Here is a 57671-nt window from a genome sequence, read left to right as displayed (position 1 = left end):
AGCTGGTGCGATCTGCGCCGCGACATCAACGGACCCTTCAAGTAGCGCATTGAGGCGCGCGGAGGGGTCTGTGTCACCGAGAAGGTGAAGCGCCTCAAAGAAACCCGCCTTCGTTCCTTTGTAATGGTTCTGTGCACGGCGCGCACGCAGCCCCTGCCCTGGCAAGAACTCTTCCACCTTATACAGTCCCGTGCCAATTCCGTTTTGCATCGCAAGCTCAACGTAACCGGCCGGATAGATCACCAGATGATAGTCCGATAACAGGTACGGGAAATCTGCATTGGGCGCATTCAACGTGAATTGCACTTGATGTGGCCCGAGTGCCTTCAGCTCGGAAACGTCCCGCAGAAGCGGCTCAACCGGTGATAAACTTTGCCCCATGTGCAAAGCAAAGCTCTCAATCACATCTTGCGCCACAAACGCCTTACCGTTGTGAAACTGCACACCTTCGCGCAAATCAAACGTCCAGATTCGCGCGTCGGCACTGGCCGTCCAGCTTTCCGCCAATTCGCCGCGCAACGCGCCATCTGGCCCAACTTCGGTCAGACAATCAAAAATTGCACCGTGGCAAGCTGCCATCATAAAGAGGCTGTCGTGGGATCGCGTATCCCATGTGTCGCTTGATCGCCCGCCAGGCAATACTGCCCGCAGAGTGCCGCCATTTTTTGGCTTGGCCGCGGCCAAGCCCAAACCTGACGCCGCCAGCACACCTGCTGCGGCACCGGTGGTCAAAAGGCTACGTCTGCTAATGCGTGACAAAGTCAAACTCCGGTAGATCGGGGGTAGATGAGAAAGCCATCTGGCCCCAATGTCCAGCCGTTTTGCTAGATCCGCGCCAAATCATCCATGATGCGCACAAGTTCTGCGCTGATCCCTGGCTCTGACAGAGCATGGCCCGCGTTGCGAATAACCCGCAAGTCAGCCATGTTACCCCAGGCCGACGCCAGATTGTACGCTGCTTTTGGCGGGCAAATCATGTCGTACCGACCTTGCACGATGTATCCGGGAATTTCTTTGAGAACCGCCATATTTGCGAGAATATGACCGTCTTCCCCAAGGAAACCTCGATTGCGGAAGTAGTGATTCTCCAACCGAGAGAACGCGCGCGCATACTCTGCTGGCGCTTCCCCCCCATGGCCATTGGAATACACCGAGGCTAAAGCATTTTCCCAACTCGCCCAAGCGCGTGCAAATTTGATCTCAGTGGCACGGTCACCACAGAACAGGCGGTGATGATAGGCCTCAATCAGGTCACTCCGCTCTTCTTCCGGCACAAGGTCAGAGAACCGCGCCCAAGGTTCAGGCCAGAAATGACCGGCCCCACCACCATAAAACCAATCCAGCTCCGATTGGGTCATCAGGAATACACCACGCAATACAAGACAAACTGTCTGCGTTGGATGGGATTGCGCATACAGAAGCGACAAAGTGGCCCCCCAGCTGCCACCAAAGACGATCCATTCGTCAATCTCCAGCGTATCCCGAATACGTTCCATGTCCGCCACAAGATGCCAGCTGGTGTTGTTTTCCACCTCGGCATGCGGTCTGGAATGTCCACAGCCTCGCTGATCAAAAAGGATCACGCGATACACATTGGGATCAAAATAGCGCCGCATGGCTGGGCTTGACCCACCGCCTGGGCCGCCATGCACCACAACAACCGGCAAACCGCTTGGATTGCCCGACTGTTCGACATAGATGCTGTGCCCATCGCCCACGTCCAGCATCCTCTGGTCAAACGGCTCGACCGGAGGGTAAAGGTAGTGCACTGCGCGCTTTTGGCCCGAGTTTTTGTCCATGTCCTACCTATAATGGTTGCGACGCCCAAATGAGCATGGAGAGTTCAAAATGCAAGCCACCAATACCACGGTAGATCCTGCCGAAGTGGCCAAATTCGAAGCCATGGCCGCCGAATGGTGGGATCCCACCGGTAAGTTTAAGCCGTTACACATGCTCAACCCATGTCGTCTTGACTACATTACGACGCAGATTGCCGCGGAGTTCAATCGCGACTTGACCGAAGCCCAACCTTTTAAAGGGTTGCGCTTGCTCGATATCGGCTGTGGCGGTGGTTTGCTGTCAGAACCGATGGCGCGTCTCGGAGCGGACGTTGTGGGCGCAGATGCTGCGGGTGGCAACCTGCCAGTGGCGCGCATCCACGCTGAACAATCTGGTCTCGACATCGACTATCGCCACACAACCGCAGAAGCGATGGCTGAAGCCGGAGAGCAATTTGACGTCGTCTTGAATATGGAAGTTGTTGAACATGTCGCAGATCCATTGAGCTACATGACTGCTTGTCAACAACTGCTCAAATCCGGCGGCTTGCACATCTGTTCAACAATCAATCGGAATCCCAAGAGCTTTGCGATGGCGATTGTGGGCGCGGAGTACGTCATGCGCTGGCTTCCAAAAGGCACGCACGAATGGAACAAGTTCATCACTCCCGACGAGCTTTTTGGATTGATTGAGCAATCCGGCCTGACACCGGTGGATCGCAAGGGTTTTATTTTCAACCCGATCAGCTGGCAATGGTCCATTTCGGACAAAGATCTGAGCGTCAATTACGTTACGGCCAGCACCAAACCCTGACCATCTACTCTTCAAGCTTTAGACGCAACTCGCGCAAGATCGGGAGCGCTGCGCGCACCCGGTCATCTCCCAAACGGCTGACCATGTCGTTGATGATCGGCTCCATGCTGGCCAGCGCGGCATCGCGGGCCTGTCGGCCTGCGGGGCTTATCGCTACCATTTTGCGGCGTGCATCGTCCCAATCCGGACGGATGTGCACGTACCCTGCGGTTTCCAGCTTGTGCAGCGTGTTGGTCATCGCGCCACGGGTGAGATGGAACGTCTTGGCAAGTTGCGCCGGACTGCGCTCGGCGTTTGAGCGATCCAAGTGATTTAACACAGAGAAATGCGACAGCTCCATGCCTTTGGGCAGAACTTTGGACAAACGGGAGCGCGCAAGCTGATCCACCATCAGAATCTCGCCAAACAGCGTAATCGCCAATCCGCTTTTGTCGTTCATTTAGGGCCCGCTGAAGTCTCGGTCATGTTGTAAGGACGGCACTTGCCTACGGGCCTTCTGAACCAATGTCAGATCAAGATCAACAAGCGTGACTCCCGGCTCCGTACCTGCGTCTGCCAAAACTTCTCCCCAAGGGGCCACAACCATGGAATGCCCATGTGTTTGACGCGATAGACCTTTGGACACTGGATGCTTCCCCGTTTGCGCAGGAGCAATGACAAAACAACCGGTTTCGATGGCGCGTGCGCGCAACAAGGTTTCCCAATGCGCCTTACCGGTGATGTGCGAAAAGGCTGCGGGAACCGTCAGGATGTCTGCACCGGCCTGGGCCAGCGTCCGATGAAGATGACCAAAGCGCACATCATAGCAAATCGACAGGCCCAAGTTACCAAACGGCGTTTGTGCAACAACAGCTTGCTCACCGGGACGATAGCCATCGGATTCCCGATAGGTTTCTTCCGGCGTCACATCCACATCAAACATGTGGATTTTGTCGTAGCGCGCCACGATGTCCCCGGTTGCGGAGATCACAAAGGATCGATTGGCAAAACGCCCGTCCGTATCTTTGGTTTTTAAACCGAGACTTCCGACCAACAGCCAAATACACAGCTCCGCACACAAAGCCTGAAGGCCTGCAAGTGTCGCGTCATCCGCCTCATGGCGAAGCACAGATTCCTGATGGCTGCGACTGGTTGAGAGGCAATTCATCACCTCCGGTAAAAAGGCAATTTCAGCCCCTTGCACCTTGGCTTCGCGCAGCATGGCACTCGCTGTTGCCAGATTCTCTTCAGGCAAATCCGAAGACGTCATTTGAAGCAACGCTGCGCGCATGATCAATTACGCCGCCAACAGGGGATCAAGCTCACCCGCACGCTCAAGTGCATAGAGATCATCACAGCCGCCAACATGTTTGTCGCCAATGAAAATCTGCGGCACGGTGCGCCCACCGTTGGCCCGGGTGATCATTTCCGGCTTGCGGTCCGGGTCTTGCAGAACATCAATTTCAACAAACGTGACGTTTTTCTGGGTCAAAAGCCGTTTGGCGGCGTGGCAAAAACCACAAAGTGGGCTGGTGTAAATCTCGACCGGCTGCATGGCGTGTCCTTATGTCTTCCTGTGTTCCGTTGTCCGGCATTTAGGCATCCTTTGCAACGCGCGCCAGTGTGGCAACACACACTTCTTTGGCATTGGCGGTGAGACAGCCCTGCGTTGCGGCACGCAAAGTGGCACCACTGGTCAAAACATCATCAACAAGCAAAATCTTTGCATCTTGTATGAGGTGCCGTTTTTTCCGATTTGGCTCAATCGCGCCACGCATTTTTTTGGCGCGTTCATCCGCACCAAGCCCTTCTAACCCACCCAGGCCTTTTACACGCACCAAAAGGTCTGGACAGAAGGTGATCTCTGACAAAGTTGCCAATTTCTCCGCCAACATAGCCGCCTGATTGTACCGCCGCTTCAAGAAACGAGCGCGGTGAAGCGGCACCGGCGCAATGATATCCACATCATGCAACAGCGGCCGTGCAGCTTGCCAAAGCCACTTTGCCGCCGGCCGGGCAATATCGGTCCGGTCCCCATGTTTAAACCCTAAGATTAGTTTGCGACCCGCCCCACGATACAACAGCGCAGCACGCCCTTGCTTCCAGGGCGGCGGATCCGCAAGGCAATCATCACACACAACGCGCAACTCAGTTGGCGCAGCAGTAACCGGACGACCACAACAGTCGCACACTGCGCCTCCAATGAACGCTGTTTGCCCCCAACACTCTGCACATAGTCCAAAGTCGCTTTCAACCATGTGTCCACAAGCCACACAGCGTGGCGGGAACAAAAGGTGTATGGCAGTTTGAATCTTTGTCTTCACCTGCCTATTGTCCGCACCATGCAAAATAACCCTCGCCTCACTGATACAAATGCTCTGCGCCGCAACCGCACGCGTGCCAACCGAACCACCGGGATGTTTCTGCAGAGTGCAGCCATCGCCGAAGTTCAGGATCGCCTCAGCATGGTTAACAGGGAGTTTACAGCGCCTGCCATTGTGACCGGGTTTCCTGACGTTTGGGACACTTGCCTTCCAGAAGCAAATTTGGTTCCCGACAGCGATGTCTTAGATCTACAGCCGCAACACCATGACCTTGTGATCCATGGACTGAGCCTACATTGGGCGGATGACCCAGTTGGGCAACTCATTCAATGTCGCCGCGCTTTGAAAGATGATGGTTTTTTTCTTGCGGTGACTTTTGGCGGCAAGACACTGCATGAACTGCGGGCATCCCTGGCACAGGCGGAAGTCGAAATCACCGGAGGATTGTCGCCGCGCGTGACCCCAATGGGTGAAATTCGTGACCTAGGCGCACTTCTGCAGCGCGCCGGCTTCGCACTGCCGGTCGCTGATACGGTGCCGCTGAAAGTGACCTATGAAAGCCCCTGGGCGTTGATGAAAGACCTACGCGCCATGGGCGAAAGCAACGCATTGCAGGATCGCCTTCGCAAACCGACACGCCGTTCCATTTTGGCCCGAGCAAACGAAATCTACGTAGATACGTTTATGGAAAACGGGCGTATTCCGGCGACCTTTGAATTGATCTTTCTCACTGGCTGGGCACCGGATGCCAACCAACCACAGCCGCTGCGCCCCGGCTCAGCCAAGACCCGTCTCGCAGACGCGCTCAGCACGTCTGAAATCAAACTGCCCAAGTGACTCACCTATACGGACCCCAGCACATGACCAAAGCTACATGCCCGGCCCACGCCCCCAAAGACCATCCAAAAGTGGCTCGTGGCAAAACCGGCATTCTCCTTGCCAATCTTGGCACCCCGGATGATTACACCTACTGGCCGATGCGTCGGTATTTGAACGAGTTTTTGTCTGACAAACGCGTGATCGACTATCCGTCCTGGAAATGGCAGCCACTTCTGCAGCTTATCATCCTGACGAAGCGCCCATTCTCAAGCGGCGAAGCCTACGAGTCCATTTGGGACAAGGAACGCGATGAAAGCCCGTTGATGGTGATCACCAAGGATCAGACAGCCAAGATCAAAGCCGCCATGGAGGCCAAACATGGGGACCAAGTCATGGTGGATTTTTGTATGCGCTATGGCAACCCGTCTACCAATTCGAAAGTAAGGAACATGGTGGCAGCAGGCTGCGAGCGGATCCTGTTTTTCCCACTCTATCCGCAATATGCTGGGGCCACATCTGCAACCGCCAACGACCAATTCTTCCGCGCACTAATGGAAGAAAAATGGCAACCGGCGGCGCGCACAGTGCCAGCGTACTTCGATCATCCAAGCTATATCGACGCCTTGGCGAAATCTGTAGAAGAGGCTTATGACTCTGCTGAGAAGCGCCCTGATCTGCTGGTGGTGTCTTACCACGGGATGCCAAAGAGATACCTGCAAGAAGGCGATCCCTATCACTGCCAATGTCAGAAAACCACGCGCCTATTGAAAGAGCGACTGGGTTGGGAAGACACTGATCTGTGCACTACGTTCCAGTCGCAATTTGGCCCGGAAGACTGGCTGCGCCCCTATACGGTTGAAGAAGTTGCCCGCCTTGCCAAAGAAGAAGGCAAAACCAACATTGCAGTTGTTGCGCCTGCCTTTTCGGCGGATTGCATTGAAACGCTGGAAGAGATCAACGAGGAAATCAAGGAAAGCTTCGAAGAAGCTGGCGGCAAAGATTTTCTCTACATTCCTTGCTTGAACTCTGACGCGTCACATATCACTGCACTGTGCCAGATTATTGATGAGAACCTAGGCGGTTGGGTGACTTAACCCAACCGAATTCCCGCCTTCGCCACAGTTCAGAAGGAACCCAGAATAACAAAAAGGCGGGGCAAAACCCCGCCTTTTCGCATGTCAGATCGCTTTGTTGCGACTTAGGCAGACGCTGCAGCCGCGGCCACGATGACCAGCAGCAGAAGCGGAACCCAAACGTCATTGCCAGAGCTACCAGCAGCTTCTTCGATCACAACAGGTTCAACAACCGGATCGGCCATGGAGCCCGCGAATGCGGTGGAAGCAGCAGCAGTCAGAGCAGCAGCGAGAACGAGTTTCTTCATAGTATCCTCCAGAATTCGCTTGCCACCATAACAATGAGGGCGATGACAAGCACCCAAGACTTACCTCGTGAAATGTCTAAACAGCAAAATGTCGGTTTTGCAAACCCAAGATTGCCGATAGCCCCCTACCAAGGTCGAAATGTCGTCAAATTAGCAACACTTGTGTGCCGACTTTTGTCAACGAAAACAATTCGGAGATGTGTTCATTGTACAGACCGATGCACCCATTGGAGGACCGACGTCCAATTTTGCGCGTGTCGTGTGTTCCGTGAATCCGATAGTAGGTCCAACTCAGATAAAGCGCGTGGGTTCCCAAGGGGTTATCAGGGCCAGGGCCAACATAGTCAGGCCATTCCGGATTGCGCTTCTTCATAGACGGCGTTGGGCGCCAGCTTGGCCCGTCGACCTTGCGAACGACCTTGGTGCGACCGCGGCGTGTAAGATCCTCCGTCAGCGGCACCGACGTCGGGTACAGCTTGTAGACGGACTCGTCTTCGGACCAGTAATGCAACGCACGTGATGTAACGTCCACGAGCACCGCGCCGTTCTTCAGGTTGTCAAAGTATGGTGCCCAATCCAGAGAACGGAAGCTCGAAATGTTGCGCACCACAATCTCGTCCAGGTCCCGTTCAACCTCGGTTGTACCCGTTTCAGTTTGTGCGATTGCCGGCGCACTCAGAAATGCGGCGCCACTCGCCAAAAAAGCGCGGCGCCCAATTTTTGCAGACCGATCAACAGACATTTGTTCCTCCAGAACACTCGTAACGTGGATCGGGCAATCATATGGCCGGAATGCCGCAGTCGCAAATCAATCCGGCACGAAAAGAGCAATGTCACGCCGATGTGGGTTTTCATGGCAACTTCGGACGGGTAGGACTCTTCCAATCACTTTTTTGGGACGGGAACACAATGCGCGCAATTGCTCTTTTGCTGGTAGCAGCTCTTGGTTTGGTAAGCTGCGGTGCCGGCGGGTCCAGCACGAAGCAATACAAGATTTCCGGCAGCAGCACGTCAAAAGTACAGTTTCAGGTACTGGACTCCATCAACGCGCTGCGTGCAGCATCCGGCGCCCCGGCAGTGGAACTAAATGCCCAGCTCAATGCGGCAGCAGCAACACACTCGCGCGACATGTCGCTGCAAAACCGTCCTTGGCACTTCGGCTCTGACGGATCGTCCCCGCTGGATCGCGTCGCACGGGTTGGATATTCCGGCACATTGGCAGGCGAAACTATCAGTGAAACATACGAATCAGAGGTCGAAACTCTTGCGGCCTGGATGCAACAAGATGACACGCGGGCCGTTATCCTAGACCCCAAGGCCCAAGACATGGGCTTTGCCTGGTTCCAGGAAGACAGCGGCAAGATTTGGTGGACGCTGGTGATGGGCTCGCGCGAAGCAAACCCGATACAGCTGGCTGATTTTCAGGGATAAATCGAGATAACTGTGCCATTGTTGACCATGGCATAGATTTCACGCATTTCCCGATCAGTAACCGCGATACAGCCTGCGGTCCAATCATCTTTGCCATCGCGATATTTCTTAGGGCGGCCATGAATAAAAATGTCGCCACCAGGGGATTTTCCCAACGAAGCGGCGTGCGCGCGATCGGCATTATTTGGATAAGACACGCCTATTGAAAGATAAAACTGACTGTTGGGATTGCGGCGATCAATGAAGTAGTCGCCTTCCGGGGTCTTTCCGTCACCTTCGACTTGTTTATGCCCAACTGGCTGAAAACCAAGGTGCATGTCGTAAGATTTCAGCACCTTATTATGGTGCATGAGATATATTTTACGCTGCTCCTTAAAGACAGCAACGCGCGTCACTTCCGGACCATTGTACGACATAAACTTGCTGGAACAGCTCGCCAAGCCAAACGCCAAAACCGCAAACACCAAAGCGGAGAACAAACGCATTATTTTGGTCCTTTTTGTACCACTGCCTCTTTTGAAAGGCTCATAACAGATTGCGGCCAATTTGGCCTCTCACGGCTGCGTGATAGCAGCTATTTCCGAACAAACCTTGAAGCAAGTTCTACATGCGACGACCAACGGAATTGGTCGACGGTTTGCACCCAATCAAGGTGGTATCCGGCCTGGACCAAAACCACAGCATCCCTGGCAAATGTCACCGGATTACAAGACACATAAGCGATCTCTTGCAAAGCGGACTTAGCCAATTCCAAGACTTGCGCTTCGGCCCCGGCACGTGGCGGGTCGATCACCGCAAAGTCATAGCAAAGATCTTCTGTCACAATTGGATTTCTGAACAGATCCCGTGTTTCCGAAGACACTTGTTTAAGACCCATAGACTTGCGCCACCCTATATCCAGAGCCTGGATCATGGCCTCCTCGCCTTCGACACCGTGCATCCGGTATTGGGAGGCCAGAGGTAGCGTAAATGTCCCGCAGCCTGCAAATAGGTCGATACCAGAATCTCCCTGCGTGATGGCTTCTTTGACCGCGTGCAAAAGGGCTGCTTCGCCCTGTTGGGTTGCTTGCAGAAAGGCACCAGGCGGGGGTACCACAGACGCAGCGCCAAAGCTCTGCGCTGGCACCGCCCGTGTCGCCACCACTTCGCCATCCCACGTCAGACGCGCCAGCTTGAAACGCTCCACTTCTTGGGCCAGACGGGCCAACAGCGGTCCATCCAAAGGCTTGCCACCAACAACCGCCATGTCCAAGCCAGCGTCCGACAGCGTGACCGTCGCGCTGATTTCGCCTTTGCGAGAGGAGGCTATTTGACAGAGCTGCAAGATGACCTCGCGGGCGGGCAGCAAGTCTGGGTGCAACAGCTGGCAATCCGGGATCTCAACAATCACATCAGAGGCCCGGGCATGAAACCCCACCAAAGCCGCCTTTTTGGTGCGCCGCGCCGAGAACACCGCCCGGCGGCGGGATTTCGGCGGTGAGGTCAAGATCTGGCGCAAGTCAGTTTCCAAACCCTGCGCGGCTAGCGCTTGCCGCACAACTTCGACCTTCCAGTCTGCCAAGAACGCATCAGACGCGTGCTGCAACTGGCAGCCTCCACAGGACTTAAAGTGGCGACACGGGGCTTTCACGCGGTGCTCAGACGGTGTCACAACCCGCATATTTGTCAGGCGCGTTCCGTCAATTTCACCTTCCACAGTTTCACCGGGCAGGGTCAAAGGGGCATAAATCGGTCCGTCGGCAATTCCATCACCGTGCAGGCCCAAACGCTGGATATCTATCTGGCTCATGCCCGTCCCTTAGTGGGGGACGGGCACAAGGTCAAATTTTACTCGGCCGCGTCATCCGCATTCAAAAAACCGCCGGACTGACGCGCCCAGAAACCGGCATAGAGGCCGTTCTGCGCCAAGAGCTCTCCGTGACTGCCCTGCTCCACAATACGCCCCTGATCCAGAACCAGTATGCGGTCCATTTCGGCAATCGTGGACAAGCGGTGCGCAATCGCAATCACGGATTTCCCCGCCATCATGCCATAAAGCGTACGCTGAATGGCGGCTTCAACTTCGCTGTCCAAAGCGCTGGTCGCCTCATCAAGCAGCAGAATCGGTGCGTCTTTCAGGATCACGCGCGCAAGAGTGATACGCTGCCGCTGTCCACCGGAGAGTTTTACACCGCGCTCCCCCACATGCGCATCATATCCTGTACGTCCTTCTGGGTCTTCGAGGTCCAGAATGAAGTCATGTGCTTCTGCTTTCTTTGCCGCCGCGATCATCTGCGCTTCTGAGGCATTCGGATACCCGTATAGCAAATTGTCACGAACAGATCTGTGCAGCAGCGAACTGTCCTGTTGCACCATGCCAATTTTGTCGCGCAGGCTGTCTTGAGTGACCGTCGAAATGTCCTGACCGTCAATCAGAATGCGCCCCTGCTCAGTGTCGTAGAACCTCAAAAGAAGCTTCACCAACGTGGACTTACCTGCCCCAGACCGGCCAATCAGCCCGACCTTTTCACCCGGCGCGATGGTGAGGCTGATGTTGTCCAACCCGCCGCTGTCGCGCCCATAGTGGTGTGACAAGCCATCAAGCTCGATCTTGCCTGAGGTAAACTCCAGCGGTTTGGCGTCTTTGGAATCAACCAAATCAATCGGTTGCGCGATGGTTTCCATACCTTCGGCAACAACTCCCAATTGACGGAAGAAGGAGGTCAGCGCCCACATGATCCAGCCGGTCATGGCGTTCAAGCGCAGGCTCAAGGCGGTGGCCGCAGCCACGACACCCACGCTGGCCAATCCTTGCATCCAAAGCCAGATGGCCCAGCCCACAACGCTCACGATCAACACGCCATTGAGCAACACGAGCATCACATCCATCAACGTGAAAATACGCATTTCCGCCTGAAAGGTTTCACGTGAATATTCAATGGCTTCCTTGGCATACTCCAGCTCGCGCTTGTTGTGCGCAAAAAGCTTCACGGAGTGGATGTTTGTATAGGCATCCACCACACGACCGGTAACTTTGGAACGTGCATCAGAGGCTTTTTGCGAGGCTGGACCAACCCGTTTCACAGTCCATTTTACCAAGAAACCATAGAACACAAGCCAGCCCAGCATCGGCAGCACCAAACGCGGGTCGGCATCGGCCAAAAGGATGGCCGCACCCACCACATAGGCGATGGAGAAGGTGATGGCGTCAAACACCTGAAACACCGCCTCACCCGCTGCAGGCGGGGTCTGCATAATCCGGTTGGCAATGCGGCCGGCGAAGTCATTCTCAAACCAGCCAACCGATTGACGCAAAACATGTTTATGCGCGCGCCAGCGGATCAAAGTGCCGAAGTTTGGCAGCAGTGTGTTGTTGAGCAGAAGCACGTCAAACGCCTGCAATGCAGGGCGTAGGAAGAGGACGAACAGGATGACCAGAATGAACTCAGTGCCGTGATCCGCCCAGACTTGCGCAGGGTCGCCGCTCAACAGGTCCACAATGCGGCCCATGTAGGCGATCAGACCGATCTCCACAGCGGCCACGATGACCGACATTATCGTAGCAAAAACAAAGACTTTGCGGAATGGCCGGGCGTAGTCGCGCATAAAGGGCCACAGCTTTGTGGGGGGCGCATCTACTTCGTCGTAGTCGCAATAAGGGTCAACAAGGGTCTCGAAGAACTTGAACATGAGAATGTCCTGAAAAACAGTGGATTGTGCAAAATGAAGTGACTCGCCATCTCTGGCCGCCACAGCGGTCAGATTGGCTTATGAAAACCAGATCCCGCGATACATCTTGCACTCCTTCTCATGTTTGAGCTGTCGGCATGCTGGCGCAGTGTTGCGTTTGCGTCAACCTAAGATTTACCCGACCTTTGGCACGTCGGTATCGCGTCGGTATTTTGACTGTTTTGCGGAGGTGGGGTTTTGTGGAGCGCCGATTGGGTAAACACAACGCGCGCAAGCTGTTGCGCGGTTTGGCGACGCAACACGCCGATCAGATCAGCCCGACGGTGTCAGGAAAGCGTGTCCAATAGTTCAGCCTTGGTCAGCGCGAAGTTAGAGGCGATCCAACGTGATTCGAGCTCTTTGAGCGCCTTGCCCAGCGCCGCGCCCTGAAACCGGTCAATGAGGTCCGCAGGACGGATTGGGAAGGAGGCCTCAGCACCTGCTCTTGCGGTGACAAGTGTGTCTGGCATCAACAGCGATTCAAACATTGCAGCCCGAAGGAGCAGGATCGAGGTGGCGGCCTCTTCGCCAAAACGATAGCCCAGCGCACCGGCGGTGTCAGAGGACTCAAGGCCGTTGCGCAGCACGTCGCGATGGCGAGCGGCTTTTTTGGACAACCGCAAAGCCTCGGCAACATTGCCGCCACCCAACACCGTCAGACGGCGGATTGGATCAATGGCCACCGTGTGCAATTCTTCCAGATGTACGAGAGGCGCCAGGGCGCGATCATCCGTGCCCGGGAGGATAGCGGTGAGTGCGCCGGTCTGGCGCATGGCCGCCACGGCAGAGGCCGGATCGGGGGCGCCCATGAGTTTTACGGTCTCACTGCCGACGCGTTCGCGCGACAGAGAAGCCAGCCCGTCAATGTTGGCCGCGATGGCGGCAAGCGCTTCGGGGTCCATGCCTTCGGCTGGATCACCGTAATATGCGTGAAACCGGAAGTATCGCAGGATGCGCAGGTAGTCTTCGCGGATGCGGTCTTCGGCGTTGTCGATAAAACGCAGGCGGCGGGCTTTGAGGTCTTTGAGCCCCCCCAGTGGGTCAACCACGGTGCCGTCAGATCGGGCGTAAAGCGCGTTCATGGTGAAGTCACGGCGGCGGGCGTCATCTTCGACATCGTCAGAGAAGGCAACAACCGCGCGGCGGCCATCGGTTTCCACATCATGGCGGAAGGTGGTGATCTCGTGCGGAATGCCATCCGCCACCACGGTGACGGTGCCGTGCTCTATGCCAGTGGGAATGGCGTTGAGACCCGCATTTTTGGCGAGTTCCATTACCCGTTCCGGACGGGCGTCAGTGGAGATATCGATGTCATTCACCGGCGCGCCCAAAAGCGCGTTGCGCACGCAGCCACCTACCAGCAGAGCCTGATGTCCATGTGTCTCTAACATAGCGCAAACCGCTTGAGTCGGGGCGGCCGTCAGCCAATCACCGGAGACCTTCATGCGCCTGACACCTGTTCCGCCAAACCGCGCAGAATGCGGGCAGTGGCTCCCCAGATATAATAGGGGCCAAAGGGCACGGTGAAGTAGTGACGGCGTTGACCTTGCCAGCGGCGGGATTGGATCGAGAATAAGGCCGGATCCGTCACGTGAGACAGTGGCACGGAAAAGACCTCCTCGACCTCACCCGGCTCGGGGATCACGTCAAAAGCGTCTCTAACGTGGCCCAAAACCGGTGTAACCAGAAAGCTGGTGACGGTTTCATGAGTAGGCAAAGTCCCCAGCACTTCGACATTATCCGAAGGCAGGCCAATTTCTTCGCGTGCTTCCCGCAAGGCGGCGGCAACCACATCTGCGTCGCCGTCGTCTTGCTTGCCACCGGGAAAGGAAATCTGACCCGGATGGTGTTTCAGATGGCTGGCGCGCTTGGTCAGAATAACGTGGGGGATGTCTTGTCTGATCTCGATGGGCACAAGCACACCGGCAGGGCGCAGCTCACGGCCCTTGGGCAGAACCACATCTGGGTTGAGATCAAAATCAGAAGAGGCCGCGCTGTCGCGGGACAGCGCGGCCTTGATGGGTTGGAGCAGATCAGGCGCCTTTGGCATCTGTACCCGCAGTCTTGGCCTCAAACCCAACCGTGGTCGGATCGAGATCGTAATGCGCGCCGCAGAACTGGCAATCGGCCGTCACGCGCCCGTTGTCTTTGGTCATGGTGGCAATGTCCTTGGCCGAGTAAATCGACAAAGACTGGCGCACGCGCTCCTCCGAACAGGTACAGCCAAATTTGACCATCTGTGCGTCATAGACACGTGGCGCTTCCTCGTGGAACAAACGCACCAAAAGGTCCGTTGGTGGCACGGAGGGGCCGATCATTTCCAGCTCTTCAACGCTGTCGAGCAGGATATTGGCGCGGTTCCAGTTTTCAGCGTCTTCCTCATTGACCACATCTTTGGCCAAGAGGTAGCCGCTTTCGCCACTGCCGCCTTCGCCAGAGACTTCGGGGCTCGCCTTGGGCATGTGCTGCAACATGATGCCGCCAGCACGCCAATGCTCGCCCACGCCGGGCTCAACGGATTTGCCGAACTTCAACGAGAAGCGGGTGGCCAGCTGTTCGGATTGCGCAAAATACGCCTCAGCCGAGGCTTGCAACGAACCGCCCACAAGACCGGAGATGCCTTGATACGGCTTCATCCCGTCGCCCTGATCGATCAGAACCGCAAAGTAGCCGTTGCCCAGCTGTTCAAACGGGGTGCCATCGGTCAGGCGCTCCTCGTCAAAGCTGGCATAGGCGCGAATACGGGCGGGCTCACCCTCGGCAGTTGGCGCGTAGTAATCGGTCGCAATCATACGCACAGGGCCATTGGTTTGCACCTGAAGCGACAGCTTCCAGCGCAGACTGATGGTCTGGCCGATCAATGCGGTCAGCAGGGCCATTTCAGCCACCAACGCTTCTACCGTTTCCGGATAGGCATGTTGTTTGAGCACGCCGGAGAGCACGCCATCAAGACGGGCCACGCGCCCGCGAATATCAGAGTTGTCCAGCTGGAACGGCAGCACTGTGTCGTCCCAGGCAATGTTGCTTGCAGCTTTCATGGGGTTTCCTTATCGGCCTTCCCTTGCCATACCGCGACTATATAGGGCCAGCAAGAGCAGGAAAAAGGGGTTTCACGCATGATACCACGTTTTGGAACACCGCCGCGCAAAGATGTGCGCTACACAATGCGCCCCGGGGCCTATGCGGTTTTGCTTCAGGGCGACCAAATACTGCTCACCCATCAGGCTGAACCCACGCCGGAATTCCAACTGCCAGGCGGCGGGATTGATCCCGGAGAAAGCCCTGTGGTGGCGTTGATGCGGGAGGTGTTTGAGGAAACCGGGTATCGCATTGCCAAACCGCGACGGCTGGGTGCGTTTCGCCGGTTTACCTTTATGCCAGAGTATGACCTCTGGGCCGAGAAACTCTGTACGATCTATCTGGCAACACCCACCCTGCGGATTGGGCTGCCAAGCGAGCCCGGGCATGCGGCGGTGTGGATGGGTATTGAAGACGCGGTCACGCAGCTGGGCAATGCCGGAGACCGGCATTTTACGGCCCAATTTTTGCGCTAACCTAGGTTAGGTGCCGCGGTATTCCAAAAGAATGCCAGACACATCGTCGGGGAAGCCTTTGCCACCGGAGAACTCATCGAGCTTCCAGACCATGGCTTGCAATGTGTCTTCGAGATCGTGGCCGGCCAGATCGACCATCAACGCCTCAAGACCTTCCTCGCCCAGCAAGCCATTGGCCGTGTCCGGACATTCAGTCACGCCATCAGACAGCAAGAACAGGCGGTCGCCTGTTTTGAGGTCGATGCTGAATTGGGAGAACTCGGCACCTGGGATCAAACCAACCGGCAGCCCCCCAGGACCTTCTTGTTCAATTGACCCATCCGCACGCTGGATCACAGGATGTGGATGACCAGCCTGTGCAAGGATAACGTGTCCTGTGGCAAGATCGACATCGGCGAGCAACATCGTGAAATAGTGCTCGGTTTCCATCTCGTCCAAGATGATTTCATTAAGGCGCGCAACAACTTCGGCGGGCGGCAGGTGAGACGTTGTGCCGTCCTTTTCCACCTGCATCGCCACATTATGTTCCGGTGACGTCGCGGAAAGGTAGCCAGCAAGACGGGCAGTAATCAACGCAGAGCTGATTCCATGCCCCGACACATCGATGGCATACAAACCGATTCGCGTGTCGCTGATTTTATAGTGACCAACCAAATCGCCGCCCACATGGCCGGAGGATTGCAGCAGCAGCGACACCGCGCCGCGATCAAAATCTTTGAACCGTTCGGGTACAAGCGATTGCTGCAACTTCTTGGCGGCAAGCAAGTCATTGTCCAGCGAGTCATACAGGCGCTGAAGTTCATCCAGCGTTTCCGAGATCACTTTGTTCTTGTCGGTGAGCTCGCGCTCCATACGCAGGATCCGCTCCGCCGCAGAGATCCGCGCGCGCAGTTCGTAGCCGTTCACAGGCTTGGTCAAGAAATCATCCGCACCGGCATCAAACCCTTGAGCAACCTCAGTTTTTTCACTCTTAGAGGTCAAAAGAATGAAGTACCCGTAGGTCTCTGCACTCAACTCCCGGAAGGCGCGGCAAAACTCCAGACCGGACATGCCTGGCATCATCCAGTCTGACAAAATCAGATCCGGCAGCTCTTCGCGGCAGATATCAAGGGCCTCCTGACCGGAGGCCGCCTCGATCACGTCATAACCGTCCCGTTTGAGCGACAAGCTCAGAATGCGACGCTGCACGCGGCTGTCATCAACCAGCAACACGCGTTTGATCACACCCATATCGGGCGCATCATTCGTCTCAGCGGATTTTACAGTGTTGGCCGACAAGCTTCCCTGACCTTTGTACAAATTTTGACTTCTTTCGTAACACAACTATGGTCTTGCTACTTAACATGCCGTCAAAAGTAAAAATGAGATAGTTCAAATTTTATCGTGTAGGATTTGTTAACACTTTTCTGTCACTGTCTAGGGGTGAATAATGAGGAAATGCCCATGATTGACTGGGAACGAGTAGAGGAACTGCGCGACGAAATCGGCGCGGAAGACTTTGGTGAAGTGGTGGAACTCTTTCTGGACGAAGTTGAGGAAGTGATTGCGCGCCTTCGTGAAACTCCGGACATTGCCACCCTTGAGGCTGACCTGCACTTTCTTAAGGGCGGCGCGTTAAACCTTGGTTTCCAAACTTTCTCGCAACTGTGCCAAGCTGGCGAAGCGGCGGCCGCCGCAGGCAAAGGTGACACGGTAGACGTGCCCGCAATCCTGGCATCGTTTGAAGAAAGCAAAGGCGTGTTTGCGCAAAAGCTCGCTGCCGCCTGAAAAGCGGCCCCCTGATATGGCCGGAAACGGCGCCGTCAAAAAGTAGACTTTTGAATCACCCAAGGAGTGCCCTGGGCGAATCGTTGTGCATTTTGATGCGCCGTTAGGCTTTTCCAGTACCCATGCGGCCCGCGTTTGGACTTTTGTGGCGCGGGTATCATAAGTCTTAAGCAAATGGCCTGGGCGACCTAGAGCACAAACTGACCCAGCGTCTCGTCATTGGTGATGTCGGTATAGGTCATGCCCGCAGCCTCAATGCGCTCAAACAAGGCATCGAAATTTTCCGGTTTCCGTGTCTCGATGCCTATGAGAACCGAGCCGAAGTTGCGTGCCGATTTTTTGAGGTACTCAAACCGCGCGATGTCATCTTCCGGGCCCAGTGTTTCGAGAAAATCACGCAGAGCGCCCGGACGCTGCGGTATGCGCAGGATGAAGTATTTTTTGACCCCAGAGTAACGCTGCGCGCGTTCTTTGACTTCAGGCAGTCGCTCAAAGTCAAAATTTCCGCCCGAGGTCACACAAACAACGGTTTGGCCTTTGATCTGATCCGCCACATCGACAAGCGCGTCCACGGCCAAGGCACCTGCGGGTTCCAGCACAATGCCCTCGACATTGAGCATCTCCAGCATGGTGGCGCAGATGCGGTCTTCGGGAGCGGCAATCACATCTTCCGGTCTTAGCTCCGCCAGACGGGCAAAAGTTTTGTCGCCAATGCGCGCGACGGCAGCGCCGTCCACAAAGCTATCGACATGCGCCAGAGTGATTGGCGCACCGGCGTCCAGAGCAGCGGCGAGGCTCATGCCGCCTTCCGGCTCTACTAGGGTATAGGTCAACGCATCGGCAAAGTAGCTGTGCACACCAGACGACAAGCCGCCGCCGCCCACGGGTAAAATGATGTGATCCGGAACACGGCCAAGTTGGTCTTCAATTTCGACCGCAACCGACGCCTGCCCCTCAATCACATCTTCGTCGTCAAACGGAGACAAAAAGGCCGCATCAACTTCAGCGCAATAGGTCTGCGCCGCGGCCAGCGTGTCGTCAAAATAATCTCCAACAAGGCGGATTTCGACATTTTCTCCGCCAAACACCTGCGTCTTGAAGATCTTCTGCTGCGGCGTGGTGACCGGCATGAAGATCACGCCCTGAACGTCAAAATGCTTGCACATATAGGCAACACCTTGGGCGTGGTTGCCAGCACTGGCACAGACAAATATCCGCTGTTCTGGATTGTTCGCGCGCACTTTGCGCATGGCATTGAAAGCCCCGCGCAGCTTGTAAGACCGCACAGGCGTGAGGTCTTCGCGCTTGAGCCAGATGTCGGCACCAAAGCGGGCGGAAAGATGGGCATTCAGCTGCAGAGGCGTGGCGGGGAAAACGCTGCGCATGGCGGCTTCGGCAGTGCGGGCACATTTACGAAATTCGCTCATGTGCCCTGAGTGGCCGAAGCTAAAGGTTTTGGCAAGAGGAAGGTCGTCGATCAGTCGATCGAACGGCCTTCGACGTAGTGGCCATAAAACGTGGTCAGAATGCTAACATTCACCAAACCCACCAAGGCCGTGAACACAATGTCCACTGCGGTACCGACGAAGGGTGAAATCCCATAAATGGCTTGCACCAAGTATTGCCCCCCATAACTGACAGCCCATACCGTCAACATAAGAACGAGAATTGCGCCTGTGGCGCCACTGGTGGCACTCCAGGCTTCGCCAAACGTCAATGGTTTGCCAAGCGCAGCGGCCGGCAGAATGGCGACCCAACGATACATCAAAACAGACGTCAGAACAGAAATCACAAACAGAACCGCCAGTGTTCCGGCAATGGAACCGGATCCCATAACAGATGTGCCAATCATCATCAGAGGAATAGCGCAGATTGCGCAAGCTAAGCCGAGCAGGAAGAGTCGTCCGAAATAGGCAAGTATTCGGCCCAAGTGAAATGGCGGGATCAGCCCAGATTGCTGCTCCTCCGCCAAAACAAAGCGATGCCACGCTACGATGCCCCAGCCGATTACAAAAAACACCAACAACATGAGCAGAAAACTGAGACCAATCGATCCGCCGGACGGAGTCCCGGAAATCGTGCCAGTTTCTGAGAAATTCTCTCCGAAAATGTTGGACATGGCTCGGGTCAACCCCACAAGGAGTAACCCGATCAGAACACAAGGCGCCCAGAAAATTCGAATGGCATCCCGCCAGTTTCCGACAACCATGCGCACCGCATGTAAAAACAATTTCCACCCCTGCATGTGAGTACCTCTTAAAGATAGTGTTTTTGTCCAATTTCGCCTGCATGTGACAGATCGCGGGCAATAAAAGCAAGTGCGGCGATCTGCTCGCCTTGCCCACAGGGCCAAAAACCGCTATCGCGCGAACGTTATATGGACGAAGGGAAGAAAAATGTCGGCTCCGAAGAAAGTTGTGCTGGCCTATTCCGGTGGCCTGGATACCTCGATCATCCTGAAGTGGCTGCAAACCGAATATGGCTGTGAGGTGGTGACCTTCACCGCGGACCTGGGTCAGGGCGAAGAGCTTGAACCCGCGCGTGCGAAGGCGGAACTCTTGGGCATCAAGCCTGAAAACATCTACATCGAAGATGTGCGAGAAGAGTTTGTGCGCGACTTTGTCTTCCCAATGTTCCGCGCCAACGCAGTCTATGAAGGTCTGTACCTGCTGGGCACGTCGATTGCGCGTCCGCTGATCTCCAAACGTCTGGTTGAGATTGCCGAAGCGACTGGTGCAGATGCTGTGGCTCACGGCGCAACCGGTAAGGGCAACGATCAGGTGCGCTTTGAACTGGCGGCCTATGCGTTGAACCCCGACATCAAGGTGATAGCCCCTTGGCGGGAATGGGACCTGTCCTCACGCACAAAGCTGCTGGAATTTGCCGAGCAGCACCAGATCCCGGTTGCCAAAGACAAACGTGGCGAGGCGCCGTTCTCGGTGGACGCAAACCTGCTACACACCTCCTCAGAAGGCAAAGTGCTGGAAGATCCAGCGATTGCGGCACCGGATTACGTATACCAGCGCACCGTGCACCCTGAGGACGCGCCAAACGAGCCAGAGTTTATCGAAATCGGCTTTGAAAAAGGTGACCCGGTCAGCATCAACGGCGAGGCGATGAGCCCGGCGACCATCCTGACCAAGCTGAACGAATATGGCGGCAAGCACGGCATTGGCCGTCTGGACCTCGTTGAAGGCCGTTTTGTGGGTATGAAATCCCGTGGCATCTACGAAACCCCAGGCGGCACCGTGCTGCTTGAGGCGCACCGTGGTATCGAGTCCATCACCATGGACCGCGGCGAGATGCACCTGAAAGATGAGCTGATGCCGAAGTATGCAGAGCTAATCTACAACGGTTTCTGGTATTCGCCGGAGCGTGAAATGCTGCAAGCGGCAATCGACAAGAGCCAAGAGCATGTCACCGGCACCGTGCGGGTGAAACTCTACAAAGGCAGCGCCACCACCGTGGGCCGCTGGTCTGACCACTCGCTCTACTCTGAAGAGCACGTGACCTTTGAGGATGACGCGGGTGCCTATGATCAGAAAGACGCGGCAGGCTTTATTCAGCTGCAAGCGCTGCGTTTGAAGCTGATTGCGATGCGCAACAAACGCACAGGCAAGTAAGCCAACACCATTCCGACAGAAGCCCGCCCTTGAGGCGGGCTTTTTTTGTGTCTCCCAACCGTCGATCCGAAAAATTCCTTTGAGATAGGCAGGATGGCGGCTAGCGTTTCCTAAAAGACTTGTGACTTGGGATCGAGCTGCGCCGGGAGGGCGTTGAATGGGGACACTCTTAAACTTTGCGCGCATTTTTGGAGTCTTGCTGCTCAGCGCCGGTTTGGTCTGGGCACAAGAGGAAGAAGTCGAAGACACCACCACACCCAAAGTTGACGACGAAGTCTTTGTTCAAGCTGTGGAAGTGGACGGAGAGCAGCTGTTTGCTGTGCGTGGCTCCACCGCTTTGCCCGCCGAAGAACGCGCTGCTTTGGTGGCAAAACGCATCATCGAAGTCGCAGAGCGCAGCGAGGCGACATCCGTGGTCATGGGCATTGAGCGCGGGGAATTGGGCCAGACCATATTTGCTGATGGGGTCATGGTGAGCGTCACCACACAAGCGGACTCCGATTTTGAACAAATGGAACTGCCGGTGTTGGCCTCTCTGCATGCCGAAGCCATTGAAGCGGCCATTTTAACCTATCGCGCCAACCGAACCGATGAAGCGTTCTCGCAAAGCACGTTGACAGCCCTGGCCTGGTCTGCAGTGTTTGCCTTTTACTGTGGCATTCTATTTTGGCTGCGCCGACGGGTGCCGCGCTTTCTCGCGGGCGTCGTGGAACACCGCACCCGAGGGCTTCAGGAAGCCACGGGCGATATTGTGCAAAGCCAAGCGGTGTCCAACATCGCCAAGTTTTTGATCCGGCTGTTGGTCGACATCACACTGTTCACCGGGTTCTATTACTACCTGTCGTTTGTGTTGCATTCCTTTCCCAACACGCGGCCCATTGCGGCGCTGTTGATCCGCTATGTGACCGATCCGATCATTGGGCTGATGCTGGGCTTTGTGAGCTACCTGCCCAACCTGGTCACCATCCTGATCATCGCCGCCATTGCACGCTGGATGATCAAAGGGGTGTATCTGTTTTTCCAGAGCGTTGAGCAGGGTGTGATCGAACTCAAAACCTTTGAGGATCATTGGGTCTGGCCTACCTACAATCTTATCCGCGGGGCCATTGTCCTGACCGCCGCGGTGATCTGTTTCCCCTATATTCCAGGATCAGATTCCGCAGCCTTCCAAGGGCTGACCATTCTGGTGGGGGTGATGGTCTCTCTTGGCTCAAACTCGGTGATCTCCAACGTATTGGCGGGTTTGTTTGTGCTGTACAAGCGCTCGATGAATGTGGGGGATCGCATTCGGGTCGGCGACCACTATGGTGATGTCATGCAGATCCGGCTGATGGAGACCTATCTACGCTCGGTGAAAAACGAGCTGATCTCCATCCCCAATGCCACGTTGCTGTCTTCGGAGGTGATCAACTATTCCAGCAAGATCGACGGCAAAGGCTTGTTGCTGCACACCACTGTGGGGATTGGGTATGAGGAGCCCCGCAAGAAGGTTGAGGCCATGCTGATTGAAGCAGCGCGGCGCACCAAAGGGCTGAAGAAGTCACCAGAGCCCTTTGTGCTGGTGACCGGCCTTTTGGATTTTGCGACCAACTATCAGATCAACGCATTCACAACACGTGGGTCCTCGTTGCCACTTTTGCTCAGCGATTTGCACAAGAACATCACCGATGTCTTTAATGAAAACGGCGTGCAGATCATGACACCAAATTATGAAACCGACACGCCGGAATTGAAGATTTCCGAAGTCGACTGGAACGAACCCCTGGCGCATGAGACGGCAGCGGAGGCCGCAGCGCCAAAAGCATAAGGTGCCCGTAAAAGGCGTCGCAGGTTGAGCATGAGAAAAGTCACAGGCAGTTTGACACGGCGCAGCATGATGCTGGGGTTACTGTCAGGCTGTGCGATTGCCCCTGTTGGTGAGGACTACGCCCGCCCTGACACCGATGTTGCCAATAGGTTTTTTAAAAAGGGGCCCTCTGGCGCGGTGCGCAAACACGACGCCAAGTGGTGGACCTCATTTAATGATTCACTGCTGAACAAGCTCGTTGGATACGGGCTTGAAAACAACAAAGACATTCAACGCATCGCAGCCCGAATTCAGCAATCTCAGGGCATTTTGGACTCGGCAGGTTTTCCGATTGGCGGCTCCAACCGCGTCAGCGAAGTGAAGCGCAGCGGGGGCGGAGGCAATGAACCAGAAACCACAGGCTTTGTGCGAGCTGAAGCCAAGTGGAAATTGGACCTGTTTGGCAAATTGCAAAGGGAGAAAGAGGCGGCTTTTGCGCGGCTTGAAGCCAGCTATGCCGATTTGGATGTTTGGACGCTTCTGTATGTTGATGAGGTGGTGACCGCCTATCTGGATATGCGCTATGCGCAGGAATTGGCCCGAATTTTGCAACGTGTCTTGGCCAGCCGCGAAGAGACTCTCAAAGCCACCAAGTCACTGGCAGAAGAAGGTGGCGCAACGGAATTGGACGTGGCGCAGGCCAACGCGCTGGTTCTGCGCACAAGTTCCGCAGTGCCAGACGCGCGGATATTGTTCGTGCGCATGGTCAACCGTGTCACTGCCTTGGTCGGCAGCACAGAATTGGCTGAACGGGACGATCTGGATGTGCGGGCGCCACAGCCAAGCCCAAAAACCAGCGTTGTTTCAACAGGCGTGCCGGCAGACCTGCTGCGCAATCGGCCGGATGTGGTCTATGCCGAGAAAAAATTGGCCGAAGCCGTGGCTCTGGTAGGGGTGGCAGAGTCCGACCTGTACCCAAGCCTCGGGCTGACCGGGAACGTCAATGTGTCCGGTGGCAGCTCAGGATTTGATCCGCTGGCGGCCTTCCTGCGCATTGATCTGGACATCCCGTGGTACGACCTGCCGGTGCGGCGCGGCAAAGTGGAAACCGCCAAAGGCCTGGTGGCAGAACGCAAAGCCGCGTGGGAAAAAGAAATCGTGCTGGCCGTGGAGGAGGTCCGCAATTCGCTGTTTGCATTACGTGAAAACACGCGGGCGGTAGAGCTGTCCAAAAAGGCGGTAGAAGCAGCGGCAGAGGTGTTACGTTTGGCGCGCAAGGCTTATGCCTCCGGGCAAGCCTCTTTCCTTCAGGTTTTGGATGCGGAGCGCGCCTTTTTGGACACTGAAAATCAGGCTGCCTTGGATTTGCGCAACAGAGCAGTTGATTTTGTAGATCTGAATGTCGCGCTTGGCGGGAGTTTTAACGGTTCGTTAAGTGGCCCCACGTAACCCTTGCGCCACCGAGGGTTGGCTGCAACCACTTGGGTGAACTGGTTACTTAGGGAAGATCACATGTTGGAACAAATCGCGGCCCAAATGGCCGAGGGGTTAAAAGACCGGACATTTGACGGGACATTGAAATTTGACTGCGGTGATGCCGGGGTTGTGGTGCTGGCAGACAACACGGCCACGCAGGAAGACCGCGAGACCGATTGCACCGTGTCGATCTCTGAGGAGAACCTTGTGAAGCTGCTGGCAGGTGATCTGAAACCCACAACAGCATTGATGCTGGGCAAACTCAAGGTGTCCGGCGACATGGGCACGGCGATGAAGCTGGGCCAGTTGCTGACCTAGGGCTTCATTTGGCCAAAAATATCCTGGGGGAGTCGCCCGCGGCGACGGGGGCAACGCCCCCTGCCCCTTACAATTTGTGCGTTTTCATCTCTTCATAAAGAGGCAACGCCGCTTGCAGGACCGGCTGCAAACTGTCGGGCACCTCTGGCAACGGGCCTTCAGCGCCCGCAAATCCGGTAGAGTCCCAGACAGCACCATACCAATGCGGCGCCCACGCGCCGTCATCTTTGTGGCCACCTTTGGGCCAGGACAGCATGGCCCCATCAAAGCCCAAGCCAATGGCATCACATAGTTTTTCCAACATCTCGCGCGGATTGTCGCGGATGTCGTGGCTGTCGATCACAATTGGCGTTTGGCCCCAGCTTGAGACCAGCTGCATTAGCTCCAGCTGCTGCGGAAAGCCGATGTCGGTGAGCGACGGATTTTCACGTTTGGCGGCGTAAGACGCGATCACGCGGGCGGGGTGACGCAGCAGGAAGACATTGGTGACGTTGCGCATCCAATCCCGTGGCACGCCAGCAATCATGTGTTGCGTCATATGCTTCTGGTAGAAGTGCGGCTTGCTCTCCGGATTGGCTTGCACAAGGCTGGCCGCGACCTTGTTGGGATCCTGATCCTGTGATGCCAAAATCTCCGCCCCCATAGGGTGATCGAGATCGGTCATGGCGAGGTAAGCAGCGTAAAAAGGCTCGTCCACCACGGCACAATCGGCGCGGTTGCCAAAGGCATACATCATCGCGGTTGAGAGGTTGCGGGGGCCGCTCCACATGGCAATTTTCACGGGGCAAACTCCTATCGGTATTGCGTCGGTATCGCGGCTGTATCGCGACAGTGCGAATTTCGGCTTTATGGCAGAGCGTCTTGCGCAACCAGGTCTTTGTAGAGACCGCGAATATGCTTGGTCATCTCACCCATCTCACCGCTGCCAATCGGCCGACCATCAATTTCACTAACCGGGGTCTGTGCGCCAAAGGTGCCCGTCAGGAACGCCTCATCCGCGCCGTAGGCGTCAACCAGCGAGTAATTGCGCTCATAAACTGGAATGCCGTCGGCACGACAGACATCGATCACCTTTTGGCGGGTGATGCCGTTCATGCAGTAATCGCCCGTCGAGGTCCAAACAGCACCTTTGCGCACGATGAAGAAATTGCAGGCGTTGGTGGTGTTCACAAAACCATTGATGTCGAGCATCAGCGCCTCGTCTGCGCCCGCTTTCTCCGCCGCGATGCAGGCGAGAATACAGTTGAGTTTGGAGTGGGAGTTCAGCTTTGGGTCCTGCGTCATCGGCAAGCCGCGAATGTGCGGCACGGTCGCCAGCCGGATTGGGCGCGGGATCGACGGTTTGGAATGTTCCATGATGATGGTGAACGTTGGCCCCTGCTGGCTCAGCGAGGGGTGCTGAAACGGGCGGGTTTTCACACCGCGTGTGACCATCAGGCGGGCGTGGGCATCGGTGGTCATCTCGTTGGCGGCGCGGGTGGCCTCCAAGGCGGCAATCACGCCCGCTTTGTCCATACCGATGTCCAAGTCGATGGCTTTGGCGGCCTCAAACAGGCGGTCCATATGCTCGTCCAGAAACGCCCAGTGACCGTCATAGAGGCGCAATCCTTCCCACACGCCGTCCCCGAGCATAAAGCCGCTGTCATAGACCGACACCATCGCCTCGGCCTTGGGCACAACGCGGCCATTCAGCCAGATCTTGATCTCTTCGTTGCGGGCATCTTCGGCGGCCTGGTGGGTGGTGACGTGGTCAGTCATGGAGCGCTCTCTTTGGCAAAGTCACGGGACGCTATCGTTGTGCCGCGGGGTTTCCAAGCTGAATTTTACATATTGGATACGTTTCATGCGGTTGACAGCAGGTGTCGTGGCGGCACTTTAGAACAGGAAATTGATTTGGAATTTTGACTTTTGACTTCGGCGACACATTTGGGCTCTTCGGCCCCTTCCTCACTGAAAACCCTGTTGGTGCTGGGCAGCACTGGGAAGCTTGGGCGCTTGCTCAAGGCATGCATTGCGGCGTCACCTGACCTGTTGACCGGATGGCAGATCGTTTGGGGCGCGCGACGGGCTGGCGACGGGGTGGACTGGGTTTATCCCAAAGGCCCGCCGCCCAAAGCTGACGCCGTATTGGCACTGTGGGGCGTGGTGCCGGGACAGGGCAATGTGTCTGATAACATCACCCTCGCTCATCAAGCCGTACAGATTGCCAAAGACTGCGACGCGGACCGCGTGTTGCATTGCTCCAGCAGCGCGGTTTACGGCCCCGCGCGGGAGGCGTCAGAAATCACTGCTTTGGCTCCCATAAATGCCTATGGGGTGGCCAAGATTGAGATGGAACAGAGTCTGTTTCAAGGTGTTCCACCTCTCCCCGACAAACCGATATCTTGCGCAATGCGGCTGTCTAATGTGGTTGGGGCTGACAGTCTTTTCCGCGCAATTCAGAGCGGTCAGCCAGTGACGCTGGATGGCTTTGATATTGGCCAAAGTCCAATCCGCAGCTACGCCACGCCCACTGTTGTCTGGCTGGCTGTGAACAGCCTTCTTTCCGTCGACACAATGCCCGACATTGTGAATGTTGCCACCTCCAACCCCGTGGCCATGCACGAGCTGCTCGAAGCCGCTGAGTGCCCGTTTGTGTGGCGCCCAGCTCAAGAAACGGCGCTGGCAGAGGTGTCCATGTCGCTGGCGCGCCTGCGCCGCTTGACGGGGCAGAATCTTGTGGTACCGCCCAAGGACATGATTGCGGAGTGGCGCAAATTGACAGAGGCAGCAGAATGATTGGACAGGGCACCACCTTTGGGCGGCGGATGATGGACCTGGGTTGGGTGCTGTTTCTGCTGTTGATCCTGTGGCCGGTGATGCTGATTGTGGCGGTGATGATCCTGATCCGGGATGGGCGGCCAATCCTGTATGTGTCGGAGCGTATGAAAACACCGACGCAGGGGTTCAATCTCTACAAGTTCCGCACCATGAGAAATGTGGATCGGGACAGCGGTGTGTCCGGTGGCGACAAGGCCCATCGGATCACCAAGACCGGCAAGTTTTTGCGGCGCTATCGGCTGGATGAGTTGCCGCAACTGTTCAATATCCTGAAGGGCGACATCAGTTTTGTTGGGCCACGCCCGCCGCTGCGCCGCTATGTGGAGCGGTTTCCGGCGCTGTATTCGAAGGTGCTCAAAGATCGCCCCGGAGTGACCGGCTTGGCAACTTTAATTTACCACCGGACTGAAGAGCGCCTGTTAGAAGATTGTAAAACGCCGGAGGAGACAGAGGCGGTGTATGAGCGGCGTTGTGTGCCTCGTAAGGCGCGATTGGATTTGCTCTACTCGAAGCGGCGCACTTTGGGATTTGACCAGCGTCTGACTGTGGCCACTGTGTTTCGACGGGTAGCGCCTGTCTATCGCCCCGGTCGCAGCAAGTGGCTTCTGTAACCCGTCTTCACCTTGCTTCACCAAGTTGTGACATCCGGTTTCAAGGGATTGAGCCGGGAGGGAACTTGGGCGCAGGGTGGCGGCAAGAAGGAGTGTCGCTATGACAAGTTTGCAGAACCTGAAGACCGTGGCTTTGTCCGTTTTGATCCTGCTTGGCGGATTGGCCCATGGCCACCGAGCCCATGCGATGGGCACCGATACGCTGGTGGTGGCGGGCGGCTGCTTTTGGTGTGTGGAAAGTGATTTTGAAAGCGTGCCCGGCGTGCGCGGTGTGGTCTCCGGTTACTCTGGCGGGTCGACAAAGAACCCCAGCTACAAGGATGTGACCAAAGGCGGGTCCGGCCATTATGAGGCGGTGAAAATCACCTTTGATCCAGACACGGTAACGCGGGAAACGCTGCTCGATATGTTCTTCCGCTCAGTTGATCCGACCGACGCGGGTGGCCAATTCTGTGACCGTGGTGACAGCTATCGCACAGCGATTTTTGTGGCCAATAAGGTGGAACAGGGTCTTGCAGAGAGCGCCAAAGCCAAGGCGCAGGCGCAGTTGGGGCAGACCATCGTGACGCCCATTCTGCGCGAAGGAAAGTTCTACAAGGCTGAAGCCTATCATCAGGATTACTACAAAGGCTCCAAGATTGTGCTGACCCGTTTTGGTCCTAAGAAACAGAGTGAGGCGTATAAACGCTATCGCAAGGCCTGTGGCCGGGATGCGCGGGTGAAGGCGCTTTGGGGCTCAGACGCGCCGTTTGTAGGACACTGACGGATGGGGCTTTGCCCCCGTCGCCAAATGCGACTCCCCCAGGATATTTTTGGACAGATGAAGACGAGGTCACGCTTAGAAGCGGGCCTCGTCGACTTCTTTGAGGTCCGGGATCACGTCTGCGGTGCCTTGGCGTGTCACCATCAAGGCGCCGGCCCGCATGGCGAGCGCGATGCATTGCTCCATAGGCAGGCCCCGGTCCCGCGCAGCCAAGACGTATCCAGTAAACGTGTCCCCTGCCCCGGTGGTGTCCACGGGGGTGACCGGCATGGCGGGGAAATCGCGTGCGGTGCCGTTGTGCAGCCAGCGCGCGCCATTGGCGCCAAGCGTGATGATGACATCGGCGACGCCCAGCGCCTCTGGCGTTTTGCCGGTGGCCTCTTGCAATTGCGCCGCTTCGACCTCGTTGAGGATCAGGAAATCGAGATAGGGCAGTACAGCGGTGACCGCTGCGGCATCAAACGGCGCTGCGGCATAGGCGATGTAGAGATCGAGACTGCGGGCCATTTTGGCCATTTCCAGCTGACTTAGGGTCTCATTTTGCATCAGGAGCGTGTCGCCTGGGGAGGCTTCGGATAGGGCGCTGGCGATGGTTGGATTTGGGATTTGGAAGTTCGCGCCATTGAGCAGCACAATGCTGTTTTCGCCAGCGTCATCCACATAGATCAGGGCTTGACCCATGGGGGTGTCTGTCAAAGTGGCGATGTGGCGGGTGTCGACGCCAAACTCGGTCATGCGACCGATGGCCCATTTGCCGTCTCCCCCAACCGCTCCGATATGCGCGGTATGCGCGCCGGCTCGTGCGGCTGCAACGCTCATGTTGGCGCCTTTGCCTCCCAACCCGCGTGTCATGCTGGTGGCGGCCAGAGTTTCGCCCGGTCCAGGCAAATGCGGCACGTGATAAAAGTAATCTGCGTTGATGCTGCCGAGGTTGTAGATCGCCATGGGGTTCCGTTCATCTTCTCAATTTTGACCAAGTGATCAATTTTGACGTCGCTTGTCTATGCCCAATCATCTTAAAACACGTTTTGCGCTTTCCGATAGGGGATGGGGTTTGCTATCTGGGGGGAACCAAACCTTGGGGGGTTCCGAGCAGTGAAAGCCGGCAAGTCAGGCGTCACGCCAATGATGGCGCAATATCTGGAAATCAAGGCACAATATCCGGATGCGATATTGTTCTACCGTATGGGCGATTTCTACGAAATGTTCTTTGACGACGCGGTGGCGGCGGCAGAGGCGCTGGATATTGCTCTCACCAAACGAGGCAAACATGACGGCAATGACATTCCGATGTGTGGCGTGCCACATCATGCGGCGGAAGGCTATTTCCTGACGCTCATCCGCAAAGGCTTTCGCGTCGCGGTCTGCGAGCAGCTTGAGAGCCCGGCGGAGGCCAAGAAGCGCGGCTACAAAGCGGTTGTGAAGCGGGATGTGGTGCGCCTGGTGACACCAGGCACCCTGACCGAGGACAGCTTGCTGGACGCACGGCGACACAATTTTCTTGGGGCCTATGCGGTGGTGCGTGACGAGGCGGCATTGGCTTGGGCTGATATCTCCACCGGCGCGCTGCATGTGATGCCCTTAAGCCCGGTGCGTTTGGGGCCGGAGCTGGCACGATTGGCGCCAAGTGAACTGCTTGTTGCCGAGGGCACCGAAACGGATTTGGCAACTGTGGTTGAGGACATGGGTGTGCCGCTGACAGCCGTGTCACGCGGAAGTTTCGACTCTGTTTCAGCTGAAAAGCGGGTGTCAGCGCTGTTCAAAGCGTCCTCTCTGGAAGCTTTTGGTGCCTTTGGCCGTGCCGAAGCTGGCGCATTGGGTGCCATCGTGGATTATCTGGAGCTGACCCAAAAAGGCAAATTGCCGTTGTTGCAACCGCCATTGCGGGAAGCAACGCAGGGCGTGATGCAGATTGATGCAGCCACGCGTCGTAATTTAGAGCTGACCGCCAGCCTGTCTGGCGGGCGGGCTGGGTCGCTTTTGGCCACTATCGACCGCACCGTAACCGCAAGTGGTGCGCGCCTTTTGGAGCAGCGGTTGTCCTCGCCCTCCCTACGTCTTGCCGCCATTCGCGGACGGTTAGACAGCGTGTCTTACATGGCAGAATTTCGCAGTGAGGCTGCGGACCTCCGGGACGCCTTGCGCAAAGTGCCGGATTTGGATCGGGCGCTCTCGCGTCTTTCATTGGACCGGGGCGGCCCCCGGGATCTGGCTGCCGTGCGCAATGGCTTGGGTCAGGCAGGAGAGATTTCAGAGCGCGCTTATGCTGGCGAGTTGCCTGAAGACTTGAAAGCCGCCCAAGATGCGCTGCGCGATCATGATGCGTTGCTCAACCTGCTGGAAGATGCGCTGATCGCAGAGCCCCCATTGCTGGCGCGTGACGGCGGTTTCATCGCGCCGGGCTATGATCCAGAACTGGATGAAAGCCGGGAACTGCGTGACGAAGGGCGTGGCGTGATTGCCAGCATGCAGGCGCAGTACTCTGAACAGACCGGGATTTCAGCACTTAAGATCAAACACAACAATGTGTTGGGCTACTTCATCGAAACCACGGCGAAACATGCAGATGCGATGATGTCGCCGCCACTCAATGAGACATTCATCCACCGTCAAACCACCGCCAATCAGGTGCGCTTCACCACGGTTGAGTTGAGTGAGATGGAAACCAAAATCCTGAACGCCGGAAATCGGGCGCTTGAGATCGAGAAGCGGCTCTATGACAGCCTAAAAAGCGCAATCTTGGCTCAAGCGGGTCAAGTAGCTGCGGCTTCAAAAGCGCTTGCTGAATTTGATTTGGCGGCGGCATTGGCAGAATTGGCTGCCAATGAAAACTGGACCCGCCCCGAGGTGAACGAAAGCCTGGATTTTGCCATCGAAGGCGGGCGGCATCCTGTGGTCGAAGCGGCCTTGCGCAAGTCTGGTGATCCGTTTGTGGCCAATGATTGCAACCTGTCAGGCGGCGATGCCGCGAGCATCTGGCTTTTGACCGGTCCCAACATGGCGGGTAAATCGACCTTTCTGCGCCAGAATGCGCTCATAGCTTTGCTGGCGCAGATGGGCAGCTTTGTGCCCGCAGACAGCGCGCGGATTGGGCTTGTGAGCCAGCTGTTCAGCCGGGTGGGCGCGAGTGATGATCTGGCGCGAGGACGGTCTACCTTTATGGTCGAGATGGTGGAAACGGCCGCCATTCTCAATCAGGCGGACGACCGCGCCTTGGTTATCTTGGATGAAATTGGGCGCGGGACGGCGACATACGATGGCTTGTCGATTGCCTGGGCGACGCTGGAACATTTGCATGATGTGAACAAATCGCGGGCCTTGTTTGCCACCCATTATCACGAGATGACTCAGCTCTCCGGGAAAATGGCTGGCGTGGACAACGCGACCGTGGCGGTGCGGGAGTGGGAAGGCGAAGTGATCTTCTTGCATGAAGTCACCCAAGGCGCAGCCGATCGCAGCTACGGCGTGCAAGTTGCGCAGTTGGCAGGTTTGCCTGCGGCCGTGGTCGATCGCGCCCGCGTGGTTTTGGATGCGCTCGAAAAAGGTGAACGGGAAGGCAAGACGCAGAAGGCGTTGATTGATGATCTGCCATTGTTTGCCGCGGCACCTCCGCCGGTGGCTTCGGCACCAAGTGGGCCATCTCCATTACAAGAAAAACTTGCGGATGTCGCGCCAGATTCGCTTAGCCCGCGTGAGGCTTTAAATCTAATCTACGAATTGAAAGACTTGGCTGAGAGCTGATTTTGGCTGAAATAGAGCCTATTTCTCCATCAAAAGTGCGGCGAGATAAGCCCCGTAGCCGGATTTGCCAAGCATTTCTGCTCGGGTGCGCAGCTCGTCATCGGTGATCCAACCTTTGCTCCAGGCGATTTCTTCCGGGCTGCCAACCTGCTGCCCCTGGCGATCCGACAAAGTGCGCACAAAATTGCCTGCGTCCAGAAGGCTGGCGTGGGTGCCGGTGTCGAGCCAGGCGTATCCACGCCCCATGAGCTCCACCTGTAATGCACCTTCAGTTAGGTAGGTTTCCAACAATGTGGTGATTTCCAGCTCACCGCGCTCCGATGGGGTGACAGTGCGCGCACGTTCAGGCGCTGTGCTGTCCAAGAAGTAGAGACCCGTTACCGCGTAGGGAGATGGCGCCTTAGGGGGCTTTTCGACAATGCGATTGGCCGCGCCGGTCTCATCGAAAGCAACCACGCCGTAGCGTTCCGGATCCGCCACACGGTAGCCAAAAACTGTTCCGCCGGTTGCCCGCGCATCAGCGGTGGCAAGCTGTTCCGGAAGACCGTGACCAAAGAAGATGTTGTCACCCAAAACCATGGCGCTGGGGGCGCCATCCAGGAAGTCTTCGGCCAAAAGATAGGCTTGGGCAAGTCCATCTGGGCTCGGCTGCTCGATGTAGGTGAGGCTGAGGCCCCACTGGCTGCCGTCGCCAAGTGTGCGTTGAAACTGGGCCTGATCCTGCGGGGTGGTGATGACGGCGATCTCACGGATGCCAGCCAACATCAGCACCGACAACGGATAGTAGATCATCGGCTTGTCATAAATCGGCAGAAGCTGTTTTGAGATGCCGATGGTGATTGGATACAGCCGCGAACCGGTGCCACCTGCCAGAATAATGCCTTTGCGTGCCGTCATGTGTCGCCCTGCTCCAATTGCGTGATCACGCGGGTGAGTCCCGCCTGCCAATCCGGAGGTGTAATGCCAAAATCCGACAGAAGCGTGGCGCAATCCAGTCGGGAATTGAGCGGGCGTTTTGCAGGGGTCGGAAAGCCGCTGCTGGGGATATTGGTCACGGTGACCGTTTTGTTGGCCGATTGAAAAGTGGCGCGGGCAAAATCCGCCCAAGTGGTCGAGGGAATGCCCGCGTAGTGATAGGTGCCGGACGGTTTCCCCGCCAAAAGGCCACGCGCCATGGTGAGCAATGTCGCCGCGATGTCGCCTGCAGGCGTTGGTCCACCATGTTGATCCGCCACAATGGAAAGGGCGTCACGGCTCTCACTCAAGCGCAGCATGGATTTTACAAAGTTGGCCCCATGCGCAGAAAACACCCAGCTGGTGCGCAGGATCACATGTTGACCACCTGCGTCGCGTACAGCCTCTTCACCTGCCAATTTGCTGCGGCCGTATTCGTTTATCGGGCCAATTGGATCATTGACCTCATGGGGCGTGTCCCCTGCCCCGGCAAACACATAATCGGTGGAGATATGCAGGAATGGAAGAGCGCGAGCAGCGGCGGCTTTGGCCATGGCACCGGGGGCCGTTGCATTGATAATCTCTGCAATATCAGGCTCTGTTTCGGCCTGATCTACGGCTGTATAAGCCGCTGCATTGATCACGACATCCGCGTCTGTTGACAGGATACGCTCGGCACATTGGGGAGGATTTTGGAGATCTGCTTCAGTGCGGCTCAACGCTTCAATCTGAACTTCTGCACCAGACAAAGCTTGCAATTCCCGTGCCACCTGCCCGGTTTTTCCAAACACCAAAACTTTCATCGTCGCTCCTGTTCGGTTTCCCGCGGCACGCGGTTAAGTGCCTTTTGTTGTGCCGAGGCGATGACCCACCCCGTCACGCGCCTGTAAAGCCTGCCACCACTCAGGATTTTCCAAATACCATTGCACGGTTTTCTCCAAGCCCTCTTGCAGCGTCACAGACGGACGCCAGCCCAGCTCTTCGCGGAGGCGCGTGGGGTCGATGGCATAGCGGTAATCGTGGCCGGGGCGGTCCTGTACATAGGTGATTTGGCTGGAATAGGGTCGATCCGTCGGGCGTAAGCGATCCAGAATTGCGCAGATGTTTTCCACAAGGTCGATATTGCGAGCTTCATTTTCACCGCCGATATTATACGTCCGGCCGTTTTTGCTTTTCTCCAGAACGGTAAGCAATGCGTCAGCGTGGTCTTCGACATAAAGCCAATCACGTACATTCAAGCCTTGCCCGTAGACCGGAATATCTTTGCCTGCCAGCGCGTTCAGGATAACCACAGGGATCAGTTTTTCCGGGAAATGGAATGGGCCATAGTTGTTGGAGCAGTTGGTGATGACAAATGGCAGGTGATAGGTTTCACCCCACGCGCGGACCAAGTGGTCGCTGCTGGCCTTGGAGGCGGCATAGGGCGAATTAGGCGCGTAAGGGCTATCCTCGGTGAACTGCCCGTCGTCCTGCAAGGTGCCATAGACCTCGTCTGTGGAAATGTGGTGAAACCGAAAACTCTGCGGCTTGCTTTTGGATTGCCAATACGTGCGCGCCGCTTCTAACAGTGTGTAGGTGCCCGTCACGTTGGTGTCGATAAACGCACCAGGGCCGTCAATGGACCGGTCGACATGACTTTCCGCCGCCAAATGCATCACCGCGTCAGGCTGATGATCCGTAAAAATTCGCGTCAGAGCATCTGCGTCTCGAATGTCGGCGTGCTCAAAGACGTACAGCGGATTAGCCTCAACCGAGGCGACATTTTCCAGGCAAGCGGCGTAGGTCAGCGCATCAAGATTGACAACGTGATGACCGCGCGCGACCGCCAGACGTACCACCGCGGATCCGATAAAGCCTGCTCCGCCGGTTACAAGGATCTTCATTTTTGATCTTCCCATGAGAAAACAGGCTCTATATCAGCCAAAAGCGGCGCTGAGGCATCTTTGTCGCTGAGTGTGGTCGAAACTGTTTCAACGCCCCAATTGATGCCCAAAGCAGGATCATTGTGAGCTATGGCGCGATCACAATCTGGTGCAAAATAGTCAGTGCACTTGTACACAATTTCAGTGTCAGGCGTACGGGTCACAAAGCCATGGGCAAATCCAACCGGAACCAACAATTGGCAACCATTTTCTGCAGTTAATTCTGCCCCAACCCATTGACCAAAAGTGGGTGACCCAGCCCGAATATCCACAGCCACATCAAACAGTGCCCCCCGACCGCACCGCACCAATTTGGCCTGCGCATGTGGAGGGGTTTGATAGTGCAGCCCTCGGATTGTGCCCACTTTGGAGGAAAGAGAATGGTTGTCTTGCACAAAATCTAACTCAAGTCCGTGCTCCGCCATCCGCCGCTTGTTCCAGCTTTCACTAAAGAACCCGCGATCATCGCCGAATCGGTCAGGAGTGAGCAAAAGGACACCGTCCAATTTTGTGGTTTCAATTTTCATGGCCCACGCCCCTAAACCCTTCTGCAATCAATATGTGAGTGCTATCAATCTGTTGGCGACTTGTCACGTCCACAGACTTGTTTGAGGAAGCCGGTTTGACAGCGTGATTGGAAATTGGGATGTGTTCAGCCATATTGGAAAAGGTTCTTTCTTTGCAAAACGTGCAGCATCCAAAGCGGCTATTTGCCGTAGTCGTGACATTTAACCGCCTAGAGAAACTCAAGCAGACAGTTGCCCGCCTGTTGGCAGCGCCTACTCATGACCTTGAAGGCGTGTTGGTTGTGAACAACGCCTCAACAGACGGCACGGATGAGTGGCTTTCGCAGCAGACCGATCCCCGGCTGATTGTGGAAAACATGACAGAAAATCGTGGCGGCGCTGGCGGATTTGAGCATGGAATGCGTCTGGTGACCGAAACATATGATCCCGACTGGCTTGTGGTGATGGACGACGACGGGCGGCCCGCCCCAGGAACTTTTGCCAAATTTCAAGAGATGGACGTGTCCCCGTGGGACGGATTGGCTGCAGCGGTTTACTATCCCCATGGCGAAATTTGTGACATGAACCGGCCCTCCCGCAATCCATTTTGGCATGGAAAAGTGTTCCTGAATACGCTGCTGGGACGTGGTGGGCGAGATGGGTTTCACATCACGCCAGACGACTACCAAGGGCAACCCAAACAGATTGATGTGTCATCATTTGTTGGATTGTTTGTGTCGCGCGCGGCAGTTGCCAAAGTAGGGTATCCAGACGGGCGCCTGTTTGTCTACGGAGAAGACGGGCTTTACACATTGACACTTAGCAAGGCGGGCGGACGAATTGGCTTCATCCCTGACCTCAAGTTTGAGCATGACTGCTCGACTTTTGGCGAAAACGACCTCCGGTTCCGACCGTTGTGGAAAGTCTATTATTACCACCGCAATCTGTTGATGTTGTACCGCGAAGCGGCCGGCCTGTATTTTGCGCCGCTGCTGTTTGTGGTTTTGCCGAAATGGGCCCTCAAAACCCGGCATCACAAAGGGCAGCAGCGGATATTTTTGAAACTGCTGCGGCACGCGGTGGTTGACGGATTGCTGCGCCGGACCTCGGCGTCGCACTCCCAGGTACTAGACTGGTCAAAGGTGACGTCGCCAAGGCCGGATGGTTAACCGTTCAATATCTCCCGATGATATCGGACCAACAGGACGATCCCGAAAAACAATGTGATCAAGCCAAAGACCGCCACATAGACAAGATCCACATTTTCGCCACGGTAGGTTGGGTAAAATCCAGCGCGCATGGATGAAATGGCGTGGGCTACGGGATTGAGCCACAAGAATTTTTGAACTTTGTCCGGGAAGGCATCGATCAAAAAGAAGATACCCGACATCAGGAATAGTGGGCGTGAAAGAATGCTCCAAACCTGCTGCCAGACAGGCAGCATCCCACTAAGCGCGCAGTTTAACACGCCAACCGCCAACCCTATCAAACAGGTCATCCAAACAGCATGTAAGATAGCAACATAATCTAAAACCGCACGTGTGTCTGAAACGACCAGAACGCCAGCGAGTAAACAAATCATCACGATCAAACCTGTTAGCGCGTTCAGCAAAAAGCGCGCCAACACAGCATCCACCCACGTGACAGCCGGATACTTCAACAAAGTGCGGGAAAACCTGAACGACTGCATAACGCTATTGGACAGTGACATATACAGCGAGAATGGCAGCATTCCGCTTGCATAAAACAACAAAAAACTGGTCCCAATTGGCGGCGAACGGATAATTAGAGAGAACCCGATGGTCATGATGATTATCCCGCCAAGCGGTTCAAGAAACGCCCAAACGTACCCTCCTGGAGACCGCCCATACCGAGATCCCATTTCCCGAAGTATCAATGCTGCAACGGAGCGAAACGTACCAAATCGAGCAGACCGTGTTTGCCTGGGTCGCTGTGCAGGCGGAAAGGAGGCGTCGTTAGAAGAGGACATAGATAAGATTCCAATACTAGCGTTTCGGAAATGAAGTATGCTAAATGAGAGCTAGATTTCAATTATGCTTTACAAAGGCACATAATGTCAGATGCATCCCAGGGGCAAGGTGCACCTAAAGCTGTTCAAGATTCTGTTTCCGAAGGTGATATTAACACACCGAAGCAGCAAAAACCCGAAGCGGCCTCCAAACCCGCTTCCGTAGGTGCAGCGCCAGGTAACCCCGAAAAACTAAATCTTGTTGCAAACAATGACGACGAGAAGGGCGGCAGTGCCGCCGCTCAGAAGGTTCAAAAGCCGAGCCAAGGTGGATCTGGCAACGGGCAAGCCACAGACGTAAAAGACAACGCGTCGAAGCAGCAGCCCGACACAAAGAGCGCCGCGGCCACAAACAATACGCCGCAGACTCAGGGCGCCGAGACCGAAAAGTTGCCGGTGCCAAAACCTGCGCCCCCCCCTGCTCAGATTCCAAAGAAGCCAAATGAGCCTCCCAAAGCCAAATCCACCCCCCCCGCAAGGGCCGCCCGTATGAGCACTCGACATTGGGTGATTGTCGCGTCTTTCTTTTTGCTCGTTGTACTGCCGCTAGGCGGCATTACTGGTTACCTATGGGGTGTCGCCAAGGATCAGTATGGCTCTGTCACTGGATTTACTGTGCGCCAGGAAGAGAGCGCTGGTGCTCAGGAAATATTGGGAGGGCTTGCGCAACTGGCAGGCGGCAACAGTTCAGGCGATGGTGAAATTCTGTATCAGTTCATTCTGAGCCAAAGCATGGTGCGCCTGGTTGAAGACAGTGTTGGTCTGCGCGCCCATTTCAGCCAATACTGGGAGGAAGACCCGGTTTTCTCCCTGTGGCCGGATGCAACCATTGAAGATTTGGAATGGTTTTGGTCACGGATTATCCGCGTGTCCCTCGACAGCACGTCAGGACTTATTGATGTGCGGGTGCAAGCGTTTGACCCGGAAACGGCTTACGCAATTTCTTCCAGTATCGTGGCTCACAGCCAAGCCATGATCAATGCTCTGAACGATCAGGCTCGCGATGACGCTATGCGTTATGCACGCGAAGACCTGGAGGCCTCTGTTGAACGCTTGAAACAGGCTCGCGAGGCTCTGACGGCATTTCGAACTCGGACACGGATCGTAGATCCCGCATCAGATCTGCAAGGTCGCATGGGTGTCATGAGCAACCTTCAGCAGCAGCTGGCAGAGGCACTGATCGAACATGACTTGCTCAAAAGCACGACATCTGCAAGTGACCCACGCATCTCGCAAGTGCAACGGCGTATTGCCGCCATTCAAGACCGTATCAAACTGGAACGGGAAGCTTTCGCCACGGAATCCATCGAAACCGGGGCTGGGCAAGAAGACTATCCGGATCTGATTGCGGAATACGAAGGTCTAGTTGTTGACCGGGAGTATGCTGAAGGCACGTATCGCGCGACTTTGGCCGCTGTGGATGTGGCACGGGCAAAAGCGCAGCGCCAAAGCCGCTATCTGGCCACATTTGTTCCACCTACGCTTGCGGAGTCCAGCGAGTATCCAAAGCGGTTCACCATTGTGGCGTTGGCAGCACTTTGCCTGTTGCTCTCGTGGTCGATCTTGACGCTGGTGTACTACTCCATTCGCGATCGAAGCTAAGGTGGCGCTGGACCCATGATCCGAATTGAAAACCTCGTGAAGAGCTTTCGCGTGCGCGGGCACAAGAAGGTTGTGATCAATAACCTCAATATGGAGCTTCCGAGTGGCCGCTCCTTGGCGCTATTGGGACGTAACGGCGCGGGGAAATCCACCCTGCTGCAAATCGTTGCGGGAACCTTGCGACCAGATTCTGGTCGCGTTGTGAGCGATGGTTCGATCTCTTGGCCGGTTGGGTTTGCCGGATCGTTTCACGCCAATCTAACCGGTGTCCAGAACATCCGCTTTGTCGCCAGAGTCTATGGCGTGGACAGCGACGAACTTTGTGATTTCGTGCGTGAATTTTCCGAATTGGGTAATCACTTCTTTATGCCGGTGCGCAGTTATTCCTCGGGAATGAAGGCGCGATTGGCATTTGGTGTCTCCATGGGCATTCACTTTGACACCTACCTGGTGGATGAAGTCACAGCTGTGGGTGATGCTGTGTTTCGCGCCAAAAGCCGCGAACTTTTCCAGGAACGCATGCAAACTTCCAGTGCCATTTTGGTCAGTCACGACATGGGACAAGTGCGAAACTTTTGTGACTCAGGCGTGGTGCTGTCAAATGGGCATCTTCAGTATTTTGAAGACATTCATGAAGCGGTAGAGGCCCATTTAGAAATTATGTCCCGCGGTCGTGCAAAAAAATGAACCGGCCAATGTCTCTGATCGGCGCCATGCTTTTGCATTGCCTCCCGCCGCTTTACCTGCTCATGGTGTAGCTGTTTCAGGCACCCAGTTTACCTAATGAATTGAACATGACCAAAACCATTTACATCCATATAGGCCACTACAAAACCGGCACTACGGCTCTGCAGGTCTTTTTGAACAGCAACAGGCAAACTCTGAGAGAACTCGGAACTTTGTGGAACAAGGGTGTGGATTACCCGGAAGAGTTCTGCGATATGGCCAAACACTCGCAACTGGCTTTTTCGGTTTACCGTGAAGCTGGCGTGCCTTCGCTGCTATACGGGTTTCAAAATGACGTTCCTGCGCGCACACGCTGGAATAACTTCTTTGACTACGTAACCAAAAGCCAATGTCCCTCAGTGCTCATCAGCTCGGAAGAATTTATGCGTATGGGGGCCAATCCAGCTGCCGCCCAAATTTTCACAGACATCATTACCCCAGTCAAAACTGAGTTTAACTTCAAGATTATCGCGTTTTTGCGGCGGCCAGATGCGCATTTGCGGTCATGGTACAATCAACTGGTGAAACTAAGACAACCCGTGCCAGATTTTAACAGCACCGTCTGTGACATCATGGAACCGATCCACTACGACTATGACCTTGCCTTAAAGCCATGGATCGAACTGTTTGGGGAAAAATCCGTCGTCGTGCGCCCCTACAGTGAGGCACTGCGTGAAAACGACGGTCTTTTTAAGGATTTCCTTGGTGTATTGGGTATTCCTTTTGGCGGCAAAAATGCGGGCCGTTGGGATGTGCCTGGCCCCAGGATCAATCTGCGCCTTGAAGAGCGATTTCTGGAACTCACTCGAATCACGCAAAACACTGGCATGAGTGAGGATCTGGCGGACTGGCTGAAGTCATGTATGGCTCAACAGTTAGATGGCCATCGGTCAGATGATACAAAACCGCTGAAGTTTGATGAAGTGATTGAAGCGTCACGTCGCGGCTTAGAGGCAATGAAAGACAACCCAAATACTGCGCCTGTGGCCGACTCTTTTGCGACTCACCCGCCAGTTCCTGATACGCCAGACAGAGTTGAAATGCTAAAATACATTAGTTTTCTAATACAAGATAATGCCAGATTGCGTGATCGGCTTCACAAGGATGTTTACGAGTTAAACACGCGTTTGGCAGACATCGAGAAACGTCTTGCCCCCTCAAAACCGGAGTCGCAGTGAAAATTCTCTACTACAACTGGGTCGACTACCTTGATGCGGAAAGTCGCGGCGGTGGGGTGTCGATATACCAACGCAATGTGATGGCGGAGTTGGGGCAGAAAAAGGATGTAGAAGTCAGCTTTTTGTCAGCAGGGCTCGCCTACGACTTGCCTGCCAGAGAGGTGCGCTGGGAGCCGCTGCGGCACGGCAAAAACCGCAATCAGCCACGTCACTATGAAATCATCAATTCCGGCGTCTTGGCACCGGCGCATCATTGCTTTGGGGATCTGGCACAAGTCGACCACAGCGCAACGCAAGCAGCATTCTTTGATTTTGTCGAAAAGACCGGCCCCTATGACGTGATTCACTTCAACAACATTGAGGGGCTGCCTGTGTCTGCGCTGGCCCTCAAGCGAAAGTGGCCACATACCAAAGTCATCTTCTCTCTGCACAATTACTACCCGTTCTGCCCGCAGGTTAATTTTTGGTACCAAGAAAAAGAAACCTGCAAAGATTTTGCGAACGGGCGCAAATGCGCTGAGTGTGTGACCGGCGGTCATGATGCACATCACATAAAACTGGCAAATGGGCTGTCCTTTCGTCTTAAAAAAGCTGGCTTGGAGCCGGGGAGCCGGGGGTTCGACTTTAGCTTTGTTTGGGTCATGCGACTTGGGCGACGCGCCGTTGGCCTTCAGAAACGTCTGAGGCAGCTTCTCAAACCAAAATCAGCAACGCCGCCAGCTAGGACTAAAGACAGCGCTCCGATTGCAGAGAAGTTTGTCCTCCGGCGGGCGGAAATGGTGAAAACCATCAACCAAAATTGCGATTTGGTTCTGTGTGTGTCGGAGGCAGTGCGGAACATTGCGGTTCAATACGGTTTGGACCAAGAGATCTGCATAACCAGCTACATTGGCACTCAGCAGGCTGCAGCGTTTGAGCGCACGCCGCCGCGCGCGCAGCTGTTGCGCGGCGATGGCACGTTCACTTTGGGGTTTCTCGGCTACATGCGGCGCGACAAAGGCTTCATGTTCCTTCTCGACGCGCTGGAAGCACTGCCAGACGAGCTAGCAAAGCGCGTGCGCTTTACTGCCGCAGCCAGGCAAGGTGACGAGGAAACCATGGCACGGTTAGACAAGCTTGGTAATCGACTTGCGGAGCTGACACATGTGGATGGATATTCCCACGATGATCTGGAGGCACTTTTGGCGGGCATTGATGTTGGAGTGGTTCCAGTGCTTTGGCACGACAACCTACCGCAGGTCGCCATTGAATTGCACAGCCGTCATATCCCGCTGCTGACCGCGGATATGGGGGGAGCGCAGGAACTCGCAAACTGTCCAGAAATGGTGTTTCCGGCGGGAGACGTTCAGGCATTCTGCGCTCGGATCTCCACCATTTTAAAAGGGGAAATCGATATGGACGCCTATTGGCGGTCCGCGCGTGCGCCCACCACAATGGACACGCATATTCATGAGCTGATGACCCATTACGCGCCGGTACAAGCCTCTTAAAGAACCGGCTGGCGACGTAGGTCACTCTGCTTTGGTCTGAGCGCCAAAAATCTTCTGTGCAAAGGACGTCTCCGTCCAATGTGACGACCAGTCAGAATCGTAGATCACACTGCGCCCCTCAGATGCCAGTGCCAAGTATTTCCGGTACTCCTCAGCGTCATTGAAATGCTGACCACGGGCGACCTCTGTTTGCGCTTTACGACGGAAATCCGCGTTGTATTTGAAATGCGCCAAAATCAATTCACGGTCTGCCAAGCGCGCGTCGCCAACATAGTGCAAGCCGGCAGACAAACGCATCCAAGGTTGGTAACGCAACAAGGCCAGTTTTTGCGCCACAAACAGGTTGGGACGTGAACCTGGTATCAGGCGGTGGCGCAGAGCGCTTGTCCACGTAGGCCCATCGGAAAAAGGCCCGAAGGCAGGCAAATTGCGCAGGAATGGCACGCGGTCACAATAGCCAGCCTCATCAAACGGGTTGCCGGTAAATCGCGCATTTTCAAGCGGACCTTTGGGATACATATCAAGCATAAACAATCGGACAGCCTCGGCCTGAGTAAAATCGGGCTCAGCAAGCAAATCCGGCAAGCTTTGGGTTTGGTTTTCTTGCCAAACAAGCAGCTCATCCGCATCAGCAACGATGCTCCATTTATTGACCCGATATTCTGCCAAGAGGGCCTGTTGCCAAGCGACCCCATAGCGCGACAGGCGATAATCCGTATCCACAGAAAAGACGGATACATCTGGCTGTTCTGCGAGGTATTCCAACGTACCGTCATCAGACGCGTTATCCGCAATCAAAAAGGCACCAACGCCCAACTTGCGATAATGATCCAGAAAATGCGGTAGAATGAACATCTCGTTGCGCACACAGGCCACAAGGGCGACCTCTGCGTGACGCGCTTGGTGTAAGCGCGCTTCTGGCGACACCAACTCAAGCGCATTGCTTTGATAGCCCAAACGCACCTTTTGATAGGTTGGCCAAATCTTTTTGGGAGTCAGCTCAAGCTTGGTTAGCCCCGCAACTGCCTCCTGCTGGCCTTCAACCGTGTCCATATGCACAAAATGCACGGGCGCGGTCAAACTGCTGTTAAAGCCATTTTGCCAGGAGGGTACAGGAATGCCGCTGCTATGCATCCGGCGCCGCACGGTTACGGTATAGTCCTCATTCACAACCGAAATCCCACGCAAACCAAGCAAATCGCCCAGCAACTTATCCTCCATAAAGGACACTTGGATGAGATCCTGACCCGCGGACGTTTGCGCCGCGCTCAACGCCGCAGCCATGGCGTTTCGACTGAGAGCGTACCCGGATCCGCCGTCAGCATAAGTGGACGGTTCCGGCGATTTATCGAGTTCCATGCGACCCCGTTGTGTCGTGGATTTTTGCTGGTGCCAAACCCGATCAAGCCCTCCAACCTCCCGTATGAGCTTGCGACCGTAGTAATCAAATTTTCGGTAGCTTAGAGACTGAAAGAACAATGGAGCGTTGAGAAAACAATCATCATCCACTTTCACCATATGCCCAAAATTGGTTTTGGAATGCACCCATTGGATTGTGGCCAGTGTTTTCTGAGGCAGGCCTTCATAGGTGTCCGGCGCATCCAGATGCACCACATCACCTTCCTTGCGACCGTCACCATCGCCAACCACAATCACGTAGGGCACGCCGAGCCCCTCCAACAGGCGCAACCACCCACTGCGCAACGCTGGGATGCGCGTGTTCAGATGGGGCTTACAGGAGAAAACCGTGACAATTGTGTCATACAGAGGGGACCCGCCAAGCCCCTCTTCCAGTGTGTCAGGATAATTTGGTAACTGACTTTCGACTCCGAGTAGCAAATCAACCAATTCCCGTACAATGCCGGGATCACCACCATCATGACGCAGCTTCGCCAGGGCCAATTGGACTGGCGTGCAGTTGGCCAGAGCCAGTTTGCTCTCGCTTTCAAATGTCGCAACCTGATCCCTGATCAGTTGCACAATGCGATCCATAACGGATGATTGTTGGGGGACTTGGCTGAACCCGTTGATCAGCACAATGCGTAGCGCGATCCCCAGGAATTTATCCCGCTTCCTTCCTAACAAGTGGCATCGGTGCATGAGATCATCGAAGCTTTCCAGATCAAGGACCTGGTCTGGTGCCGCAAGCAACGCAGCAATATCTTTTGCCACATCCTGCTGCATTGCCAAAAAGGGCGCTCTGGGCTGATACTTTATCAGACGGGGCAGATGCGCTGAGACCGCTGCGGACAGCCCGCTGTCGACGGATGCACTGTTGGGCGCTGCCATGTAGCGCAAGGCTGGCAGCGCCGGCTCATCAAATACCTCAGACAACGCATCAAGTGTGGGCGCGGCATTCTCAGACAAAGGAAGGCCCGAAGGTCCAAAAATCTCATAGCGCACGCGCGCAACATCTGGAGAGCGCAAGCGTTCGAAGAAGCGCAAAGCGTAATCAGCCTCCTGGGGGTTGCTTTCATGATCGCGCAGGTTAGAGAAATGCTCTTTTGCGCTTGCCAGCTCACAGGATAGGACAGCATTCTCCCGCTGATCCAACAGATCCCAAAACAGGCGCGACAAACCATAGTTGCGCGCCAAAAAGTGATTGAGTTTACGCGCTTGCTTGGTTGATCGAGCCTGGTTGTGAACAGCCAGATCTACGGCAGCCAAAGTCAATTCTCGACAATGTACGCGGTCCCAATAGTCTAAGGCACGATTAGAAATGAACGCCATATAGGCGGCGAGCAGGTCTTGTCGGTGGGCGTCAGACACCTGGTTGGAATGCAAGGCTTGACGCACGACCCACGACAGCGTGGTGGTCACAATCCAATCGTCAAAGGGCTTGGTTAGGGAGGCTAAAGTCTCCACAAGCAATTGCATGTCGCCCTGCATGAACAAGAAAGGCAACACTGCAGAGTCGTGCCAAGGATGCCCGTTCGGGACGTATCGGTCTGTGCCCGCGGCACTCACCAGTGCAAAATAGGTTTCAAAGTCCTGATCTTGGCGCGCGAAAAATTCTCCCAAAGATAAATAGACCGCTTGGCGTGCATTCGAAGACACTACAAGCTGCGCGACAACATCAAGTGGATCCTCCTTGCTGCCCGCCTTGAGGCATTTCGCCAGAACTGCCAACGCACGGTCAATTTCTTGCGTCTCCGGGTCGACCTCCGCCACAAGTGAGTCTGCCGCAGCAGACCGATCCGGTGCGCTAGAGGCATCAGACGGACCTTGAATGTAGTTTTCGAGCCGAAAGAACGCGGCAAGGTCTTGGGCGGTCTCTTGGGCGTCACGACTGAGCATTGAAAAAATACCGGCATTGTGGATGTGCTCCAACGCGGCCAGCACGACAGTTGTGTCTGTGCCGCTTGGATGACGTCGCAACAGGATCTCCACGTGACGGGCGAAGTCTTGACGCGTCAATTGCAACGGTGGGCCAACGGGATCACCCTGTGTTGTTTGCAGTTGGAAACACAGCGCAGCGGATTCGTCTTGCGCCACGTCAATCCACAAGCGGCCCGGCACGGTTACCTGTAATCCGGACCTGTCTGAGACAGTCAAAATAGTGGTCGCCGGGAGTGCGCATTTTGTTTTTAAGTCAATCACTTGATGCGTGTCAGCAGAGCAAGCGGCTTGCAGCACAAGCCTTTCGCCGAGACGGAGGGCGCGGGTGGGAAAAACCGGTACAATTTCCACCGGAGAAATTTTGCCCTTCAAACCGAGAAACGCAATATCCAGAACGCCGGATTTCTGCGAGACACGTCCTAGTGGCACATCAAATTCGCAGAACACTTCACCATCCAGATGAAGCCTGACGTGGCGACCCAAAATGTGGACAGTCACTTCAACCACAGATTTTGGTAAGACAACCGGCCAGCTTCGCTCCTCACCCCAACCGTTGTTGTCGCGGCGGTTAAACACAACACAACTCTCTTTTTGGCGCAGTGAGAAATGAACCGGCACCGAAAGTCGATCGTCAGACAGAAAGTCGAAATTTGCGTAGCCCGCTTTTGTGAAATCGGCAATGCAGGTGAATTGGCTTTCATCTGATGCGGGAAAAACCAGAAGCGTTTGGGTTTGATCCATTGTCCGACGCGCTTTGACGCGGGCATCAAGATCTTTTTGTCGCTCCAGCAAAGATCGGCCCCGTGGGCGCCTGAGCACCAAACGTGCCAGACCAATGGGATCTAGCACCCAATCTGTTCCTTGGAGCTCCGGTAAATCAAGCCCGGCTTCCTGCGGCATAAGTCCGTTTAACTGGAAGCGTGCGGCCTGGACCATTGCCTCTATCAGAAATAACCGTCGCTTGAGGCGAGGTTGTTCCATACGAGACAGCGCTTCTGCACGATAGGCTCGGTCAAAAAGTCGGCGTTGCCATCCCGGTGGCAAATCGCGCTGTACTTGCCCCGGCAAGGCTTTGACAAGAGCGGAGTGTCCTTTTCCCAAGGCGCCCATATCGCCTGTGTCCTGCGGCACCGTGACCCCTGCCCAGCGGTGGTAATGCACATGCCTCGACAGCATGGCTGCCGCCAATTGCAAAGCCCAGCCCGCTCGAGGTGACTGCGTTAAGAACAGGCTCTGTTCCTGCAGGAAGCCACGGTCAAACATGCAGGCTGACAATTCTGGAGCCATCGCAAGAGCGGTGTCCGGCGCCAGCTTGACCATGCCATTTTCCGGCGTACCCGATGGCAAGCTGCGCATGTCCACAAACCCATTGTGATAGTGGATTTCCCCCTCTTCAGATGCGGTCGGGCGCACATGATAGGCCGTCAGTCCCATTTCCGCCTGATGGCGCAGCATGTTGTTGACCCGGTGGACCAACACATAAGGCTCCAACGTCACGCCGGGCCGCAGCACATTCACCAGACGTCCTTTGGCCTCTTGCCACAGCTCTGTGATCGGCCGTTTGGAACAGTCAAACACCCGCAGATTGGGATTTAAATTTAGCACCTCTGACGCGACCGTACTGGAGCGACAGACCAACATGACTTCAAATCCCACCGCAAACTGTTCTGCGAGGCTCTCTAGTGTCACTTGAAGCTCTGACACCGGTTCCGATTGCCAGAGGATACAAAGACTCAACGGCAGCTCATCTGCCATCTCCAAACCCCAGCTTGCTGCGATCTCACTGTGGTCAGATGTTGAAAACAAGAGGCCGTGACCGCTTAGAAAATCACCAGCGGCAGCAGCGAAACGGGCACGCCGTTCTGGATCGTGCAAAACCAAACTGCGTTCACTGATTAAGCGGCTGGCGAGTGTTGAAAATGCGGCTTCAGCGCCAGTATGCGGCCCCTCCATCAAAATGGCACGCAGCCGCCGCAGCACATCAAACTGTTCAAACACGCGCTCGCTGTCAGATGAAGTGATTTGCCCGTCACGTCCACGGGTTTGTAGATAAAGAGGCAGTGACAGATGCTGAATATGGTCGGTACGCGCGGCCAAGCGCTGAAAGAAGCTGTGATCCTCAAACCAGGTGCCTTCGTCAAAGCGCAAGTCACCAATCAGACTGCGGCGATAGAGTTTGTTCCACGCTGATGGAAAGTGGCGGATCACATCAGACCAATTGGAAAAGTCATACCGCTTGGCATCAACCTCCTCTGACGGAACAGGTGCGCCATGAATTGTCGAATGTTCCGACCATGTCCCGTCAGAAAAGCAAGATTTCATCGCGCAGGAAACCCAATCACTTCCACTTTCCTGCAAGACCGCAAAAAGGTGCTCCAAAAACTGGGGTGCAATACAATCATCGCTATCGACAAAAGAAATGACCTCAGCTCGTGCCACTTCCAAACCGGTATTCCGCGCCCCTGACAAGCCGCGGTTCTGCTGCGTAATCACATAAAACCGCGGGTCAGACTCACAGAACCGGGCCGCCAAGTCACCACTGTTGTCGGTGGATCCGTCGTCCACCACAATCACCTCAAAATCTGTCCAGGTTTGACTCTGTATACTTTTCAGGCAAGCCACCACGTGATCACACACGTTAAATACTGGAACGATGACCGAGATGGCCGGCACAGACGCGTCCGACAAGTGCGTTTTGGAATTTGGCATAAAATCAACAAATGTAGTAACGGTATCTATGTTTTTCTTACCTGAGGCGCGGGGTAAAGGGGGCTTTTCCTTTTATTGTCTGAAACCTGTGAATTGGGCGCTGTGGTGTGCTCAGATTTGAAGTCGGGTGTGGTCAGACGAGCTTTCGGCGATTGCGACATGACCATATCTGGTTGCGGTTGCGTCGGGCCATCACTGGCAACACTTGTCTGAATTCCTCACCAATGTTACCTCCGGTGAGTATTTTAAGTTAAGGAAGAGACGCGTGAGCGCCCCATTTATTGTTTGGACAATGCAGCGCACAGGAGGGACCACCCTCGCCGCTTTGCTCGAAGACTTATCAGAGTTTCCAAGTTTTCAACACGAGCCTTTTAATGTGGATCGCGTACTAGGGTGGATCGTAAAGCACTGGCAGGAAAACGGCTCCCCCACAGCAACACGAGAGAACATTCTACACGCTCTCGAGACTAAACCCGTCATCAAGCACTGTTATGAGTTGATCCCAGACGAGTTCAATTTGGCACTGATGGCCAGCGCCACGAAATTGGGGTACCGGCACATCATTTTGGATCGGCGTGACGAACCAAAGCGCATTTTATCTTTGGAATTGGCAAAGCTCACCGGAGCTTGGGGTGGCAATGGCGTGCGAGAGATTTACGACAGTATCCAATCCGGAAAGGTCAAACTGGATGCTATTGATCAGCGGAGCGCAATGCACCAAATGGCTCGCAGCTACAACAGCCGGCGAACCCTTTCCGAACAAATGACGCAAAGCAATGTTTCGCCTTTTGTGGTTTATTTTGAAGATGTTTATTCCGACCCGGAGGCTGGTCGCAAACGCATCTCCGAGCTGTTGAACTTTGTGGGTATCAAGCCAGAGAATTTTGATAACTACGCCAAACAGGTTGATGACGCGCTTTTAACACGCGGGCAAAACTCTGCCAGTATCATGGGCTTGGTACCAAACATCCGAAACGTGCAGGAGGCACTTGAGGATGGACACAAGAAACAAAGCTTTCAGTTTTGATTTGTCGAGTGGGACAGTCAGAAGGCCAGGCAATCCGTCTAGCTGTCACCCGATGTTAGGTTGTTGCAGTCAATTTGTGCGCCTAGAAATAGGCCAACTGACTTGAGTATGAATGGAACCGGGATGAGCATTTTGATTGTTGGCGCGGGATTTTCCGGCGCTGTCATCGGGAGAACACTGGCAGAAGCGGGCCTCAAAGTCACAGTTCTGGACAGCCGCAATCATCTTGGCGGAAATTGTCACACGGAGCGCTGCGAGGACACCGGAGTCATGGTCCACACATACGGACCTCATATCTTTCACACCGACAATCAAAGGGTGTGGGATTATGTGACCGGGTTTGCGGACTTCATGCCCTATCGCAACCAAGTCAAATCAACGGTTGGCGGTGCCGTTTATTCGCTGCCCATCAACCTGCACACAATCAACCAGTTTTTTGGCAAGACCTTTAATCCGGAAGAAGCGCGGACCTTCATTGAGGCTACGCAAGCCGACACCAGCATTTCAGATCCGCAAAGTTTTGAAGAACAGGCACTAAGGTTTGTCGGACCCGCACTTTATGAAGCATTTTTCAAAGGGTACACCGAGAAGCAATGGGGCTGCGCGCCCACTGAACTTCCTGCATCAATCCTCAAGCGACTGCCGCTTCGGTTTAATTACAATGACAATTACTTTTCTCATCGTTTTCAAGGTATTCCAAAGCAGGGATACACACATTTGATTGGCCGTATTCTGGACCACCCCGGAATAGATGTGCATTTAAACACCCCTTATACTTCCATGCATGCTTCCAAGGCGCAGCATGTGTTTTGGTCCGGACCACTGGACGGGTACTTTGGTGAAAAGTTGGGTCGTCTAGGGTATCGAACCTTGGATTTTGAGCGGTTTACTGATGTGGGAGACTGGCAGGGCTGTGCCGTTATGAACTACGGCGACCCCGATGTGCCTTTCACACGTATCACCGAACACAAACATTTTGCCCCCTGGGAGACACATGACTCAACGGTGTGCTATAAAGAATATTCTCGCGCGTGTGAGCCGAATGACATTCCCTACTACCCAATCCGATTGGTCGAGGAAAAATCTCTTTTGACACAATATGAAACCCTGGCGCGATCGGAGGAAGGCGTCACTTTTGTTGGGCGACTTGGCACCTACCGGTACCTCGATATGGATGTGACCATTGCGGAGGCGCTGGACTATTCAGAGAAATTCCTGCGGCAACGCGGCCATGAGTCAAAAGACTGAGTTCGGCAAAGCTATACCGCAGACGCTCTGACCTGATTTCCCGTCCATACCAGAACGCATATCCCAGTTATCGCGAGGCAACCGCGTTCCATTGCCCATGTCACTCCGGCACTCGACAAGAAGTGCCAAGTTCGGCATATGGTAAGGCAACATTGTTTTATCAAGTTTTTGGGACCCAAGTGGCACATCTCATTGAACGACTAACAAGTCAGAGTTTCAATAACCTCCGAAATACCGAGTTGCCCTCGATAGCCGAGAGTGGCGTGCATTTGGTATCAGGCATATATTTCAGTTGGGATACTGAAGAAGGCATTGTCCGGATGCCATTGTTGCAGGCCCCTGAGAGCCTTCTTAAATTTGAGTATGAGGTTGAAACCAAGCCACGTTGGCTAACGCTGAATATCGAGCTGGGAAACGCCAGACTTGAGGCAGGCGCCATTTTGGGCATTGTTGCAAACCTTTCAGGCGGAGCAGGCTCCGAATTGAATATGTTTGTGCGGACCACAAGAGATGATGAGTTCGTGGACACTCAATTTGACGAAGGATTGTTAGGGTCCGACGTCCCGAGTGTTCGCGTAGCAATGCATCAGCTTGCGCAAGACAGTGGCTCAGTTGGGGCCACCGGCTTTCATACCTTGATTATTGAACTACCATTTAAAAAATTCGATTTGGATTTGCGAGAAGTACAAATTTTTGTCCTACCGGCTGCACACGGATTACACCTGTCAGATGAAACATTGGGGCGCTTTTCCTAGGGAATTTTTCTTCGGGAAAGTCAGCCCGCAAACACATAGTTTTTTCCCGGTATCCTCGACGTCTTGAAGAAGGTTGTACTTACATGTTCGGTGGGCAATTATATTTTTTAGCACGGCATAAGACCAATTTCGAAAAGCAAGAAAAGCGGACTAGTTAATGACCTCGACAATCTCAGTGGCAACGCTTGGAAACGCCGAAACTCTGGATGTGTTTTTCGAAAGTTTGGAGACCGGCACATCAGAGTTAAAATTTCTTAGGGCAGCTTCTCTTGCTGACGCTGTTGGATCTAAATCAGACTTACCTGCACTAATTGTAATTCCATCTCCATCCATTGAGTTAAGCTCTGTAATGCGTGGCGGATCCGCGACGCAGCACGCTGTTGAGACATGGAAAACAGAGGCAAGCGCCTTACTCGAAAACATCGGCCACGTGTGGGAACAGGTGCTTCTTATTGATGAAGAAGCCATTTTGAATAAGCCGTCCCTACTTCTGAGCCAAGTGGGCCAGCGATTGGGCGTTGAAATTGATGGGCGGGTATCCGACAAACCTGCCCTAAAAGAGGATCTATTTACAATCTTCGCCCATCATTTGCTGCGCAGTGAGCCATCGATTTCTCAACTTGCTGGTCAGTTGGCATCGATGACTTTGGGCACTGGATGGAACCACGGTCCGGATGCCCAAGGTATCGGTGAGATCTGTTCAGAGCTGGATTCCGACCACCAAAAATCTAAATCTGCGCAAGATGAATTGGCGGCAGTCCGCGAGATGCATCAAGCGTTGGGCAGTTCAAACGAAAGGCTCACAACTGGAATCCGGGAGCTGCGCGAGGAGCTTGCGGAGAACCAAGCTGATCTTGGGCGCTCTGAGGCACGCTGGGCCAAGGCAGAAAAAGAATTGGTGGAGTTGCGGGAAGAAGCCAAGTCAACGCAGAGCGCACTTCAGGACTCCGAAGCGCTTAAAATTGCATTACAACATGACCGCGCGCAAATTCTTCTTAGTTTGAAAGAACTGCAAGACCAAATCAAAGAAGATCAGACCGAAGAAATCTGCCTCAAAAAGGAACAAGTTCGCCTCAAGGCCAAGATAGACGAAATGTCCAATCAATGGCAGCAGGAACATGCAGCTCTCGAGCAAGCTTTGGACCAACACGGGGTGCTTGAAGGTATCTGCGGGCAACTTCGCACCCATGTGGGAGAGCTGCAAAAGCTGATTGATGCCAATCGATCGACCATCAAAAAGCTTGAAAGCGAACTCGAAGCACTGGATCTGCAGCACAAAGAGTTGCTCAACAAAAGCCAGCAAGACCGTGCGGATTTTGAAGACCTGTCCGCCCAGTATTCTCGGTCAGAAAAAACATGTGAGCATTTGCGGGGCAGTGTTCAAGAAATGCGCAACCAGGTCGAGCTGGATGCGATTGAATCCCGACTTGCCAGCCAACGAGAAGAAGCGCTGCAAAGCCGCCTTCAGATCGAAAAAAGAAAGCTGTCGCTGCGGGAGGCAGTGCTTGGTGCTGAAATCCTATCGTTGGGACGCGAGCTTGGCCTGGGGGCAGATGGATTGCCAGATCACGCAAACACGGTAAATGGAGCAGACCAAGTCCTCGGACCAAAAGACGCTAGAATCCAGGAACTGGAGCAGTCTGTTGAAGAAGCGCAGAATGAGCTTAGCCAGATCTACAATTCGAAATCCTGGAAGGCCGTCAGCGCAATGCGGACAGCGCGACATAGCCTGAAACCCAAATGAACTTAGAGACCATTTCACTGACAAGCTCCGTCAAGCCGCGACTATTTATTGATGCACAGCACGGTCTTGCCAATCGTCTTCGAGCCATTGCTTCTGCTTACTCCATTGCGAAACAAGCAGACTATGAGTTGGTGATTGTCTGGCGCCCGGATCATCACTGTGGCTGCCACATGTCTGATCTTTTTGAATATCCCGGCATTGTCATTTCGGACGGTTTTGCGGACTTATATCGTGGCCACGCACACCGGTTTTTCAATTATATGGAAGTAGAAGAAGGCGCCCGGTTTCAGGCCCCCATCTTCATTCAACCCGAATTTGAGAGCGGCGACATCTATGTTCGATCGGCCTACACCCTAAACAGCCCTCTGCGCCGTTTTGACGATGAGCAACGCTTCTTGAAAGGTCTGGTTCCATCCCGTTCTATACTTGAACTAATAGGTCAGGTGGATCATCCGAGCGATGTGTCGGTACATATTCGTATGGCTACAGGCCCTCAATTTGACCATCTGCCACACGAATCTCCGGAAAATTGGCCGGAAGGGCGACACGAGGAACTGATAAAGTGGCGCGCAGACAGCCACTCAAGTCGTTTCTTCAAGCGGATCGACGCGTTGATTGAAGAAAACAATGCCGACACAATCTTTCTCGCGGCGGATTTGGAAGAAACTTATAAGCTCTTTGAAAATCGCTATGGAAAACGCACACGCTATTTGCCTCGAGATCTGTTTGACCGTTCCGATCGTCAACTTCAGTATGCCTTGGCGGATGCCCTGCTGTTGACCAAAACCAAAAGATTTCTTGGTAGCACCGGGAGTTCGTTTTCGGACATCGTAGCCCGCCTCATTGACGGAAAATGCCCGGTCGAACAAAGCGGCGTAGATTTCTGATCCGCCGCCGCCTTCCTTTGCGTATCAACTGCCTCTAGTCGGACTCAAACAGATCTCGAGTAAAGACCTTCTCTGGCACGCTGGCCAATTCTTCGCTTCGACGATTTGCGATAATCACATCTGTCCGCGACTTAAATTCTTCCAGATCAGACACAACCTCCGATCCAAAGAATTCTTTTTCGTCCAAAGTTGGCTCATAGACCAATACCTCAACGCCCTTTGCCTTGATGCGCTTCATGATGCCCTGGACAGCGCTTTGACGGAAGTTGTCTGATCCGGATTTCATCACTAGCCGGTGGATCCCGACACAGCTTGGATTCATCTTCAGAATACTGTCGCCAATAAAGTCTTTACGTGTTTGGTTGGCGTCGACGATGGCCCGGATCAAATTTTGCGGAACTTCCGAGTAGTTCGCCAGAAGCTGCTTGGAGTCTTTTGGCAAGCAATACCCCCCATAGCCAAACGACGGGTTGTTGTAGTGGGTACCAATGCGTGGATCGAGGCCCACACCTTCGATAATTTGGCGAGAGTCCAAGCCGTGACTTAAGGCATAGCTGTCCAGTTCATTGAAATAGGCTACCCGCATCGCAAGATAGGTATTCGCAAACAGTTTGATGGCTTCTGCTTCGGATGAATCCGTGAAAAGAACAGGCACATCAGGTGTGAGCGACGCGGCCTTCAAAAGTGCTGCAAACTCTCCTGCGCGCGCTGAATTCTCACCGACAATAATTCGGGAGGGATACAGGTTGTCGTGCAGAGCTTTGCCTTCTCGCAAGAACTCAGGACTAAACAAAATTCGATCGGTGCCCAGCTTTTCCCGAAGCCCCACCGTATAGCCAACCGGGATCGTTGACTTGATGATAATCACTGCCGTGTCGTTGTGACCCAGAACGGTTTCGATGACCGCCTCTACAGAGGAGGTATCAAAGAAATTTGTCACCGGATCATAATTTGTTGGCGTCGCAACAATTACAAAATCCGCATCTGCAAACGCTTCCTCCGCTGACGTTGTCGCGGACAACTGCAGAGGCTTGGTTGCCAAATATTCTTCCAGGTCCGGATCAACAATTGGACACTTTAGATTGTTGAGCATCGACACACGCGTCGGATCAATATCAAACGCAACAACGGGATTGTTCTGTGCCAGCAGCACTGCGTTGGACAAACCAACATAGCCAATTCCAGCAACGGCAATCTTTACTTCAGACATCAAAACAACTTTCTTAGCGTCTGTTCGAACGTGGATGCCACTTTTGGCACTGCTCATAATTTGGGTGTGAAATCAGCTACGCGCGTAGATGTCTTCATAACGCACGATGTCATCCTCACCGAGGTAGCTCCCGGTTTGAACCTCAATCAGCACCATTGGCACCTTTCCAGGGTTCTCCATCCGGTGAACTGCACCAAGAGGAATATAAACAGATTGGTTTTCAGTGATGAGTTTCACATCCTCGTCGACTGTGACGCGCGCCGTGCCTTCAACAACAATCCAATGTTCCGACCGATGATGGTGGCTTTGCAAGCTGAGCGAAGCCCCAGGATTCACCACAATGCGTTTAACTTGAAAGCGGCCGCCAATGATAAGACTTTCGTACCAGCCCCATGGGCGGTAATCCCGCGGCAACTGAACAGCTTGGCTTGCACCTTTGTCTTTCAACGCGTTGACGGCTTCTTTGACTCGCTGTGCTTGAGATTTGGGTGCCACCAACACCGCATCTGACATTGCCACAACCAACATGTCCTCAAGACCAATGCCAACCACCTGTTGACCACGGGTTTCAGACCGCAACAACGTGTCTTTACAATCAATGGCAGTTGCCTCATCGGAACACACGTTGCCTGTGTCGTCCGGTCCACTTTCCATCCAAACTGCATCCCAGCCGCCAAGGTCCGACCAGCCTGCGCTAAATGGCATCACTGCCAGGTTGTCAGCTTTTTCCATGATCGCATAGTCAATGGAGATGTCTTCAACCAGTGCCCACGCATCCACATCCAAACGGGTGAAACCAAGATCAGCATCCGCCCCTTCAATCGCCGCGGACACAGTCTCGATCAGCTCAGGCGCATGGTCCCGATAAGCTGCCAATATGGCTTTGGCCGTGAACAAGAAGATGCCGGCGTTCCACAGGAAGTTACCCGCAGCCAGCATGTCTTCGGCGCGGCCCTGGTCCGGCTTTTCGATAAACCGCGCCAGGCTTTGTGGCGTGCTGGCAGTGGCATCTGAGCCTGTCGCCAGTTCCAGGTACCCATAGCCAGTCTCTGCACGTGTTGGCGTGATGCCAAACGTCACAAGATCCCCGGCAAGCGCACGGGGGGCTGCCGCTTGAACCGTGGATCGGAAGGACTCAGCATCAGGGATGACGTGGTCCGAAGGCGCCACCAGCATCAACGCCTCAGGATCCTCTTTTTCCAGCCAGAGCGCGGCCGCAAGCACAGCCGGCGCCGTGTTGCGGCCTTCCGGCTCGATCAGAATCCCAGCTGGTGCTTGTTCCACCTGCGCCAGCTGTTCGGTGACGATAAAGCGAAACGGCTCCCCGGTGAGAACCGTTGGCGCGGCAAACCCGTCTCCTGAGAGCCGCTTGGCGGAGGCCTGAAACAGACTCTCTTCGCCCATAAGCTTAGCAAACTGTTTCGGGTAAGATTTGCGCGACAGCGGCCACAGACGTGTGCCTGAACCGCCGCAGAGAAGAATGGGATGAATAAGCGAGGTCATGGTGTATCTTTCTATAAAAACTTATGGCCTTAATTCACGGCGTTGCCTTGAACAGAAAATGTGTGATGCCTCCAATCCGGGCGCCATTATTTACCGTTCCTTTGTCGGGGGCAACCTTAGGCAGCTGCGAAGGCTGAGAAATTGAAATA

At 54.8% G+C, this 57671-nt stretch carries 53 protein-coding genes and 1 pseudogene (2 of these 54 cut by a window edge); 24 read left to right on the top strand and 30 right to left on the bottom strand.

Annotated features, from left to right (window positions below; all coding sequences use genetic code 11):
• Together Q0955_RS07480 and pip are read right to left on the bottom strand one after the other, a co-directional pair.
• Positions 1–759 carry the 5' portion of an ABC transporter substrate-binding protein gene (locus Q0955_RS07480; protein WP_299422258.1) on the bottom strand. It extends 747 nt beyond the left edge of the window, so only the first 759 of its 1506 coding nucleotides appear in the window; it begins with the start codon at positions 757–759; its stop codon lies beyond the left edge, outside the window.
• A gap of 65 nt (positions 760–824) precedes the next feature.
• Positions 825–1799, bottom strand: coding sequence for a prolyl aminopeptidase (pip, locus tag Q0955_RS07475; protein WP_299422246.1), 975 nt, complete (start codon positions 1797–1799; stop codon positions 825–827).
• A gap of 49 nt (positions 1800–1848) precedes the next feature.
• Between pip and ubiG the strand changes: the two genes are divergently transcribed.
• Entirely contained in the window at positions 1849–2592 is a 744-nt protein-coding gene (gene ubiG, locus Q0955_RS07470; protein WP_299422235.1) for a bifunctional 2-polyprenyl-6-hydroxyphenol methylase/3-demethylubiquinol 3-O-methyltransferase UbiG, read from the top strand.
• A gap of 4 nt (positions 2593–2596) precedes the next feature.
• On the opposite strand, the gene Q0955_RS07465 is transcribed toward ubiG, so the two are convergent.
• From Q0955_RS07465 to Q0955_RS20870, 5 genes and pseudogenes are all read right to left on the bottom strand, one after another.
• Positions 2597–3031 (bottom strand): MarR family transcriptional regulator, encoded by a 435-nt coding sequence (locus Q0955_RS07465; RefSeq protein ID WP_168590904.1) that lies wholly within the window; start codon positions 3029–3031, stop codon positions 2597–2599.
• Positions 3032–3862, bottom strand: a complete 831-nt coding sequence (locus Q0955_RS07460; RefSeq protein ID WP_299422175.1) for a carbon-nitrogen hydrolase family protein — start codon at positions 3860–3862, stop codon at positions 3032–3034. It abuts the gene before it with no gap.
• A 6-nt stretch (positions 3863–3868) separates the two neighbouring features.
• Entirely contained in the window at positions 3869–4126 is a 258-nt protein-coding gene (grxC, locus tag Q0955_RS07455) for a glutaredoxin 3 (protein ID WP_299422164.1), read from the bottom strand.
• 40 nt (positions 4127–4166) lie between these two features.
• Positions 4167–4535: a phosphoribosyltransferase family protein gene (locus Q0955_RS20875; RefSeq protein ID WP_366140666.1), complete on the bottom strand. Its 369-nt coding sequence runs from the start codon at positions 4533–4535 to the stop codon at positions 4167–4169.
• Between the two features lie 168 nt (positions 4536–4703).
• Positions 4704–4895, bottom strand: a pseudogene (locus Q0955_RS20870) (double zinc ribbon domain-containing protein); the annotation flags it as partial.
• Between the two features lie 18 nt (positions 4896–4913).
• Between Q0955_RS20870 and Q0955_RS07445 the strand changes: the two are divergent.
• Positions 4914–5732 (top strand): SAM-dependent methyltransferase, encoded by an 819-nt coding sequence (locus Q0955_RS07445; protein ID WP_299422139.1) that lies wholly within the window; start codon positions 4914–4916, stop codon positions 5730–5732.
• Between the two features lie 23 nt (positions 5733–5755).
• Complete coding sequence (gene hemH, locus Q0955_RS07440) at positions 5756–6808, top strand: ferrochelatase (RefSeq protein ID WP_299422134.1); 1053 nt, start codon at positions 5756–5758, stop codon at positions 6806–6808.
• Positions 6809–6912: 104 nt separating this feature from the next.
• Here hemH and Q0955_RS07435 read toward each other — a convergent pair whose 3' ends face one another.
• Together Q0955_RS07435 and Q0955_RS07430 are read right to left on the bottom strand one after the other, a co-directional pair.
• A complete protein-coding gene (locus tag Q0955_RS07435; RefSeq protein WP_299422119.1) occupies positions 6913–7095 on the bottom strand; it encodes a hypothetical protein in 183 nt (60 codons plus the stop codon).
• Between the two features lie 145 nt (positions 7096–7240).
• On the bottom strand, positions 7241–7837 hold the full coding sequence (locus Q0955_RS07430) for a L,D-transpeptidase (protein WP_299422108.1): 597 nt from the start codon (positions 7835–7837) through the stop codon (positions 7241–7243).
• 41 nt (positions 7838–7878) lie between these two features.
• Between Q0955_RS07430 and Q0955_RS07425 the strand changes: the two genes are divergently transcribed.
• Entirely contained in the window at positions 7879–8526 is a 648-nt protein-coding gene (locus Q0955_RS07425) for a CAP domain-containing protein (protein ID WP_299422096.1), read from the top strand.
• On the opposite strand, the gene Q0955_RS07420 is transcribed toward Q0955_RS07425, so the two are convergent.
• From Q0955_RS07420 to Q0955_RS07395, 6 genes are all read right to left on the bottom strand, one after another.
• Positions 8517–9011, bottom strand: coding sequence for a L,D-transpeptidase family protein (locus Q0955_RS07420; protein WP_299422087.1), 495 nt, complete (start codon positions 9009–9011; stop codon positions 8517–8519). The two genes, Q0955_RS07425 and Q0955_RS07420, sit on opposite strands and share 10 nt — an antisense overlap.
• An 89-nt stretch (positions 9012–9100) precedes the next feature.
• Positions 9101–10315 (bottom strand): class I SAM-dependent RNA methyltransferase, encoded by a 1215-nt coding sequence (locus Q0955_RS07415; protein WP_299422081.1) that lies wholly within the window; start codon positions 10313–10315, stop codon positions 9101–9103.
• Between the two features lie 38 nt (positions 10316–10353).
• On the bottom strand, positions 10354–12195 hold the full coding sequence (locus Q0955_RS07410) for an ABC transporter ATP-binding protein (protein ID WP_299422068.1): 1842 nt from the start codon (positions 12193–12195) through the stop codon (positions 10354–10356).
• A 326-nt stretch (positions 12196–12521) separates the two neighbouring features.
• Positions 12522–13679: a CCA tRNA nucleotidyltransferase gene (locus Q0955_RS07405; protein WP_299422057.1), complete on the bottom strand. Its 1158-nt coding sequence runs from the start codon at positions 13677–13679 to the stop codon at positions 12522–12524.
• Positions 13676–14284 carry a CoA pyrophosphatase gene (locus Q0955_RS07400; RefSeq protein ID WP_299422048.1) on the bottom strand — a complete coding sequence of 203 codons (609 nt, stop codon included), beginning with the start codon at positions 14282–14284 and terminating at the stop codon, positions 13676–13678. Before Q0955_RS07400 ends, Q0955_RS07405 begins: the two co-directional genes overlap by 4 nt.
• Positions 14268–15272, bottom strand: coding sequence for an Hsp33 family molecular chaperone HslO (locus Q0955_RS07395; protein ID WP_299422037.1), 1005 nt, complete (start codon positions 15270–15272; stop codon positions 14268–14270). Before Q0955_RS07395 ends, Q0955_RS07400 begins: the two co-directional genes overlap by 17 nt.
• A 78-nt stretch (positions 15273–15350) precedes the next feature.
• Here Q0955_RS07395 and Q0955_RS07390 point away from each other — a divergent pair, with 78 nt between their 5' ends.
• Complete coding sequence (locus tag Q0955_RS07390) at positions 15351–15788, top strand: NUDIX hydrolase (protein WP_299422009.1); 438 nt, start codon at positions 15351–15353, stop codon at positions 15786–15788.
• Between the two features lie 6 nt (positions 15789–15794).
• Here Q0955_RS07390 and Q0955_RS07385 read toward each other — a convergent pair whose 3' ends face one another.
• Positions 15795–17018, bottom strand: a complete 1224-nt coding sequence (locus Q0955_RS07385; protein WP_299423213.1) for a SpoIIE family protein phosphatase — start codon at positions 17016–17018, stop codon at positions 15795–15797.
• Between the two features lie 213 nt (positions 17019–17231).
• Between Q0955_RS07385 and Q0955_RS07380 the strand changes: the two genes are divergently transcribed.
• Positions 17232–17555 carry an Hpt domain-containing protein gene (locus tag Q0955_RS07380; protein ID WP_299421997.1) on the top strand — a complete coding sequence of 108 codons (324 nt, stop codon included), beginning with the start codon at positions 17232–17234 and terminating at the stop codon, positions 17553–17555.
• A gap of 188 nt (positions 17556–17743) precedes the next feature.
• Here Q0955_RS07380 and ilvA read toward each other — a convergent pair whose 3' ends face one another.
• On the bottom strand, positions 17744–18982 hold the full coding sequence (gene ilvA / locus Q0955_RS07375; protein WP_299421988.1) for a threonine ammonia-lyase IlvA: 1239 nt from the start codon (positions 18980–18982) through the stop codon (positions 17744–17746).
• 50 nt (positions 18983–19032) lie between these two features.
• Positions 19033–19800, bottom strand: a complete 768-nt coding sequence (locus Q0955_RS07370; protein WP_299421978.1) for a hypothetical protein — start codon at positions 19798–19800, stop codon at positions 19033–19035.
• Positions 19801–19951: 151 nt separating this feature from the next.
• Here Q0955_RS07370 and Q0955_RS07365 point away from each other — a divergent pair, with 151 nt between their 5' ends.
• From Q0955_RS07365 to Q0955_RS07350, 4 genes are all read left to right on the top strand, one after another.
• Positions 19952–21178 (top strand): argininosuccinate synthase, encoded by a 1227-nt coding sequence (locus tag Q0955_RS07365; protein WP_299421967.1) that lies wholly within the window; start codon positions 19952–19954, stop codon positions 21176–21178.
• 157 nt (positions 21179–21335) lie between these two features.
• On the top strand, positions 21336–22985 hold the full coding sequence (locus Q0955_RS07360) for a mechanosensitive ion channel domain-containing protein (protein WP_299421957.1): 1650 nt from the start codon (positions 21336–21338) through the stop codon (positions 22983–22985).
• Between the two features lie 30 nt (positions 22986–23015).
• Entirely contained in the window at positions 23016–24413 is a 1398-nt protein-coding gene (locus tag Q0955_RS07355) for an efflux transporter outer membrane subunit (RefSeq protein WP_299421951.1), read from the top strand.
• A gap of 63 nt (positions 24414–24476) precedes the next feature.
• Positions 24477–24758, top strand: a complete 282-nt coding sequence (locus Q0955_RS07350) for an SCP2 sterol-binding domain-containing protein (RefSeq protein WP_294118062.1) — start codon at positions 24477–24479, stop codon at positions 24756–24758.
• A gap of 67 nt (positions 24759–24825) precedes the next feature.
• On the opposite strand, the gene Q0955_RS07345 is transcribed toward Q0955_RS07350, so the two are convergent.
• Both Q0955_RS07345 and Q0955_RS07340 read right to left on the bottom strand, forming a co-directional pair.
• Positions 24826–25539, bottom strand: a complete 714-nt coding sequence (locus Q0955_RS07345) for an HAD family hydrolase (RefSeq protein WP_299421946.1) — start codon at positions 25537–25539, stop codon at positions 24826–24828.
• Positions 25540–25604: 65 nt separating this feature from the next.
• The gene (locus Q0955_RS07340; protein WP_299421943.1) at positions 25605–26516 is read right to left on the bottom strand and encodes a D-amino acid aminotransferase; all 912 of its coding nucleotides are present in this window, start codon (positions 26514–26516) and stop codon (positions 25605–25607) included.
• A 273-nt stretch (positions 26517–26789) separates the two neighbouring features.
• On the opposite strand from Q0955_RS07340, the gene Q0955_RS07335 reads away from it, so the two are divergent.
• The 3 genes from Q0955_RS07335 to msrA all read left to right on the top strand — a co-directional run bounded on the left by Q0955_RS07335 (position 26790) and on the right by msrA (position 28952).
• Positions 26790–27536 (top strand): NAD-dependent epimerase/dehydratase family protein, encoded by a 747-nt coding sequence (locus tag Q0955_RS07335; protein ID WP_299421940.1) that lies wholly within the window; start codon positions 26790–26792, stop codon positions 27534–27536.
• Positions 27533–28189: a sugar transferase gene (locus Q0955_RS07330; protein ID WP_299421938.1), complete on the top strand. Its 657-nt coding sequence runs from the start codon at positions 27533–27535 to the stop codon at positions 28187–28189. Before Q0955_RS07335 ends, Q0955_RS07330 begins: the two co-directional genes overlap by 4 nt.
• Positions 28190–28289: 100 nt before the next feature.
• Complete coding sequence (gene msrA, locus Q0955_RS07325; protein ID WP_299421934.1) at positions 28290–28952, top strand: peptide-methionine (S)-S-oxide reductase MsrA; 663 nt, start codon at positions 28290–28292, stop codon at positions 28950–28952.
• Positions 28953–29027: 75 nt separating this feature from the next.
• Here the strand turns inward: msrA and Q0955_RS07320 are convergent, their stop codons facing one another.
• A complete protein-coding gene (locus Q0955_RS07320) occupies positions 29028–29897 on the bottom strand; it encodes a ribokinase (protein ID WP_299421931.1) in 870 nt (289 codons plus the stop codon).
• Between the two features lie 180 nt (positions 29898–30077).
• On the opposite strand from Q0955_RS07320, the gene mutS reads away from it, so the two are divergent.
• Positions 30078–32693, top strand: coding sequence for a DNA mismatch repair protein MutS (gene mutS / locus Q0955_RS07315; RefSeq protein WP_299423212.1), 2616 nt, complete (start codon positions 30078–30080; stop codon positions 32691–32693).
• Between the two features lie 18 nt (positions 32694–32711).
• Here the strand turns inward: mutS and rfbA are convergent, their stop codons facing one another.
• Genes rfbA through rfbC form a run of 4 tightly spaced genes read right to left on the bottom strand, consistent with a single transcriptional unit; the run spans position 32712 to position 36096 of the window.
• Positions 32712–33590 (bottom strand): glucose-1-phosphate thymidylyltransferase RfbA, encoded by an 879-nt coding sequence (gene rfbA / locus Q0955_RS07310; RefSeq protein ID WP_299421928.1) that lies wholly within the window; start codon positions 33588–33590, stop codon positions 32712–32714.
• Complete coding sequence (gene rfbD / locus Q0955_RS07305; protein ID WP_299421926.1) at positions 33587–34450, bottom strand: dTDP-4-dehydrorhamnose reductase; 864 nt, start codon at positions 34448–34450, stop codon at positions 33587–33589. The genes rfbA and rfbD overlap by 4 nt, the downstream gene beginning before the upstream one ends.
• Before the next feature lie 33 nt (positions 34451–34483).
• Positions 34484–35530: a dTDP-glucose 4,6-dehydratase gene (gene rfbB, locus Q0955_RS07300; protein WP_299421923.1), complete on the bottom strand. Its 1047-nt coding sequence runs from the start codon at positions 35528–35530 to the stop codon at positions 34484–34486.
• Positions 35527–36096 (bottom strand): dTDP-4-dehydrorhamnose 3,5-epimerase, encoded by a 570-nt coding sequence (gene rfbC, locus Q0955_RS07295; protein ID WP_299421920.1) that lies wholly within the window; start codon positions 36094–36096, stop codon positions 35527–35529. Before rfbC ends, rfbB begins: the two co-directional genes overlap by 4 nt.
• Positions 36097–36257: 161 nt before the next feature.
• Here rfbC and Q0955_RS07290 point away from each other — a divergent pair, with 161 nt between their 5' ends.
• Complete coding sequence (locus tag Q0955_RS07290; protein ID WP_299421918.1) at positions 36258–37244, top strand: glycosyltransferase; 987 nt, start codon at positions 36258–36260, stop codon at positions 37242–37244.
• Here the strand turns inward: Q0955_RS07290 and Q0955_RS07285 are convergent.
• Positions 37241–38065: an ABC transporter permease gene (locus Q0955_RS07285; RefSeq protein ID WP_299421915.1), complete on the bottom strand. Its 825-nt coding sequence runs from the start codon at positions 38063–38065 to the stop codon at positions 37241–37243. The two genes, Q0955_RS07290 and Q0955_RS07285, sit on opposite strands and share 4 nt — an antisense overlap.
• Before the next feature lie 528 nt (positions 38066–38593).
• On the opposite strand from Q0955_RS07285, the gene Q0955_RS07280 reads away from it, so the two are divergent.
• The 4 genes from Q0955_RS07280 (at position 38594) to Q0955_RS07265 (ending at position 43100) form a co-directional block, all read left to right on the top strand.
• On the top strand, positions 38594–39706 hold the full coding sequence (locus Q0955_RS07280; RefSeq protein WP_299421913.1) for a sugar transporter: 1113 nt from the start codon (positions 38594–38596) through the stop codon (positions 39704–39706).
• A gap of 15 nt (positions 39707–39721) precedes the next feature.
• The gene (locus Q0955_RS07275; protein WP_299421911.1) at positions 39722–40393 is read left to right on the top strand and encodes an ABC transporter ATP-binding protein; all 672 of its coding nucleotides are present in this window, start codon (positions 39722–39724) and stop codon (positions 40391–40393) included.
• Between the two features lie 107 nt (positions 40394–40500).
• The gene (locus Q0955_RS07270; RefSeq protein ID WP_299421909.1) at positions 40501–41610 is read left to right on the top strand and encodes a hypothetical protein; all 1110 of its coding nucleotides are present in this window, start codon (positions 40501–40503) and stop codon (positions 41608–41610) included.
• Positions 41607–43100 (top strand): glycosyltransferase, encoded by a 1494-nt coding sequence (locus Q0955_RS07265; protein WP_299421906.1) that lies wholly within the window; start codon positions 41607–41609, stop codon positions 43098–43100. Before Q0955_RS07270 ends, Q0955_RS07265 begins: the two co-directional genes overlap by 4 nt.
• Positions 43101–43121: 21 nt before the next feature.
• Here Q0955_RS07265 and Q0955_RS07260 read toward each other — a convergent pair whose 3' ends face one another.
• Positions 43122–49148 carry a glycosyltransferase gene (locus Q0955_RS07260; RefSeq protein ID WP_299421903.1) on the bottom strand — a complete coding sequence of 2009 codons (6027 nt, stop codon included), beginning with the start codon at positions 49146–49148 and terminating at the stop codon, positions 43122–43124.
• Between the two features lie 205 nt (positions 49149–49353).
• Between Q0955_RS07260 and Q0955_RS07255 the strand changes: the two genes are divergently transcribed.
• The 5 genes from Q0955_RS07255 to Q0955_RS07235 all read left to right on the top strand — a co-directional run bounded on the left by Q0955_RS07255 (position 49354) and on the right by Q0955_RS07235 (position 54809).
• Positions 49354–50175 carry a hypothetical protein gene (locus tag Q0955_RS07255; protein WP_299421901.1) on the top strand — a complete coding sequence of 274 codons (822 nt, stop codon included), beginning with the start codon at positions 49354–49356 and terminating at the stop codon, positions 50173–50175.
• Positions 50176–50298: 123 nt separating this feature from the next.
• Positions 50299–51423 carry a UDP-galactopyranose mutase gene (gene glf, locus Q0955_RS07250; protein ID WP_299423209.1) on the top strand — a complete coding sequence of 375 codons (1125 nt, stop codon included), beginning with the start codon at positions 50299–50301 and terminating at the stop codon, positions 51421–51423.
• A gap of 179 nt (positions 51424–51602) precedes the next feature.
• Positions 51603–52178 carry a hypothetical protein gene (locus Q0955_RS07245; RefSeq protein ID WP_299421898.1) on the top strand — a complete coding sequence of 192 codons (576 nt, stop codon included), beginning with the start codon at positions 51603–51605 and terminating at the stop codon, positions 52176–52178.
• Positions 52179–52335: 157 nt separating this feature from the next.
• Positions 52336–53922, top strand: coding sequence for a hypothetical protein (locus Q0955_RS07240; RefSeq protein ID WP_299421896.1), 1587 nt, complete (start codon positions 52336–52338; stop codon positions 53920–53922).
• The gene (locus Q0955_RS07235) at positions 53919–54809 is read left to right on the top strand and encodes a hypothetical protein (RefSeq protein WP_299421893.1); all 891 of its coding nucleotides are present in this window, start codon (positions 53919–53921) and stop codon (positions 54807–54809) included. Before Q0955_RS07240 ends, Q0955_RS07235 begins: the two co-directional genes overlap by 4 nt.
• A gap of 34 nt (positions 54810–54843) precedes the next feature.
• On the opposite strand, the gene Q0955_RS07230 is transcribed toward Q0955_RS07235, so the two are convergent.
• The 3 genes from Q0955_RS07230 to Q0955_RS07220 all read right to left on the bottom strand — a co-directional run.
• Entirely contained in the window at positions 54844–56019 is a 1176-nt protein-coding gene (locus Q0955_RS07230) for a nucleotide sugar dehydrogenase (protein ID WP_299421890.1), read from the bottom strand.
• Between the two features lie 72 nt (positions 56020–56091).
• The gene (locus Q0955_RS07225) at positions 56092–57522 is read right to left on the bottom strand and encodes a mannose-1-phosphate guanylyltransferase/mannose-6-phosphate isomerase (RefSeq protein ID WP_299421887.1); all 1431 of its coding nucleotides are present in this window, start codon (positions 57520–57522) and stop codon (positions 56092–56094) included.
• A gap of 34 nt (positions 57523–57556) precedes the next feature.
• Positions 57557–57671 carry the final stretch of a sulfotransferase family 2 domain-containing protein gene (locus Q0955_RS07220; protein ID WP_299421884.1) on the bottom strand. The gene runs 1601 nt beyond the window's last position, so the window shows 115 of its 1716 coding nt (coding positions 1602–1716); its start codon lies off the right edge, out of view; the stop codon is at positions 57557–57559.

It is taken from the genome of uncultured Shimia sp., assembly GCF_947493595.1.
Classification (GTDB): Bacteria; Pseudomonadota; Alphaproteobacteria; order Rhodobacterales; family Rhodobacteraceae; genus Shimia.
The sequence above is the reverse complement of the archived record's forward strand: the minus strand, read 5'-3'. Positions and strand labels throughout refer to the sequence as shown.

What these genes read in the sequence shown, in the direction of transcription:
- Q0955_RS07390 (WP_299422009.1), top strand. Translation starts at nt 15,351, where the DNA reads ATGATACCACGTTTTGGAACACCGCCGCGCAAAGATGTGCGCTACACA.
- Q0955_RS07270 (WP_299421909.1), top strand. Translation starts at nt 40,501, where the DNA reads ATGACCAAAACCATTTACATCCATATAGGCCACTACAAAACCGGCACT.
- Q0955_RS07260 (WP_299421903.1), bottom strand. Translation starts at nt 49,148, where the DNA reads ATGCCAAATTCCAAAACGCACTTGTCGGACGCGTCTGTGCCGGCCATC.
- Q0955_RS07395 (WP_299422037.1), bottom strand. Translation starts at nt 15,272, where the DNA reads ATGAAAGCTGCAAGCAACATTGCCTGGGACGACACAGTGCTGCCGTTC.
- Q0955_RS07425 (WP_299422096.1), top strand. Translation starts at nt 7,879, where the DNA reads ATGGCCGGAATGCCGCAGTCGCAAATCAATCCGGCACGAAAAGAGCAA.
- ilvA (WP_299421988.1), bottom strand. Translation starts at nt 18,982, where the DNA reads ATGAGCGAATTTCGTAAATGTGCCCGCACTGCCGAAGCCGCCATGCGC.
- rfbA (WP_299421928.1), bottom strand. Translation starts at nt 33,590, where the DNA reads ATGACGGCACGCAAAGGCATTATTCTGGCAGGTGGCACCGGTTCGCGG.
- msrA (WP_299421934.1), top strand. Translation starts at nt 28,290, where the DNA reads ATGACAAGTTTGCAGAACCTGAAGACCGTGGCTTTGTCCGTTTTGATC.
- Q0955_RS07330 (WP_299421938.1), top strand. Translation starts at nt 27,533, where the DNA reads ATGATTGGACAGGGCACCACCTTTGGGCGGCGGATGATGGACCTGGGT.
- Q0955_RS07465 (WP_168590904.1), bottom strand. Translation starts at nt 3,031, where the DNA reads ATGAACGACAAAAGCGGATTGGCGATTACGCTGTTTGGCGAGATTCTG.
- rfbD (WP_299421926.1), bottom strand. Translation starts at nt 34,450, where the DNA reads ATGAAAGTTTTGGTGTTTGGAAAAACCGGGCAGGTGGCACGGGAATTG.
- Q0955_RS07400 (WP_299422048.1), bottom strand. Translation starts at nt 14,284, where the DNA reads ATGCCAAAGGCGCCTGATCTGCTCCAACCCATCAAGGCCGCGCTGTCC.
- Q0955_RS07285 (WP_299421915.1), bottom strand. Translation starts at nt 38,065, where the DNA reads ATGTCCTCTTCTAACGACGCCTCCTTTCCGCCTGCACAGCGACCCAGG.
- rfbB (WP_299421923.1), bottom strand. Translation starts at nt 35,530, where the DNA reads ATGAAGATCCTTGTAACCGGCGGAGCAGGCTTTATCGGATCCGCGGTG.
- Q0955_RS07405 (WP_299422057.1), bottom strand. Translation starts at nt 13,679, where the DNA reads ATGAAGGTCTCCGGTGATTGGCTGACGGCCGCCCCGACTCAAGCGGTT.
- glf (WP_299423209.1), top strand. Translation starts at nt 50,299, where the DNA reads ATGAGCATTTTGATTGTTGGCGCGGGATTTTCCGGCGCTGTCATCGGG.
- Q0955_RS07435 (WP_299422119.1), bottom strand. Translation starts at nt 7,095, where the DNA reads ATGAAGAAACTCGTTCTCGCTGCTGCTCTGACTGCTGCTGCTTCCACC.
- Q0955_RS07225 (WP_299421887.1), bottom strand. Translation starts at nt 57,522, where the DNA reads ATGACCTCGCTTATTCATCCCATTCTTCTCTGCGGCGGTTCAGGCACA.
- Q0955_RS07355 (WP_299421951.1), top strand. Translation starts at nt 23,016, where the DNA reads ATGAGAAAAGTCACAGGCAGTTTGACACGGCGCAGCATGATGCTGGGG.
- rfbC (WP_299421920.1), bottom strand. Translation starts at nt 36,096, where the DNA reads ATGAAAATTGAAACCACAAAATTGGACGGTGTCCTTTTGCTCACTCCT.
- Q0955_RS07420 (WP_299422087.1), bottom strand. Translation starts at nt 9,011, where the DNA reads ATGCGTTTGTTCTCCGCTTTGGTGTTTGCGGTTTTGGCGTTTGGCTTG.
- Q0955_RS07320 (WP_299421931.1), bottom strand. Translation starts at nt 29,897, where the DNA reads ATGGCGATCTACAACCTCGGCAGCATCAACGCAGATTACTTTTATCAC.
- Q0955_RS07430 (WP_299422108.1), bottom strand. Translation starts at nt 7,837, where the DNA reads ATGTCTGTTGATCGGTCTGCAAAAATTGGGCGCCGCGCTTTTTTGGCG.
- Q0955_RS07280 (WP_299421913.1), top strand. Translation starts at nt 38,594, where the DNA reads ATGAGCACTCGACATTGGGTGATTGTCGCGTCTTTCTTTTTGCTCGTT.
- Q0955_RS07350 (WP_294118062.1), top strand. Translation starts at nt 24,477, where the DNA reads ATGTTGGAACAAATCGCGGCCCAAATGGCCGAGGGGTTAAAAGACCGG.
- pip (WP_299422246.1), bottom strand. Translation starts at nt 1,799, where the DNA reads ATGGACAAAAACTCGGGCCAAAAGCGCGCAGTGCACTACCTTTACCCT.
- Q0955_RS07340 (WP_299421943.1), bottom strand. Translation starts at nt 26,516, where the DNA reads ATGACTGACCACGTCACCACCCACCAGGCCGCCGAAGATGCCCGCAAC.
- Q0955_RS07235 (WP_299421893.1), top strand. Translation starts at nt 53,919, where the DNA reads ATGAACTTAGAGACCATTTCACTGACAAGCTCCGTCAAGCCGCGACTA.
- Q0955_RS07365 (WP_299421967.1), top strand. Translation starts at nt 19,952, where the DNA reads ATGTCGGCTCCGAAGAAAGTTGTGCTGGCCTATTCCGGTGGCCTGGAT.
- Q0955_RS07460 (WP_299422175.1), bottom strand. Translation starts at nt 3,862, where the DNA reads ATGCGCGCAGCGTTGCTTCAAATGACGTCTTCGGATTTGCCTGAAGAG.
- Q0955_RS07380 (WP_299421997.1), top strand. Translation starts at nt 17,232, where the DNA reads ATGATTGACTGGGAACGAGTAGAGGAACTGCGCGACGAAATCGGCGCG.
- Q0955_RS07360 (WP_299421957.1), top strand. Translation starts at nt 21,336, where the DNA reads ATGGGGACACTCTTAAACTTTGCGCGCATTTTTGGAGTCTTGCTGCTC.
- Q0955_RS07445 (WP_299422139.1), top strand. Translation starts at nt 4,914, where the DNA reads ATGCAAAATAACCCTCGCCTCACTGATACAAATGCTCTGCGCCGCAAC.
- Q0955_RS07370 (WP_299421978.1), bottom strand. Translation starts at nt 19,800, where the DNA reads ATGCAGGGGTGGAAATTGTTTTTACATGCGGTGCGCATGGTTGTCGGA.
- hemH (WP_299422134.1), top strand. Translation starts at nt 5,756, where the DNA reads ATGACCAAAGCTACATGCCCGGCCCACGCCCCCAAAGACCATCCAAAA.
- grxC (WP_299422164.1), bottom strand. Translation starts at nt 4,126, where the DNA reads ATGCAGCCGGTCGAGATTTACACCAGCCCACTTTGTGGTTTTTGCCAC.
- mutS (WP_299423212.1), top strand. Translation starts at nt 30,078, where the DNA reads ATGATGGCGCAATATCTGGAAATCAAGGCACAATATCCGGATGCGATA.
- Q0955_RS07385 (WP_299423213.1), bottom strand. Translation starts at nt 17,018, where the DNA reads ATGGGTGTGATCAAACGCGTGTTGCTGGTTGATGACAGCCGCGTGCAG.
- Q0955_RS07275 (WP_299421911.1), top strand. Translation starts at nt 39,722, where the DNA reads ATGATCCGAATTGAAAACCTCGTGAAGAGCTTTCGCGTGCGCGGGCAC.
- ubiG (WP_299422235.1), top strand. Translation starts at nt 1,849, where the DNA reads ATGCAAGCCACCAATACCACGGTAGATCCTGCCGAAGTGGCCAAATTC.
- Q0955_RS07230 (WP_299421890.1), bottom strand. Translation starts at nt 56,019, where the DNA reads ATGTCTGAAGTAAAGATTGCCGTTGCTGGAATTGGCTATGTTGGTTTG.
- Q0955_RS07415 (WP_299422081.1), bottom strand. Translation starts at nt 10,315, where the DNA reads ATGAGCCAGATAGATATCCAGCGTTTGGGCCTGCACGGTGATGGAATT.
- Q0955_RS07410 (WP_299422068.1), bottom strand. Translation starts at nt 12,195, where the DNA reads ATGTTCAAGTTCTTCGAGACCCTTGTTGACCCTTATTGCGACTACGAC.
- Q0955_RS07240 (WP_299421896.1), top strand. Translation starts at nt 52,336, where the DNA reads ATGACCTCGACAATCTCAGTGGCAACGCTTGGAAACGCCGAAACTCTG.